This is a genomic window from Pseudofrankia coriaricola (genome assembly GCF_001854805.1).
Taxonomy (GTDB): domain Bacteria; phylum Actinomycetota; class Actinomycetes; order Frankiales; family Frankiaceae; genus Pseudofrankia.
Window position 1 is genome coordinate 1 of the sequence record NZ_MBLO01000274.1, and the last position, 57,671, is coordinate 57,671.

The 57,671-nt window shown below is 72.6% G+C and carries 45 protein-coding genes (1 of these 45 running past the window's edge); 27 read left to right on the forward strand and 18 right to left on the reverse strand.

The features are described 5' to 3' along the window. Positions 1 to 101: 101 nt before the first annotated feature. Both BCD48_RS43315 and BCD48_RS43320 read right to left on the reverse strand, forming a co-directional pair. Positions 102 to 746, reverse strand: a complete 645-nt coding sequence (locus BCD48_RS43315; RefSeq protein ID WP_071054428.1) for a response regulator — start codon at positions 744 to 746, stop codon at positions 102 to 104. Next, entirely contained in the window at positions 743 to 2,047 is a 1,305-nt protein-coding gene (locus BCD48_RS43320) for a sensor histidine kinase (RefSeq protein ID WP_241842439.1), read from the reverse strand. Before BCD48_RS43320 ends, BCD48_RS43315 begins: the two co-directional genes overlap by 4 nt. A 360-nt stretch (positions 2,048 to 2,407) precedes the next feature. Here BCD48_RS43320 and BCD48_RS43325 point away from each other — a divergent pair, with 360 nt between their 5' ends. Then, positions 2,408 to 3,094 (forward strand): dTMP kinase, encoded by a 687-nt coding sequence (locus BCD48_RS43325; protein WP_071054432.1) that lies wholly within the window; start codon positions 2,408 to 2,410, stop codon positions 3,092 to 3,094. A 196-nt stretch (positions 3,095 to 3,290) separates the two neighbouring features. After that, on the forward strand, positions 3,291 to 4,751 hold the full coding sequence (locus tag BCD48_RS43330) for a type I glutamate--ammonia ligase (RefSeq protein WP_071054434.1): 1,461 nt from the start codon (positions 3,291 to 3,293) through the stop codon (positions 4,749 to 4,751). A 59-nt stretch (positions 4,752 to 4,810) separates the two neighbouring features. Here the strand turns inward: BCD48_RS43330 and BCD48_RS43335 are convergent, their stop codons facing one another. Then, positions 4,811 to 5,200: a hypothetical protein gene (locus tag BCD48_RS43335; protein WP_071054436.1), complete on the reverse strand. Its 390-nt coding sequence runs from the start codon at positions 5,198 to 5,200 to the stop codon at positions 4,811 to 4,813. Between the two features lie 217 nt (positions 5,201 to 5,417). Continuing rightward, entirely contained in the window at positions 5,418 to 6,350 is a 933-nt protein-coding gene (locus BCD48_RS43340; RefSeq protein WP_071054505.1) for an acyl-ACP desaturase, read from the reverse strand. 700 nt (positions 6,351 to 7,050) lie between these two features. Between BCD48_RS43340 and BCD48_RS43345 the strand changes: the two genes are divergently transcribed. Further along, positions 7,051 to 8,634, forward strand: coding sequence for an amidohydrolase family protein (locus BCD48_RS43345; RefSeq protein ID WP_241842440.1), 1,584 nt, complete (start codon positions 7,051 to 7,053; stop codon positions 8,632 to 8,634). A gap of 21 nt (positions 8,635 to 8,655) precedes the next feature. Here BCD48_RS43345 and BCD48_RS43350 read toward each other — a convergent pair whose 3' ends face one another. The 4 genes from BCD48_RS43350 to BCD48_RS51820 all read right to left on the reverse strand — a co-directional run bounded on the left by BCD48_RS43350 (position 8,656) and on the right by BCD48_RS51820 (position 12,054). Further along, positions 8,656 to 9,798, reverse strand: a complete 1,143-nt coding sequence (locus BCD48_RS43350) for an acyl-CoA dehydrogenase family protein (RefSeq protein ID WP_071054438.1) — start codon at positions 9,796 to 9,798, stop codon at positions 8,656 to 8,658. 154 nt (positions 9,799 to 9,952) lie between these two features. Continuing rightward, on the reverse strand, positions 9,953 to 10,591 hold the full coding sequence (locus BCD48_RS43355) for a TetR family transcriptional regulator (protein WP_071054440.1): 639 nt from the start codon (positions 10,589 to 10,591) through the stop codon (positions 9,953 to 9,955). A gap of 209 nt (positions 10,592 to 10,800) precedes the next feature. Continuing rightward, positions 10,801 to 11,502: a hypothetical protein gene (locus BCD48_RS43360; RefSeq protein WP_071054442.1), complete on the reverse strand. Its 702-nt coding sequence runs from the start codon at positions 11,500 to 11,502 to the stop codon at positions 10,801 to 10,803. A gap of 384 nt (positions 11,503 to 11,886) precedes the next feature. Further along, on the reverse strand, positions 11,887 to 12,054 hold the full coding sequence (locus BCD48_RS51820; RefSeq protein WP_157910636.1) for a hypothetical protein: 168 nt from the start codon (positions 12,052 to 12,054) through the stop codon (positions 11,887 to 11,889). 299 nt (positions 12,055 to 12,353) lie between these two features. On the opposite strand from BCD48_RS51820, the gene BCD48_RS43365 reads away from it, so the two are divergent. The 3 genes from BCD48_RS43365 (at position 12,354) to BCD48_RS43375 (ending at position 17,793) form a co-directional block, all read left to right on the forward strand. Next, positions 12,354 to 13,232 (forward strand): ABC transporter ATP-binding protein, encoded by an 879-nt coding sequence (locus BCD48_RS43365; RefSeq protein WP_083420104.1) that lies wholly within the window; start codon positions 12,354 to 12,356, stop codon positions 13,230 to 13,232. A gap of 85 nt (positions 13,233 to 13,317) precedes the next feature. Then, positions 13,318 to 15,321: a sensor histidine kinase gene (locus BCD48_RS43370; protein ID WP_083420105.1), complete on the forward strand. Its 2,004-nt coding sequence runs from the start codon at positions 13,318 to 13,320 to the stop codon at positions 15,319 to 15,321. A 3-nt stretch (positions 15,322 to 15,324) separates the two neighbouring features. Further along, positions 15,325 to 17,793 (forward strand): FtsX-like permease family protein, encoded by a 2,469-nt coding sequence (locus BCD48_RS43375; protein WP_157910637.1) that lies wholly within the window; start codon positions 15,325 to 15,327, stop codon positions 17,791 to 17,793. Positions 17,794 to 17,902: 109 nt separating this feature from the next. Here the strand turns inward: BCD48_RS43375 and BCD48_RS43380 are convergent, their stop codons facing one another. Next, positions 17,903 to 18,289 (reverse strand): response regulator transcription factor, encoded by a 387-nt coding sequence (locus BCD48_RS43380; RefSeq protein WP_071054444.1) that lies wholly within the window; start codon positions 18,287 to 18,289, stop codon positions 17,903 to 17,905. Positions 18,290 to 18,965: 676 nt separating this feature from the next. Next, positions 18,966 to 19,712: a response regulator transcription factor gene (locus tag BCD48_RS43385; RefSeq protein WP_071054446.1), complete on the reverse strand. Its 747-nt coding sequence runs from the start codon at positions 19,710 to 19,712 to the stop codon at positions 18,966 to 18,968. 297 nt (positions 19,713 to 20,009) lie between these two features. Between BCD48_RS43385 and BCD48_RS43390 the strand changes: the two genes are divergently transcribed. After that, entirely contained in the window at positions 20,010 to 20,627 is a 618-nt protein-coding gene (locus tag BCD48_RS43390; protein ID WP_083420106.1) for a DinB family protein, read from the forward strand. Positions 20,628 to 21,016: 389 nt separating this feature from the next. Further along, entirely contained in the window at positions 21,017 to 23,647 is a 2,631-nt protein-coding gene (locus BCD48_RS48245; protein WP_241842441.1) for an ArnT family glycosyltransferase, read from the forward strand. A 146-nt stretch (positions 23,648 to 23,793) separates the two neighbouring features. Here BCD48_RS48245 and BCD48_RS43405 read toward each other — a convergent pair whose 3' ends face one another. Further along, positions 23,794 to 27,201 carry a pyruvate carboxylase gene (locus BCD48_RS43405; RefSeq protein ID WP_071054448.1) on the reverse strand — a complete coding sequence of 1,136 codons (3,408 nt, stop codon included), beginning with the start codon at positions 27,199 to 27,201 and terminating at the stop codon, positions 23,794 to 23,796. A gap of 389 nt (positions 27,202 to 27,590) precedes the next feature. Continuing rightward, positions 27,591 to 29,951 carry an Hsp70 family protein gene (locus tag BCD48_RS43410; protein ID WP_071054450.1) on the reverse strand — a complete coding sequence of 787 codons (2,361 nt, stop codon included), beginning with the start codon at positions 29,949 to 29,951 and terminating at the stop codon, positions 27,591 to 27,593. 1,081 nt (positions 29,952 to 31,032) lie between these two features. Between BCD48_RS43410 and BCD48_RS43415 the strand changes: the two genes are divergently transcribed. Beyond that, on the forward strand, positions 31,033 to 31,281 hold the full coding sequence (locus BCD48_RS43415; protein WP_071054452.1) for a DUF6158 family protein: 249 nt from the start codon (positions 31,033 to 31,035) through the stop codon (positions 31,279 to 31,281). 127 nt (positions 31,282 to 31,408) lie between these two features. Here the strand turns inward: BCD48_RS43415 and BCD48_RS43420 are convergent, their stop codons facing one another. Next, the gene (locus BCD48_RS43420; protein ID WP_241842442.1) at positions 31,409 to 32,041 is read right to left on the reverse strand and encodes a nucleotidyltransferase family protein; all 633 of its coding nucleotides are present in this window, start codon (positions 32,039 to 32,041) and stop codon (positions 31,409 to 31,411) included. Positions 32,042 to 32,491: 450 nt separating this feature from the next. On the opposite strand from BCD48_RS43420, the gene BCD48_RS43425 reads away from it, so the two are divergent. From BCD48_RS43425 to BCD48_RS43440, 4 genes are all read left to right on the forward strand, one after another. Next, complete coding sequence (locus BCD48_RS43425) at positions 32,492 to 33,736, forward strand: XdhC family protein (protein WP_071054512.1); 1,245 nt, start codon at positions 32,492 to 32,494, stop codon at positions 33,734 to 33,736. Between the two features lie 408 nt (positions 33,737 to 34,144). Continuing rightward, the gene (locus BCD48_RS43430; RefSeq protein WP_071054457.1) at positions 34,145 to 35,407 is read left to right on the forward strand and encodes a DUF3089 domain-containing protein; all 1,263 of its coding nucleotides are present in this window, start codon (positions 34,145 to 34,147) and stop codon (positions 35,405 to 35,407) included. 375 nt (positions 35,408 to 35,782) lie between these two features. Beyond that, positions 35,783 to 36,442 carry a phosphoribosyltransferase gene (locus tag BCD48_RS43435; protein WP_071054459.1) on the forward strand — a complete coding sequence of 220 codons (660 nt, stop codon included), beginning with the start codon at positions 35,783 to 35,785 and terminating at the stop codon, positions 36,440 to 36,442. Between the two features lie 568 nt (positions 36,443 to 37,010). Continuing rightward, positions 37,011 to 37,565 (forward strand): DoxX family protein, encoded by a 555-nt coding sequence (locus BCD48_RS43440; protein ID WP_071054461.1) that lies wholly within the window; start codon positions 37,011 to 37,013, stop codon positions 37,563 to 37,565. A gap of 136 nt (positions 37,566 to 37,701) precedes the next feature. On the opposite strand, the gene BCD48_RS43445 is transcribed toward BCD48_RS43440, so the two are convergent. After that, the gene (locus BCD48_RS43445) at positions 37,702 to 38,199 is read right to left on the reverse strand and encodes a MarR family winged helix-turn-helix transcriptional regulator (protein WP_071054463.1); all 498 of its coding nucleotides are present in this window, start codon (positions 38,197 to 38,199) and stop codon (positions 37,702 to 37,704) included. Positions 38,200 to 38,840: 641 nt separating this feature from the next. On the opposite strand from BCD48_RS43445, the gene BCD48_RS43450 reads away from it, so the two are divergent. Both BCD48_RS43450 and BCD48_RS43460 read left to right on the forward strand, forming a co-directional pair. Continuing rightward, positions 38,841 to 39,257, forward strand: a complete 417-nt coding sequence (locus BCD48_RS43450; protein WP_071054465.1) for a DUF2795 domain-containing protein — start codon at positions 38,841 to 38,843, stop codon at positions 39,255 to 39,257. Positions 39,258 to 40,262: 1,005 nt separating this feature from the next. After that, a complete protein-coding gene (locus BCD48_RS43460; protein WP_071054469.1) occupies positions 40,263 to 40,493 on the forward strand; it encodes a hypothetical protein in 231 nt (76 codons plus the stop codon). A 244-nt stretch (positions 40,494 to 40,737) separates the two neighbouring features. Here the strand turns inward: BCD48_RS43460 and BCD48_RS43465 are convergent, their stop codons facing one another. Beyond that, entirely contained in the window at positions 40,738 to 42,867 is a 2,130-nt protein-coding gene (locus BCD48_RS43465) for a CoA transferase (RefSeq protein ID WP_349308098.1), read from the reverse strand. A 381-nt stretch (positions 42,868 to 43,248) separates the two neighbouring features. Here BCD48_RS43465 and BCD48_RS43470 point away from each other — a divergent pair, with 381 nt between their 5' ends. From BCD48_RS43470 to BCD48_RS43500, 7 genes are all read left to right on the forward strand, one after another. Continuing rightward, on the forward strand, positions 43,249 to 43,881 hold the full coding sequence (locus BCD48_RS43470; protein ID WP_083420108.1) for a J domain-containing protein: 633 nt from the start codon (positions 43,249 to 43,251) through the stop codon (positions 43,879 to 43,881). Between the two features lie 42 nt (positions 43,882 to 43,923). Next, positions 43,924 to 44,154 carry an FmdB family zinc ribbon protein gene (locus tag BCD48_RS48260; protein ID WP_083420109.1) on the forward strand — a complete coding sequence of 77 codons (231 nt, stop codon included), beginning with the start codon at positions 43,924 to 43,926 and terminating at the stop codon, positions 44,152 to 44,154. A gap of 645 nt (positions 44,155 to 44,799) precedes the next feature. Beyond that, positions 44,800 to 45,981 (forward strand): branched-chain amino acid ABC transporter substrate-binding protein, encoded by a 1,182-nt coding sequence (locus BCD48_RS43480; protein ID WP_071054475.1) that lies wholly within the window; start codon positions 44,800 to 44,802, stop codon positions 45,979 to 45,981. A 420-nt stretch (positions 45,982 to 46,401) separates the two neighbouring features. Beyond that, positions 46,402 to 47,334, forward strand: coding sequence for a branched-chain amino acid ABC transporter permease (locus BCD48_RS43485; RefSeq protein ID WP_071054477.1), 933 nt, complete (start codon positions 46,402 to 46,404; stop codon positions 47,332 to 47,334). Then, the gene (locus BCD48_RS43490) at positions 47,331 to 48,734 is read left to right on the forward strand and encodes a branched-chain amino acid ABC transporter permease (protein WP_071054479.1); all 1,404 of its coding nucleotides are present in this window, start codon (positions 47,331 to 47,333) and stop codon (positions 48,732 to 48,734) included. Before BCD48_RS43485 ends, BCD48_RS43490 begins: the two co-directional genes overlap by 4 nt. Beyond that, the gene (locus tag BCD48_RS43495; RefSeq protein ID WP_071054481.1) at positions 48,731 to 49,672 is read left to right on the forward strand and encodes an ABC transporter ATP-binding protein; all 942 of its coding nucleotides are present in this window, start codon (positions 48,731 to 48,733) and stop codon (positions 49,670 to 49,672) included. Before BCD48_RS43490 ends, BCD48_RS43495 begins: the two co-directional genes overlap by 4 nt. Next, the gene (locus tag BCD48_RS43500) at positions 49,672 to 50,418 is read left to right on the forward strand and encodes an ABC transporter ATP-binding protein (RefSeq protein WP_071054483.1); all 747 of its coding nucleotides are present in this window, start codon (positions 49,672 to 49,674) and stop codon (positions 50,416 to 50,418) included. The genes BCD48_RS43495 and BCD48_RS43500 overlap by 1 nt, the downstream gene beginning before the upstream one ends. 258 nt (positions 50,419 to 50,676) lie before the next feature. Here BCD48_RS43500 and BCD48_RS43505 read toward each other — a convergent pair whose 3' ends face one another. Then, the gene (locus tag BCD48_RS43505; protein WP_071054485.1) at positions 50,677 to 50,916 is read right to left on the reverse strand and encodes a hypothetical protein; all 240 of its coding nucleotides are present in this window, start codon (positions 50,914 to 50,916) and stop codon (positions 50,677 to 50,679) included. Between the two features lie 73 nt (positions 50,917 to 50,989). Here BCD48_RS43505 and BCD48_RS43510 point away from each other — a divergent pair, with 73 nt between their 5' ends. From BCD48_RS43510 to BCD48_RS43520, 3 genes are all read left to right on the forward strand, one after another. Continuing rightward, a complete protein-coding gene (locus BCD48_RS43510; RefSeq protein WP_071054515.1) occupies positions 50,990 to 51,958 on the forward strand; it encodes a LysR family transcriptional regulator in 969 nt (322 codons plus the stop codon). Positions 51,959 to 52,263: 305 nt separating this feature from the next. Beyond that, positions 52,264 to 52,734 carry a YbaK/EbsC family protein gene (locus BCD48_RS43515; RefSeq protein WP_071054487.1) on the forward strand — a complete coding sequence of 157 codons (471 nt, stop codon included), beginning with the start codon at positions 52,264 to 52,266 and terminating at the stop codon, positions 52,732 to 52,734. Between the two features lie 566 nt (positions 52,735 to 53,300). Next, positions 53,301 to 53,480, forward strand: a complete 180-nt coding sequence (locus BCD48_RS43520) for a hypothetical protein (RefSeq protein WP_131804239.1) — start codon at positions 53,301 to 53,303, stop codon at positions 53,478 to 53,480. 118 nt (positions 53,481 to 53,598) lie between these two features. On the opposite strand, the gene BCD48_RS43525 is transcribed toward BCD48_RS43520, so the two are convergent. Beyond that, positions 53,599 to 54,957: a D-arabinono-1,4-lactone oxidase gene (locus BCD48_RS43525; RefSeq protein ID WP_071054491.1), complete on the reverse strand. Its 1,359-nt coding sequence runs from the start codon at positions 54,955 to 54,957 to the stop codon at positions 53,599 to 53,601. Positions 54,958 to 55,122: 165 nt separating this feature from the next. On the opposite strand from BCD48_RS43525, the gene BCD48_RS43530 reads away from it, so the two are divergent. Both BCD48_RS43530 and BCD48_RS43535 read left to right on the forward strand, forming a co-directional pair. Further along, positions 55,123 to 56,475, forward strand: a complete 1,353-nt coding sequence (locus tag BCD48_RS43530; protein ID WP_071054493.1) for an amino acid deaminase/aldolase — start codon at positions 55,123 to 55,125, stop codon at positions 56,473 to 56,475. A 191-nt stretch (positions 56,476 to 56,666) separates the two neighbouring features. Then, the gene (locus BCD48_RS43535; RefSeq protein ID WP_071054495.1) at positions 56,667 to 57,230 is read left to right on the forward strand and encodes a hypothetical protein; all 564 of its coding nucleotides are present in this window, start codon (positions 56,667 to 56,669) and stop codon (positions 57,228 to 57,230) included. A gap of 280 nt (positions 57,231 to 57,510) precedes the next feature. On the opposite strand, the gene BCD48_RS43540 is transcribed toward BCD48_RS43535, so the two are convergent. Further along, positions 57,511 to 57,671: the 3' end of an AMP-binding protein gene (locus tag BCD48_RS43540; protein ID WP_071054497.1), read on the reverse strand. The gene runs 1,768 nt beyond the window's last position; the window shows 161 of its 1,929 coding nt (coding positions 1,769-1,929); its start codon lies off the right edge, out of view; it ends in the stop codon at positions 57,511 to 57,513.

A 57,671-nucleotide genomic window follows, 5' to 3' on the forward strand; every position in this document is an offset into this window, starting at 1 on the left:
GACGCTCAGCGTCCGACAGGCAGGGCGGCGCGTCCAGCGCCCGCACGCCGCTCAGCGTCCGACAGGCAGGGCGGCGCGTCCAGCGCCCGCACGCCGCACGCCTAAACCAGGCCAGCCTGGTTGGCGAGGACGGCGAGCTGGGCGCGGTCCCGGGCGCCGAGCTTGACCATGACGCGGCTGACGTGGGTGCGGGCGGTGGCGGGGCTGATCACCAGGCGGGCGGCGATCTCGTCGTTGGACAGGCCATGGCCGACGAGCCCCATCACCTCCCTCTCCCGGTCGGTCAGCCCGTCGAGGTCGGGGGCATTGGGCGCGACCGGCCGGCGCGCGAACGCCTCGATCACCCGCCTGGTGACGGCCGGCGAGAGCAGCGACTCGCCGGCGGCGACGACCCGGATCGCCCGCAGCAGGTCCGCCGGCTCGCTGTCCTTCAGCACGAAGCCGGAGGCGCCGCCGCGCAGCGCCTCGAACACGTACTCGTCGAGCTCGAAGGTCGTCACCATGACCACCCGGGTGTGGCTCAGCGCCGGGTCGTCGGTGATCTCCCGCAGCGCCGCCAGCCCGTCGAGCACGGGCATCCGGATGTCGAGAAGCGCGACGTCCGGCCTGGCGCGCCGCACCAGCTCGACGGCGGCCCGGCCGTCCTCCGCCTCGCCGACGAGCTCGAGGTCGTCCTCGGTCTCGACGAGCACCCGCAGCCCCAGCCGGATCAGCGGCTGGTCGTCGGCCACCACGACCCTGATCAACGTTTCCCCCCACCTCCGCCACCACGGCTGGGACCTCCGACCGGTTGCGCCCGGTTGATCGGGAGCTCCGCGTGCACGCGCCAGCCACCGCCCGCGCACGGGCCGGCGGTCAGGCGCCCGCCCAGCTCCTCGGCCCGCTCGCGCAGGCCGGTGAGCCCGTGGCCCGGCGATACCACCGGTTGGGCGGCCGGCGGGTCCGGAGCGTCGGCGACGGCGATGGACACGGCGCTGGCGGAGACTGTCACCTCGATTGTGACCCGCGACGTGGCGGCGTGCCGGAGCACGTTCGTCAGCGACTCCTGCACGATCCGGTAGGCGGCGAGGTCGACGTTGGCGGGCAGCGTGTCGACTGGCCCGCTGGTCACGGCCTCGACCGGGATCCCACACAGCTGGACCTCGGCGAGCAGGCTGGGCAGCCGGCCGAGCCCCGTCAGCGGCGTCCGGTCGACCGTCCGGTCAGCGGTCCAACCGGCGGTCCGCTCGGCCGGCGCAGTAGGTGGAGGTGGAACAGGTGGAGTGGGCGGTGACAGCGGCGCCGCCGGCGCTGGTTCCAGCCGCGCTGGTTCCGGTGGCACCGGTTCCGGTGACACCGAGCGCCTCATGGACTGGCCGGCGCGGGTCAGCGCCAGGGTGGCGCGCAGCTCGTCGAGCGCATCGATCGCCGTCCGGCGGATCGCCTCCAGCGAGATCTGCGCCTGCTCGGGCCGGCGGTCCAGGACGTGCAGCGCGACGCCCGCCTGCAACGAGATGATCGACAGGCTGTGCCCGACGACGTCGTGGACCTCGCGGGCCATGCGCAGCCGTTCGTCGTCCACGCGGCGCCGGGTCGTCTCCTCCTCGGCCTTGGCCCGCCAGGCCCGGTGCTCCCCGATCAGCGCGCCGCCGACGACCGGGACCACGCCGAACAGCAGCGCGGCCCCCAGGCCGACAGAGAGATCCCAGCCGCCGCGCGCGTACCCGCGGAAGAAGCTCGCCAGCTCGCCGGCCGCGATCAGGACGGTGGCGCAGGCCGCGCCGCTGGCGGCCACTCGACGCTGGCTGGTCCGGCCGACGGTCAGCCCGGTGACCGCCACCGCGAGTAAGTAGGGACCGTGCGGGTAGCCCGCTCCGAGGATGGCGCCCACGAGCAGGCTCTGCGCGCCCAGCACATACAGCGGCAGCCAGCGGCGGACCAGCATCCCGGCCGCGATCGCGGCGAGCAGCGCGTACCCCGTCGCGTCGACGGCCCGGTACGACGGGACCTGGGCCTCGCCCCACTTGGGCGCGCTCAGGAAGAACAACGCCGTGAACGCGGCCGTCACCAGGACGTCCTTCACCAGGAACCGAAGGTTCCGCTGAAGCCACGTTCCGTCCATCCCGGCGACGGTAACCCCCCACGTCGCCCCTGACATCCCGTCCGGCGCGTATCCCGCGCTACGCGTCCGGGCGTACCCGTCGGCGCTCCCATCATTGATCATCAGTTGCCGTGGCGAGGACGGTCCGGGCCGGACCGCCTTTCCGAGTTGTTGTCCCGTGCACCGGATGATCGGCTGGCGTCGCGCGAGCCTGCGCCCGGGTGGTGGACGGTCCGGGCGGCGCGCGGATAACGCTGGAGCTCGGCCCCCGTCGGCGCGCGGGTAGCGTGGATCTCCTGCCTGGGCGAAGGACGAGGGGGACGGCGCGTGATCGTCGCGATCGAGGGGATCGACGGGGCGGGGAAGAACACGCTGACCACGGCGTTGGTCGCCGCGCTGGAGGCGGCGGGGCGCCAGGTGGGCACGCTCGCATTCCCGCGCTACTCGGTCGCGCCCCTCGGCCCGGCGGCGCGGGCGATGCTGACCGGCGACCCGGCGCTCGCACCCGTCGCGGCCTCGGCCCGCGCGAGCGCCCTGCTGTTCGCGCTCGACCGGGCGAACGCGCGCCCCGAGCTCGACGCGGCGGCGGCGGGTGACGCGGTGGTGCTGGTGGACCGCTATGTCGCCTCGAACGCGGCCTATGGCGCTGCCCGGCTGCCGGCCGAGGAACGCGCCGGCTTCCGCGCCTGGGTCGCCGCGACCGAGCTCGGCGACCTGGCACTGCCTCGTCCGGACCTGCAGGTACTGCTGCGGGTGCCGGTCCAGGTCGCCCGGGCCCAGGCGCTTTCCCGCGCGGTCGCGGACACCGGGCGTGGCGTCGACAGTTTCGAGGCGGACGAGGCGCTGCAGGCCCGGGTCGCGCACGAGTACGACGAGCTGGCCCGCTCCGGCTGGGCCGCCCCGTGGCTCACCGTCGACCGCGCCGAGACCGCGGGCGCGTCGGCGTCCGGTGCGGACGCCATGGCGGCCACCGTCGACGCCGCCGTCGAGAAGGTGCTGCGCAACCTGCGTTGACGCGCGCGTACCGCTCCACCCATGGGCGGCTGTCCCATGCCCGGGGGTACGGCCGAGGTGGGTCATCCCGCTTGTCGACCCACGTGCTGGTGCGTTTGGTAGCCACGGCGGCACACTGGCGGTCGCTGGCTCGTGCGCGCGGGCCAGTGCGTCACCCATCTTTCTCCCAGGGGTGCCCGTGAGCGATGACGTCGGCATGTCGGCGGACGAGGACAAGGCGGCGCGTATCGCGGAGGATCTGCGCTCGCGTGGCATCGGGGTGGTGGCGCTGACCTGGGTCGACAACAGCGGGATCACCCGGGTCAAGGGCGTGCCGGTCGGCAGGCTGGAGCGAGCCGTCCAGGCGGGTGTCGGGGTCTCGCCGGTGTTCGACGCGTTCGGGCTGACCGACGGGATCGCGTTCGGCCGCTATGCCGGGGGCCCGGTCGGCGACCTGCGGCTGCGCCCGGACCTGGACCGGCTGGTGCCGCTGGCCGCCCAGCCGGGCTGGGCCTGGGCACCGGCGGACCGGTTCGACCAGCTCGGCCGGCCGCATCCGCAGGACGCCAGGGAGGTCCTGCGCCGCCAGGTCGACGCGCTCGCCGGCTTCCACGGCGGCATCGGCTTCCAGGCGCGGGCGGGCATCGAGATCGAATGGAATGTCTACGCCGAGGGCTGGCAGCGCTTCTCGGCGCCAGGCTCGATAGCCATGGGGCCTGCCTACGGCATGGATCGGGTGATCGAGCTTTCCGACTACCTGCGCGATGTCGTCCAGGCGCTGACCGAGCAGGGGCTGGTCGTCGAGCAGATCCACCCGGAATACGCGCCGGGGCAGTTCGAGGTGTCCGTCGAGGCCGAGGACCCGCTCGGGGCGGCTGACAGCAGCGTGCTGGTCCGCCAGACCGTGCGCGCGGTCGGCGCCCGGCACAAGCTGCGCACCTCGTTCTCGCCGGCGGTCGTCCCGAATGGCGTCGGCAATGGCGGGCACGTGCACCTGAGTCTCGGGATGAAGGACAGTCCGCGTTGGAACGCGCTCGTGGACGGGACGGGTCCGGCCGGGCTGAGCCAGCTGGGCGAGCGGTTTGCCGCCGGGATACTCGGCCACCTGCCCGCGCTGCTGGCCGTCGGCGCGCCCAGCGTCGCCTCGTACCTGCGGCTCGCGCCGTCGCGCTGGTCGGGCGCGTTCGCCTGCTGGGGCGTGGAGAACCGAGAGGCCGCGCTGCGGTTGGTGACCGGCCTGGCGGTCGGCGGACGGTCGGTGCACTCACCAGACGTGGAGGCCGAGCTGGGAGTCAAGATCAGCCTCGAGCGGTGGGCTGCCGCGTCCCCGAACCTCGAGATCAAGTGCTTCGATCTGACCGCCAACCCGTACCTGCTGCTGGCGGGCCTGCTGGCCGCCGGGCGGTCAGGTGTCGCGGCCCACGAAGCCCGCCTGCCCGAGCCGGTCGACGTCGACCCGGCCTCGCTGACCGAGGAAGAGCGAGCTCGGCGCGGCATAGCGGCGCTGCCGGCCCGGCTCGCCGATGCCGTGACCGCGTTCGAGGGTGACTCCGTCCTGCTCGACGCGTTCGGCGCCGAGCTGCACGACACGATCCTCGTCGTCCGCCGGGCGGAGATCGACCAGTTCGCGGACGCCACCCCCGACGAGATCGTCGCTCAGACGCTCTGGCGGCACTGACCGCCGGCCAAGGGCGCCGCCGAACCGGTGGGGGCGCGGTGCCGGACCCGGACGCCGGCTCAGTGACAGCGGAGGCCGTGGCCGGTCTGAACGCAGGTGGGCAAGTCGATCGGGGGGAGCTGTATTCCGCCGCCGCCGGCGCCTGGTCCTGCGTCCGGGTCCGGTGACGGGGATGGCGTGGCGGTCCGCCGCGGGGTGGCGCCGCCGGTCGGGCGGGTGGCGGGCGACGCAGCCGGGCTCGCCGTCCCGGTGGGGGTCACGTCGCCGGACACCGTCGGCGTGTCGCGCACCGAGAACGAGGGTTCGGCAGTCGGCGAGGCCGAGAGTCTGGGTGAGGGGCTTGCCAGCAGGTCGGTGTTCTCGCTGTTGCCACCCAGTCCGCCGAACATCAACCCGATGGCGAGGGCGACGACACCGAAAGTCGCGAGGACGACCGGGAATGTGGTCACGTGCCATTTCCGGCGGCGATGGCTGCCCACGAGGACACACTATGGACTACGTCGCGTACCCGGCCGTCGTTGGGGCTGGTACCGCCGTTGGGGCTGGCACCGCGTACCGGTGGGCCGAGCGCCGAGCCTGACCTCCCAGATCGGCTCCGCAGGCTCCGCCGATCCGGCAGGAACCCTGCTCCCCATCGCGGCGGGGAGGGCGCTCGGCCCCGCCGGCTCAGGCCTGGGCGGCGAGCTCGCTGGTGGCCCGTGCGGCGCGGGCGGCGCGCTTCTCCTCCTGGAGGGTGGCGAAGGCGTCGAGTCCCTCGAGGAAGGACGCCACCTCGGCCCTGGCCTGCTCGGCCTCGCCGCCCAGGCCCTCCAGCGCGAAGAACTGCCACTGCCGCAGAACCGGCGTCACCACCTCGTCGTGGTGGACACGCAGGTTGTAGATGCCGGCGTCGGCGATCTGGCGGGCCTTGGACTTGAAGTCGAGGATGCCGGTGCCGGGCATGTCGAAGTTGAGAACCTCGTCACGGATGGCCAGCACGGTCTGGTCCGGGGCGAGTTCCAGCGCGGCGGTGACGAGGTTCCGGTAGAAGATCATGTGGAGGTTCTCGTCGGCGGCGATCCGGGCCAGCAGCTTCTCGGCCACCGGCTCCTGGGTGAACCGGCCGGTGTTGCGGTGGCTGATCCGGGTGGCCAGCTCCTGGATGGTCACGTAGGCCATGACCCGCAGCGGGGACTTGTTGCCGCTGTCGTAGCCGAGCTCCATCTGGTGCATCCGGCCGCGCTCCAGCGCCACCGGGTCGACGCCGCGGGTGACCATCAGGTAGTCCCGCATCGCGATCGCGTGCCGGCCCTCCTCCGCGGTCCACCGGCCGACCCAGGTGCCCCAGGCGCCGTCGCGGCCATACGCCGAGGCGATCTCCCGGTGGTAGCTCGGCAGGTTGTCCTCGGTGAGCAGGTTGACCTCGAAGGCGATCTGGGCGACATCGGACAGCGCCGACTGCTCCGGCTCCCACGGCAGGGTGTCGAAGTCGCGCCCCAGACTCCACGGCACGTACTCGTGCGGCATCCACTCGGCGGCAAGACCGAGGTGCCGGTCGATGTTCGCCGCGGCGACTGGCTCCAGCTCGCGCAGCAGATCCAGGTCCGTGGGTGAGGTCATGGACTGACCATCGCAGCCGAACCCCGGGCTCGCCATGTCCCAGCGGAGTGGACTTGCCGGCCGTGAACTGTTCCGCGGGAACAGTTCAGCCGTCCGCGGCGACCGCCGGGCCCGGCCTACCGCGCGGCCGTCATCCTCGAAGACCGCCGTTGGCCGCGCGGCCAGTCTCAGCGTCCGGACGTTGGTCCAGCTATCGGTTTCACCGATGTCGTTCGGCCCGTGGCTGTCCACAGTCGTCCACAGGCGACGGGTCGCCGGAAACCCCTGCACAGAGGACGGTCAAGGCCCGCGAGTTCCATAGAGGCGGGTCTACCAACCTGGTTATACACAGGCCACCCCCACTTCTCCACAGGTTATCCACAGGCTCTGGGTTGGGCGCCGGGACGCGGGAGCCGCCAGTCTGGACCGCTTTCCCGGCAAGTGATCCTGGGGACAACGGCCGCCGGGCGTGCGAAGGAAGATCATTTTCGCACACCCTTTGGCCCACTAGGCGGCCACGGATGGTGGCGGCGCATCGGCGCGGTACCAACCGGCCATCTCGTCTACCTGGAACCAGCCCAACCACCGCCATACGCCTGGGTCCGGAACCACATGGGAGGGCGCTCAGCGCCCGACACGGGGCGAGCGCGTCCAGCGCCGCGCCCCGGCATCAGCCCGCCCCAGATGCTTGCGGCGCCGGGATACGGGGGAAGTTCTCCGCGTGTCGGTGCCACGGATCGAGACGCTCGAATCGCTCCCGCTGGTCGACCACCACTGCCACGGGCTGGTGCGGCGCGAGCTGAACCGCATGGACTTCGAACGGGCCATGACGGAGGCCGACCATCCGGGGCCGCGGGGGGCCTCGTTCTTCGACAGCCAGCTCGGCTTCGCGCTGCGGCGCTACTGCGCGCCGGTGCTGGACCTGCCCGCGCACGCCCTGCCAGACGACTACCTCGCCCGCCGGGCGGAGCTCGGCGCCGACGAGGTGGCGTCACGGATGCTTCGGTCGGCCGGCATCGCCGACTTCTGCGTCGACACCGGGTTCGCCCCGGAGCGGCTCACCAGCGCCGCGGATCTCGCCACGGCCGCGGGTGGCCGCGGCCATGATGTCGTCCGGCTCGAGCCGCTCGCCGAGCAGGTGGCGCTCGACATCGTGACCGGCCAGATCGGCGTCGCCCACTTCCCCGACCACGTGCGCGCTCGCCTCGCGGCGCGCGCGGCGGCTGACGGCGGCAGCGCGGGCGCTCGCCCCGCTACCGGTGACAGTGCTCCCGTCGTCGGGGTGAAGTCGGTGGCCGCGTACCGAGTGGGCCTGGAGCTGCCCGCCGAGCGGCCCACCGACCGGGTGGTGATCGCGGCTGTACGGTCCTGGATCGGCCGGCTGCGCGCGGGCGCGCCGATTCGGCTCGCGGATCCAGTGCTGCACAGCTTCCTCATCTGGGCGGGCGCCGACCTGGGCCTGCCGGTACAGATCCACACCGGCTATGGGGACACCGACCTGCACCTGAGGCGGGCCAACCCGCTGCTGCTCACCGACATGCTCCGGGCGCTCGCGTCAACCGGCGCACCGGTGCTGCTGCTGCACTGCTACCCGTTCCACCGCGAGGCGGGCTACCTCGCGCAGGTCTTCCCGCACGTCTACCTGGACGTCGGCCTAGCGACCCATAACGTCGGCCGGGCGAGTGCGACCGTTCTCGCTGAGGCGCTGGAGCTCGCACCGTTTGGCAAGCTGCTGTTCTCCACGGACGCGTTCGCCCTCGCCGAGTTGTACCCGCTGGGTGCGCGCCTGTTCCGCCGGGCGCTCACGGCCCTCCTGGCCGCGGGCATCGCGGACGGCGACTGGACGGCCGATGACGCGGACCGCGTCGCGGTCATGGTGGGGGCCGGCAACGCCCGTCGGGTCTATGGCCTGGCGGAGCCGGCCGGCGGTGCCGAGCCCGAGCCCACCGAGGCGCGGGCCGCGAAGCCGCGCGCCCGCGCCACCGGCGCCGGCACGAAGAGGCGTGCCGCCGCGAGGTCGTCCACGGCGAAGCCGTCGGCCGAACGACCGGCCGGGACGAGACGATCCGCCGAGAAGCCGGCCCGGGCGGAGACGCCGGCCGCGAAGGCGCCGGCCGAGGAGCCGGAGGCGGCGGAGCCGGCGAAGGCGAAGCCAGCCGCGACGAAGCGGCCGGCCGGCACGGCGGCCAGGCGGAACACGGCCAAGCGCGCGCCGGCCAAGAAGGCGGGTCCCGCGAAGAAGGAACCCGCCGCGAAACCGGCCGCGGCCAGGCGGCCGCCGAAACCGCCGCCCGACGCGAGCTGAGTCCCGGTCACTCGGCGGGGGTCACACGCCGAGACCGCGGCCGATGATCTCCTTCATGATCTCGGTGGTGCCGGCGTAGATGGTCTGCACCCGGGCGTCGAGGTACGCACGGGCGACCGGGTACTCCGTCATGTAGCCATAGCCGCCGTGCAGCTGCAGGCAGCGGTCGATCAGCTTGACCTGCAGCTCCGTCGACCACCACTTCGCCATCGCCGCGTCCTCGGACGAGAGCCGGCCGGCGACCAGCTCCTCGATGCATCGGTCGATGAACGTGCGCACCACCTGGGTCTCGGTGGCGAGCTCGGCGAGCAGGAACCGGCTGTTCTGGAAACTGCCGATCGACTGGCCGAAAGCCTTGCGGCTCTTGCAGTACTCGACGGTGTACCCGAGCACCGCCTCCATCGACGCGGCGGCGAGCACCGCGACCGAGAGCCTTTCCTGGGGCAGGTTGCCGACCAGGTGCAGGAAGCCGGCCCCCTCCTCGCCGATCAGGTTCGCCGCCGGTACCCGGACGTCGTCGAAGAACAGCTCGGCGGTGTCCTGCGCCTTCATGCCGACCTTGTCGAGGTTGCGGCCGCGGGTGAAGCCGGGCATCCCGCGCTCCACGCCGAACAGCGAGAGCCCGCGGCCGCCGTTGCGCTCGGAGGTGCGGGCGGCGACGACCACCAGGTCAGCGTGAATACCGTTGGTGATGAACGTCTTGGAGCCGGAGAGAAGCCAGTCGCTCCCGTCCCTGCGGGCCGAGGTCCGCATGCCGCGCAGGTCGCTGCCCGCGCCCGGCTCGGTCATCGCGATCGCGGTGACGATCTCCCCCGAGCAGAAGCCGGGCAGCCAGCGCCGCTTCTGCTCGTCGGTGCAGAGCTTGATCAGGTAGGGCGCCACGACGTCGTTGTGCAGCGCATAGCCGAGGCCAGTGGTGCCCGCGCGCCCGCACTCCTCGGTGATGACGGCGTTGTAGCGGAAGTCGTCCTGCCCGCCGCCGCCATACTCCTCGGGAACATCGAATCCAAGGAAGCCCTGCTTGCCGGCCTCCGTCCAGACCGCCCGGTCGACGATCCCGGCCTTCTCCCAGTCGGCGTGATAGGGCGTGACGTGCTCGGCCAGGAAGGCGCGGAACGCGTCCCGCAGGAGCAGGTGTTCCTCGTCGAACAGGGTGCGCCGCATGATTTCCTCCGGGTATCCGCTGGCCGCCAGGGCGCGACGGCCGTCCGGGACCGCGCGCCGCGTCGCGCCCGGCCTCGTTGGACAGTGGCGGACTAAACGATAGCTAACGACTGTTATGTGATCCCGTGATCGCCGGAATCATGCGGGACGGCCTTCAGTACTCGACAGGCGGAGGCGGAGGCGGGGGAGGGATGCGTAGGCCGGTGACGACGGCCTCGAAGACCGCGCGCAGCTCGTCCAGATCGGGCCCGGCCATCCCGGCGGCGCGGCCCGTGAGCAACCCGATCGGGGCCAGGTAGAGGAACCAGGCGATGGCGTCGGGGGACAGGTCGTCGCGTAGCTCGCCGTCGTCGCGCGCCTGCTCGATGGCGCCGCGCACCAGCTCGAACCGCTCGCGCAGCACCTCGCCGAGCGCGTGGCGCAGCGTCGGCTCCCGGCGGGCGGCGACCATCGCCTCGAGCAGCAGCGCCTGCTCGCGTGACAGCCGCCGTCCGGCCGCGGCCGACGTGGCGGCGGTCAGCAGCGCGTCGCCGAGCTCGCCGTGGCCGACGTGCGCGACCGCCTGTACGGCGTGGTCGACGGCGCGCCCGGCGGCGTCGGCGAGAAGTGAGGCCATGTCCGGGTAGTGCGAGTAGATCGCGCCGGTGGTCACCCCCGCCCGGTCGGCGATGTCGCGGACGCGTACGCCGTCATAACCTCGTTCGGCGAACAGGTCGACGGCGGCGGCGAGCAGCCGGTCCCGGGTGACCTCCGGCTGGCGACGGCGCCCGGCCGCGGGACTGCGCAATGCCATCAGCCCAGTCTGCCTGTCAAAACGCGCGTTCGTTCGAACGCACACTGTTAGGCGCGGAAGGGGCGGGCCTGTCAGTCATTGCGCGTGCCGGAAATCGTCGTCATCGTTACGTGAGGTCGTCATTCGATAGCGCTGTGCTATCGGCTGGAGGCCTCGACCGCTGGGCGCTCCGCCTCCTGCCTCCTACCCCGGCCGCCGTCGAGCCCGGCTCAGGTGCTGTACGTCGTGGCGGTGGGCGGCGGGCAGTCGAGAGCCAGGTCGGCACGGGCCTGGGACGGGACGAGCGTGCAGCCGACCTCGTAGCTGCCGAGCTGCACCAGCCGCCAGCCGGACTCGGTCCTGTGCAGCACGCCGCGGGCCCGGTCGACGTCAGCGGTCACCGGCATCAGCTCGGCCCGCGCCCAGCTCGGGTCGCTGCCGGCGATCTCGATGTCGACGACCTGATAGGAGGCCGGGGAGACCAGGCCGGTCAGGTCACTCGACCGGATCGCGGCGGTGATCGCCCCCGCGTCCGCGGGCGACGGTGTGACCGCTCCGGCGACGGCGGACCGGGCCGCGCCCGCGGAGGCGCCCACGGCCGCCGCCTCGCCCTCGGGCGGGGTGGTGCCGGCGAGCGCGCCGTCCGGGCTTGCCGCGCCGGTGGGCGCGGTACCGACTGGCGCGGTCGTGGCCGCGCGGATGACGGGTTCGGCGGCGTCCCGCGGGCTGGTCGCGAAGGCGACCGCGCCGCCGATGGTGATGACGCTCGCGACCGCGACCGTGACCGCGGGCAGGGCGATGCGCCGCGCAACCACGGCCCGGGAGGTCGCCTTGGCCGCGGCGCGAGCCGCGTGCCGGCCGTCGGAACGGCGGTGTGGCGCGGCGGAAGCTACCCGCGGGGCGGTCCGGGAGTCGACTCGGTGTCGGGCCATGGGTTGCACATCCCCAAGTGTGCTCGGCTCATTCAGGTGAATCGTGATGAGATCGCGATGTGAAAGAGTCGGACTGCTGACAGACCACTCTAGTATTTGGCGTACGACTGCGTACGAAGCGTCGCGGACGCCGAATACCCGATCAATACCCTGCTGGTGTCCCGGTGTAGGCGTTCTGACGCCGGAGCGCCTAAAAGTGCTGCCTTCAAGATTCCCGGTGGTAGGAGGACGGCGCCACTGCTCGGCTGGCCTCGGGTGCCGGGCCGACCGGCCGGGCACGCGGTCGGGATGGCCTCTGGCGTACCGAGGGCGGTCCGCTGTTGACGTGGGCCCCGGCCGACGTACGCGTCGGCCGGGCGCCCGACGGCAGGTGCCCGGACGTGCTCAGGCCACGCGGCTGACGGTGCCGGCCGCGGCCCGGTCCTCGGCGTCGCCGTCGGTTTCCGTGCCCGCGGCCGAGGTGTCCTGGCTGGCCGAGGCCGCTTTGCCCGCGGCGGGAACCGCGGTGACGTCGCCGTAGGGGAAGGTCGCCGGGCTGGTGCTGGTCATCATGGTCTCCTCGTTGAGACGCCGACGTGGGACGCGCCACGGTGGTCGGTTCGCTGCCCGGAGAGGCAGCGGCACGACTGTGCGTCATCGCGGCACTGCCCAGCGACGGTGCCAGCCGGCGAGCGGCCGGGGAGGCCAGCACCACCCCCGTGGGGCGGTTATCCCGCTTCCCCGCGTCGCGAGAACCCGCTGGAATCCAGTCATCCCCGCGCAGCGGGGTGATCCGCGCCCGTCCGGGCCGAGCTCAGCCGGTCATGGGTGCGATCATGCGGTTCGAAACACGCCCCCGGAGGCGGACGTCCTTGGGAACATGGGAACGCGACGTCGGCCGTCGTGACGTGACGGAGTCGGACCGGGGGGACGGGGTGCGGATGCGGAGCGCCGTCAGCGCGATCGCGACGGGCCGGGGCTCGGGTGACGGGGGCGCGCGCGCCGCGGGCGCCACTGACCGCCCGGCGGGCGATCCGGAGCGGTGGGAGACCTCGCCGGAGACGGTCGTGACAGTGGTCGGCGTGCACCGGACCTTCGACGCGGAGGTGGCCCCGGTCCGGGCGCTGCGGGGGGCGTCGCTCACGGTCTGGCCCGGCGAGTTCGTCGCCGTCACGGGCCCGTCCGGCAGCGGCAAGTCCACGCTGCTCAACATCATCGCCGGGCTGGAGCGCGCGGACGACGGATCCGTGGCGGTCGCCGGTCAGGCACTCGGCGAGCTGTCCGAGACCCAGCTCGCCCGGCTGCGCCGCCGGCACGTGGGCATGGTGTTCCAGTTCTTCCACCTGCTGGAGAGCATGACGGCGGCCGACAACGTGGTGCTGGCCGCGCGGCTTGCCGGGCTCGGCCGGCGTGCCGCGGTGCGCCGCGCGCAGGACCTCCTCGACGTGCTCGGCCTGTTGGAGCGGGCCGAGGCGCTGCCCGCGACGCTGTCCGGTGGCCAGCGTCAGCGGCTCGCGATCGCCAGGGCGCTCGCCGGGAGCCCCACGCTGCTGCTCGCCGACGAGCCGACGGGCGCGCTGGACTCCGCTGGCGCGGCCGAGGTGCTCGACCTGTTCACCAGGCTGCACGCGCGTGGTCAGACCATCGTGATGGTCACCCACGACGCCGCGGTCGCCGCCGGCGCGCAGCGGATCGTGGCCATGCGCGACGGCCAGATCGAGAGCCCGTCCGGCCTCGAGGACCTGCCATGACCCGAGGACCTGGCCTAGGCATACACCGCCGCCGCCACTGCGACGGCGACAGCGCCGGCGGCCCCGGACGCGGCGAGGTGCGCCGGTGAGCCTGCCGCCGCTCGCCGCGCCGCCGCGTGCGCGTGAGACGACCTCGCGGCCGCGACGGCTGTTGCTGATCGCCGCCGTGCTCGCCGCCGCCGGCATCGCCGCGCTGTGCGCCGTGCCGCGGCTGCTGGGCGCCGGGTATCCCCCCTGGTGGGTGCCGATCGTGTCGGCGGCGGTGCTACTCGTCGCGGGCGTGCTCGCCGGCCAGTTCGGCACGCCGCGGCGGCACGCGGAGCAGGTGCTGATCCTCGGCGCGGATGTCGCCTCGTTCGCGCTGGTCGGGGCCGGGGCACTCGCGGCGTCGGTGGTCGCGCTCGGCCGGATCCCCGACGACAACGGCGCCGGGTTCCTCATGCCTGTGCTGGTGAGCGCGGCGACCGCGGCCACGCTCAGCGTGGCGCTGCGGATACCGGCTAGGCGCGCAGCCCGCCGGGCCGCGCGCGGCGGGCGCTTCCGGCCGGACGACGTGCTGGCGACGTTCGGCGAACAGACGAGCCGGGATGGGCCGCTGGAGCAGGCGCTCGTGCAGCTCGCCGACGCGCTGCGCCGCACCCTGGCGCTGCGCCGCGTCGAGATCTGGACGGGGGCCGGCGGGCGGCTCACGGCCGCCGTCGTGCTGCCGGAGCCCCCACCGCGCCGATCCTCTGTCCCGTCGCCGGCCGGCCAGGGCGGTAGGTCCGAGCTCGCGGACGCGGGCCTGGGGCAGGCCCGGCCGGGCGAGACGCTCTCCTTGTCCGCCGGTGACCTGGTCGCCCTGTCCCGGGCCAGGGTCGCGGGTCCCGGCTGGCTGTCGTTGTGGGTGCCGCGGCTGGTCTGGGCGCGGCCGGGCATCCAGCTGCGGGTCGTCCCGGCGCGGGCCAGCGGCGCGCTGCTCGGCCTGCTCGTCGTCGAACGGTGGGTGGACGACCCGCGGTTCAGCGAGGCGGAAGACCGGCTGCTCGCCGAGCTCGGCACCCGGCTTGGCGCCGTGCTGCACAACCGGCAGCTCGACGCGAACCTGCGCGAGGCGCTCGTGGACCTGCGCCGGGCGAACGACGAGCTGCGGGTCTCCCGGGCCCGGCTGGTCGCCGCCGCCGACGCCGAGCGGCGCAGGATCGAGCGGGACCTGCACGACGGCGCCCAACAGCAGCTGGTCTCGCTCGCGATCGGTCTGCGGCTGGTGCGTGACCTGGTCACCGAGGACACCGAGGCGGCCGAGGAGCTGATCGGCGAGATGGCCGAGCAGGTGACCGCCGCGATCTCCGAGGTGCGCAACCTCGCGCAGGGCATCTACCCGCCGCTGCTGCGCTCCTCCGGCCTGACCGAGGCCCTGCGCGCCGCCGCTTCTCGCTCCCCGCTGGGCGTACGGCTCGTCACGGACGGCGTCGGCCGGCACGGCCCGGACGTCGAGGCAGCCGTCTACTTCTGCTGCCTGGAGGCTCTGCAGAATGCCGCCAAGCACGCGCCCGGCAGCCAGGTGGAGATCGCCCTGACCGAGCGCGAGGACGCGCTGGCGTTCAGCGTCGCCGACGACGGCCCTGGCTTCGACCCGCGGCGGCGGCCCGCCGGCCAGGGACTCACGAACATGCGCGACCGGATCGGCGCGATCGGTGGCTCGCTCGTGATCGGGTCGGCACCGGGCGAGGGGGTGCGGCTGGGCGCCGTCGTCCCGCTGGCTGACAACACGGGCAGCGTCGCCAGCGGCCTCGCCGCCCCTTCCGCCGGCGGCTCGACGCTGCCCCCCGGCTCCAGCTCCGGCACTGGTGCCAGCTCCACGTCCAGCTCCACGTCTGGCTCTGGCGCCGGCCCCGGTGGTGCCGCCGCCGTGGGTGGCTCGGTGGCCGTCGGCCCATCGGCGGGCGACGTGGCGGCGGGCGAGGACGCGACGGGAGCCCCGGGAGGCGCCGAGGCGCTGGTGGGTGGCGCCCGCGCGGGCGCGGCCACGGCGGACGGCCGCGTGCCGGCCGCGTCGGATGGGCGCGTGGCGCCCGTGCCGGGCGAGCCCGGCGGGAACGGCGGCTGAGACATGGCAGCCCCGGTGTTCGGCGCCGTCCGCATGATCGCCCTCGGGCAGCTGCGGCGTCGCTGGCTCAGCCTGGTCGCGCTCGGACTGCTCGTAGGACTGGTCGGCGCGGTCGTCGGCGGCGCGGCCGCGCTGACCCGGCGCACCGGGACCGCCCCCGCCCGGCTCGAACGCGCGACGGCGGTGCCGGACCTGCAGATCACAGTGCCCGGCGGACCGGGGCTCGCGGCCAGGGCCGCGTCGGTGGTTCCCGGCCTGCGGTCCGTCTGGATCACCGCGGGGTCCGCGGCCCGGGTGGAGAACCGGCCGGGAGTCGTGTACCTCGGAATGCTCGCCGGCCACCCGGTCGGCTCGGAGGTAGGCGTCTACACCCCGGTCGTCGTGAAGGGCCGGGACTACGACCCGACCGCGGCGGAGGCGGTTCTCGACGAGCGAACGGCCAGGTCGCTCGGGGTCGGGGTCGACGATGTCCTGACCTTGCGGACGCTGACCAGGGAGGACTTCTTCAGCTTCGACACCGGCTTCGGGATGCCGCACGGGCCACGGATAACGGTGCGGGTGACCGGCCTCGTCCGGATGGCTGGCGCGACGGCCCAGCAGACACCGCTGCTGGTCTCGCCCGCCGTCGCCCAGGACCTCGCCGCCGTCGGCATCACCGTCATGATCAAGCTGGTGCCGGCTCCGGACGCGGTGGCGCGTGCCGACGCGGCGCTCGCCCGCGCCGCCGCGGCGGCCGGTGACGAGCAGGACCCCCAGGCGGCCGAGTTCCCGATTCTCGAGGTGAACCATCCGGCGACCGACTCGGACGCCCGCGTCGGGGCCACGACCCGGGTGCTGCTGACCGGCCTGGTGGCGTTCGCCGTCGTCGTCGGGGTGACCGGGCTCGCCACCGCGGCGGTGGCGTTCGCGCGACACCACTACGCGCGCGTGACGGAGCAGCGGATCGAGGCCGTGCTCGGCGTGACACCGGCCGGAAGGGCGGCGGCGCGGGTACTCGCGGCCGTCCCGGCGGCGGCGCTCGCCGGGCTGGTCGCCGCGATGGGGCCGCTGCTCGCCGGGCGGCTGGAGCCGATCGGCCCGGTGGCCGACCTTGAGCCCCATCCTGGCTACGCGCCCAACCTCGCGATCGCGGGGATCACCGCGGTGGCCGCCGTCGGTCTCGTCCTGGCGTTCGCGGGCTGGTCGGCCGCGCGTGCGGGCCGCGGCCGGGCCGCCGCCGGGGCCGCGCGCGCCGCCGGCCCGGTGCGCGCCGGCTGGCCGCGTCCCGGGCCGGCCTGGGTGGGCCCGGCCTGGCTGTGGGTGGGCGCGCGGTTCGCGCTCACCGGGCACCGGCCGTCGTCGGGCCGCCGTCCCTCCGTCATCACCGCCATGATCTCGGTCGCGGCGCTGGTGGCCGCGGCGACGGTCGCGCACGGCGTCGATCGGCTGATGAGAGATCCCAACCGCTACGGCTGGACGGCCGACCTCGACCTCCTCGACGCCCGGCCGGACATCGTCGCGCGGCTGAAGGTGGACCCCTGGATAGCCGCCGTCAGCCTGGTCGCCCGCTCGACGGTGCTCGCGGGCGACAACTGCGGCGCGACGGGTACCGCCGATGACAGCCCCAGCCGGCGGATCCAGGCGGCGCCCGCGGCGAGGCCGGGTCCCGGCTGCGTCGAGGTCACCGCGTACGCCGTCCATTCGTCTACCGGTGAGCAGCGTTGGACGATTCTCTCCGGGCGGCTCGGCCGCGGCCCGGGTGAGGTGGTGGTCGGGACGCATGCCGCCCGGGACCTGGGCGTCGAGGTCGGTGACGTCCTCGACCTGGCGCCCAGGCCGGGTGGCGACCACGGGGCGCGGGTCACCGTGGTGGGCGTCGGGCTCGGGCCGCCGGTCGGCGGGGAACGACTCGGCGACAACTTGCTGCTCGAACCAGGCGTGCTCGAGCAGACCCAGCGGACGGCTCCCTGGTGGGACGGCCTGGTCACCGCCGCCGACGGCGTGCCGGTGTCGTCGCTCGTCGGGGACCTCGGCGACGAGTACGAGGTGGCGCCCCGGCAGCCGCCGACGGAGGTCGCGAACCTCGGCGGCATCGGCAGGCTGCCCGAGGTGCTCGAGATCGTGCTCGGCGGCCTCGCGGCCATCGCGCTGGTCCACTCGGTGACGACGAGCTGGCGCCGGCGCGCCGGCGAGGCCGGCGTACTGCGCACGCTCGGGAGCACCCCGGCGCAGACGGCCGCGGCCTCGGTGACGGCGGCCTGCGTGACGGCGCTCGGCGCGGTCGGCGTCGGGATTCCCCTCGGCCTCGGTGTCGGGCGCCTGGTGTGGTGGGAGATCGCGAGCGCCACCGGCGTCGGGGGCGACGTCGCGGTCCCGGGCCTGCTGCTGCTGGCGCTGCCGCCGGTGGCCCTGGTCATCGGAGCTCTCGCGGCGCTCATCCCGGCCCCGCGCAACGCCTGGCTGCGGCCCTCGGTCCACTCGCGATCCGGTTAGGCCGCGGTCGCCCAGCGCCGCGCGATGCCGCCACCCCGTCGGCCGGTACCGGAACCTCCGCGACCTTCCTGAGGCGGCTGGGCGCGTGCCGCCGACCGGCGGTGGGTGGCTAGTCGTCGTCGGAGGTGCGGCGTTCCCAGAGAGCGCGCAGGACGGCGGGCGCGAGGTCCGCCTTGTGGAGGTAGTCCATGCCGCTGGTGGCGACGGTCGCCGGAAGATCGGTCTTGCCGTAGGTGGAACAGAGAACCACGACGGTGTGCGGGTCGGCGTCGCGGATCCGGCTGCCGGCGGCGACACCGTCGATGCCGGGCAGGTTCACATCCATCAGGACGAGGTCTGGGCGCAGCGACTCGGCGGCGGCGACGCCAGCCTCGCCCGTGTCCGCCTCGCCGGCCAGGACGAATCCCGGCGCGCGCCGGACAACGGCGCGTACCGCCATGCGAAAGGGTCGCTGGTCGTCCACGACAAGGACCGAGACGGCGGAGGGGGAGGTCATGAATCCAGTGTGTCCGCCTGTCCCGTTCTAACCCAGGATGCGACCACCCACGTCGCAGGGTGTGGCTAACCCCCCTGCCGGGGCGAGACGCTGGACGCGCTCGCCCCGTGTCGGGCGCTGGGCGCCCTCCCCGCGTGGTACCGGGCCCTGGCATATGGCGGTGGTAGAGCTGGGACCGGGCTGACGAGGTGGCTGGGTAGGTACTGCGCCAATGCGCGGTCACCAGCTGTGGCTGGACATCCGAGCCCATGGGATGTCTGTCGGGCGCTGAGCCTGACCTCCCAGATCGCTTACCTCCCAGATCGCTTCGCGAGCCGGCAGGAACCCTGTCGCCGATCCGGCAGGGACCCTGCTCCCAACGTGGTTCCGGGCCGAGGCAGATGAGGGTGGTCCGACCAGTCGGGACCGACGAGATGGTTGCGTTGACGTAGCGCTGATGCGCCGTCACTACTTGTGGTCGAGTTGCGTTTGCTGGTACCGGTACGACATGACATTCCTGTCTGTCGCTGGACGTCCAGGGTCGTGATGGCTGAGTCGCGCTTGCCGGTTATCAGGAGGACGTCACATCCCGGCTGCCTCTGGACGACCAAGACCTTGAGGTGACTGAGACGGCGGGCGTCGATAGCGGTGGGTGTCAGAGGTGGCTGGCGTTGGCCTTGGGAGTCGTGGTTGTTTCTCAGCCGCCGCGGGGTGCGCGGCCGGCGCCTGGGCGGGCCTGGCGGGTGGTCGGCGAGCCGTCGGGCGTGCCCGCGGCGTTCTGCTGGCCCGAGTGGAGGTAAAGCAGGACCGCCTTGACGCGGCGGTTCAGGTCCGGTTCGTCGGTCAGGCCCAGCTTGGCGAAGATCGAGTTACTGTGCTTCTCGACCGCGCGCTCCGAGAGCACCAGGCTCGCGGCGATCGCCGCGTTGCTCCAGCCCTGGGCCATGTGGCTGAGCACCTCACGCTCCCGCGGGGTCAGCCGGTCGAGCTCGGAATGGGTGCGCCTGGTGTTGGCGGCGACGAGGCCCTCGACGACAGCCGGGTCGATCACCGACTCGCCGGCCGCCACCGCGCGGATCGCCCGCAGCAGCTCGTCCAGCCCGGCGACGCGTTCCTTGAGCAGGTAGGCACGCCCGGCCGAGCCGCCTTCCAACAGCGCGAGCGCGTAGGTGGCCTCGGCGAACTGGCTGAGCACGACGACGCCGACACCCGGGTGCTCCCGGCGTAGCCAGGCGGCGACCTGGATGCCCTCGTCGGTCCGCGTCGGCGGCATCCGGATATCCGTGACGACGACGTCCGGGGACAGCTCGCGGACGGCCTGCTCCACCGACGGCCGGTCCGTGACGGCGCCGACCAGCTCCACTCCGTCGGTCCGCTCGATCAGCGTCGCGAGGCCATGCCGTAGCAGCGCATCGTCCTCGGCGAGCAGTACGCGGATGGCCACCGTCTAACCCTAAGCGCACGATCGCGCCGACGTGGCGGCCGCCCTTGCGCGGATATATGTCTCGTCGGCGACGGAGCGCGGAAACCGGCCCAGGGGTACCGACACGCGGAAGAGCGCGCCGGCCCGACGCCCGGGTCCGGGAAATCCGCGGCCATTGCGGACGAGATCTGGCCGCTATCGCTTCTAGCGTCGAATCCGACGGACGACGGCGGCGGATCCACCGCCAGGCCCCGGAAGGCGGGACCCCGCGGCATCGAACGTCATCCCCTGACAGGCGCGCAGGAAGGACCATCGACGATGACGGCGATCATCACCACCACGAGCTCGGCCACCGGCACCGCAACCCTCGAGCCTGGCGCGGAGGCCCCGGCCAACGCCGGCGAGGCCGCGGCGGCGGCCAGCGAGGCCGGCGCCGGCGCTCCCGCGCTCACCGGCGAGCACACCGACCTGCTGGAGACACTGGCGCGCCACCGGTTCTTCCTGCGCTTCACCACCAAGGACCTGACCGACGAGCAGGCCGCCGCCCGCACCACGGTGAGTGAGCTGACCCTCGGCGGGCTGGTCAAGCACGTCGCCCTCACCGAGCGGCGGTGGATGGACTTCGTGGTGCGCGGCGGGGACGCGTTCGCGAACGGCTTCAGTGAGCGTGAGGCGGAGTTCCGCCTGGTGGAGGGTGAGACGCTCGCCGGCGTCCTGGCGCGCTACGAGGAGGTCGCCCGGCGTACGGAGGAGATCGTCGCCGGCATCCCGGACCTCGGGGCCGGCCATCCGCTGCCGGAGGCGCCCTGGTTCGAGCCGGGCGCGAGCTGGTCGGCCCGCCGCGTGCTCCTGCACCTCATCGCGGAGACCTCCCAGCACGCCGGCCACGCCGACATCATCCGCGAGTCCCTGGACGGCGCCCGCACCATGGGCTGATCCCATCCCGGGCTGATTCGCGAACGCGGCCCAGCCCCCTCGGCCCGGCGGCCACGCCCGGCGGCGCGCGGCGCATGCCAGGCGGCGCATGCCAGGCGGCGCACGCCCGGCGGCGGGCGGCGCGCGAATCAGTGGACTCCGCGTCTCGGCTTACGCGGATCTCGGGAGGCGCTGAGCCTCCGCGCCCGGCGGACCCGATCCGATGATCTGGTGGAGTATTCGACCTATAGCTCGGAAAAATTCCACCAGATCATGGAGCAGCGTCGCGCGCGGGACCGGCAAGGGCGACGCCCTGGGGCCGATTGCCAGCACGCCGCGGCCCGCTGGCTGCTGGCAGCGTTTAGGAACCCGTTCAGGAAAACCACAGACGCCCCGGCGACCCTGAACACATGACAACGCACGAGCCGGTGTCGCGCGCCACCGCGGCGGACCTGCCGGGGCAGCGAGCCGTCCCTGACGACGCCGAGGCCGTCGGCGCCGCGACCGGCCCGACTGCCGCGGCCGGCACGTTTGGCACGTCCAAGAGCGTCCCTGCCGCGGTGGGCGCGGCAGGGACCATCGCCGTGGCCGCTCCGCCCGCGCCGGCTGGTCCGCGCGAGCCGGTCGGCCAGCCGGGAGCCGCGGACCTGGCCGGTCTGGCAGGGCCGTACGGCGGCCCGGCGGACGGCGGCCCGGGAGACGGCGGCCCGGGAGACGGCGGCCCGGGAGACGGCGGCCCGGGATGGCGCGGGCGGCTCGCGCGGGTGGCCAGGGGACCGGCGGACGACCCGCGGTGGGCCCGACCGGCGTTGCTCGTGCTGCTGGCGGCGACGGCGGTGCTCTACCTGTGGGGGCTGGGCCGGTCCGGGTGGGCGAACGCCTTCTACTCGGCGGCGGCCCAGGCCGGCGGGCAGAGCTGGAAGGCGCTCTTCTACGGGTCCTCGGACGCCGGTAACTCGATCACCGTCGACAAGCCGCCGGTCGCGATGTGGCTGATGAGCCTGTCGGTGCGGATCTTCGGCCTGAGCTCGTGGAGCATTCTGGTGCCGGAGGCGCTGTGCGGCGTCGCCTCCGTCGGGCTGCTGTACGCGACCGTCCGGCGGGCCTTCAGCCCGGCCGCCGGCCTGATCGCCGGGCTCGTCCTCGCGACGACGCCGGTGGCCGTGCTGATGTTCCGGTTCAACAACCCGGACGCACTGCTGGTGCTGCTGCTCATCGGCGCGGCGTACGCGACGCTGCGGGCCGTCGAACGGGCGAGCGCGCGCTGGCTCGCGCTCGCCGGCGTGCTGGTCGGGTTCGGCTTCCTGACCAAGATGCTGCAGGCATTCCTGATCGTGCCGGTGCTCGCGGTGGTGTACCTGGTCGCGGCGCCGACGGGGATCGGCCGGCGGGTGCGTGACGTACTGCTCTCCGGCCTCGCGCTGGTCGCGTCGGCCGGCTGGTACATCGCCGTCGTGGAGCTCGTCCCAGCCTCCGCCCGCCCGTACATCGGCGGCTCCCAGCACAACAGCATCCTGGAGCTCACCCTCGGCTACAACGGCTTCGGCCGGCTGACCGGCGACGAGACAGGCAGCGTGGGCGGTGGCCCCGGCGGCGGGGGTGGCGGCGCCGGGGCCGCGGCCGGACGGGTGTTCGGGCCGCCGACGGCCGGCGGCGGCTGGGGCCAGACCGGCTGGGGCCGGATGTTCAACACCGAGATCGGCGGCCAGGTCGCCTGGCTGCTGCCGGCCGCGCTCGCGCTGCTCGTCGCCGGTCTGTGGGTGACGTCGCGGGTCATGCCGTTCTGGTCGGGCGGCGCGGAGCCCGCCCGCCGGCAGCTCTGGGCAACTCCGTCGCCGATGCCGTCCGCGGCCGACCATGAGCCGCCGGGCCAGCCGTCCTGGGCGCCTTCCGCGACGCACTCAGCAACCGGCCAGGAGCCGGTCCGCCAGCCGCGATGGACTCCGCGCACCGACCGGGCGCGCGCGGCGTTCCTGGTGTGGGGCGGCTGGCTGCTGGTGACGGGCATCGTGTTCAGCGAGATGCAGGGGATCTTCCATCCTTACTACACGGTCGCGCTGGCCCCGGCGATCGGCGCGCTGGTCGGCATGGGGTCGGTCGCGCTCTGGGAGCGTCGCGAGCACCCGGCGGCCGCCGTCACGCTCGCCGCTGTCACGGCCCTCACGGCGTGGTGGTGCGCCCATCTGCTCGACCGTACCGCCGGCTGGCACGAGTGGCTGCGCCCCGCCGTGCTCGTGGTGGGGCTCGCGGGCGCGGTACTGCTCCTGGGCGTGTCCCGGCTGCCGGCCCGCGCGGGCCTCGCCGTCGCGGGCCTGGCTCTGGCCGGCTGCCTGCTCGGCCCGACCAGCTATGCCCTGGCGACCGCGGACTCGCCGCATACGGGAGCGCTCCCGAGCGCGGGCCCGTCGGCCGGTGGGGGCAACGCCCGTCCCGCCGCCGGCGGCTTCCCCGGTGGCCAGGGCCGACTAGGCCAGGGCCAGGGACAGGGGCAGCAGGGCCAGGGCGGCTTCCCGTGGCAGGGCGGAACGATGCCCGGTGGCGGACTCGGCCGTGGTTTCGGCGGTGGGACGCCCAGCCTCCCCGGCGGCCAGGGCGGTACTGGTGGTCAGGGTGGCGGCATGGGCGGCCTGCTCGGCGCGACGGACCCGGGCGCGGACCTGGTGGCGTTGCTGAGGCAGAACAGCTCCGCGTACACCTGGGCCGCGGCCGCCGTCGGCTCGAACAATGCCGCCGGGTACCAGCTGGCGGCCGACGAGCCGGTCATGGCGATCGGCGGCTTCAACGGCACCGACCCGTCGCCCACACTCGCGCAGTTCCAGAAGTACGTCGCCGAAGGAAAGATTCACTACTTCATCGGTGGCGGGCTTTCCGGCCGCGGAAACGGCGGTAGTCAGCAGGCTTCCGCGATCACCGCCTGGGTCCAGGAGAATTTCACGCCCACCACGGTCGGCGGCGTCAGCATCTACGACCTGACCGCCGTCGCCGGTGAGGCAACGGACAACGGTGATGGTGCGGTCAACGGTGGAACGACAGTGACCTGAGGAAAGCTCAATTCCGCTTCGGAGTTGGCCGCCGAAAGAATTTCCGGTTCCACCAGATCGTGTGGGTGGCGGCGGCTCGGGCCGCCGGGCCCACGGGCCGCGACCCGTGGGCCGCGACCCGCGGGCTGTGGGCCGCGGCCCGTGGGTCAGGGTTGGATGGTGGCGAGGAGGTCGCCGACTTCGACGGAGTCGCCGGTCGTGTGGGTGAGTTCGGTGATGGTGCCGGCCACCGGGCTGGTGACGGCGGCTTCCATTTTCATGGCCTCGATGACGGCGAGGCGGTCGCCCTTTTCGATGGTGTCGCCGGCCTTGACGGTGTAGGTGACGATGCCGGGCAGGCCGGCGCCGATGTGGCCGGGGTTGTTCGGGTCGGCGCGGCGGGCGGCGGCGGAGACCGAGGTGATCGACTCGTCGCGGACTCGGACCGGTCGGGGCTGGCCGTTGACGCGCAGGTACAGGGTGCGGATCCCGGCGCGGTCCGGTTCGCCGATCGTCTCCAGCTCGACGATGATCTCGACACCCGGTTCCAGGAAGACGCTGGCGGGCTCGCCGGGTAGCAGGCCGTAGAGGAAGGCCTCGGTTGGGATGACGGAGCTGTCGCCGTAGAGTTCGACGGCTTTGGTGTAGTCGCGCCACGGGCCGGGGAACAGCAGCCGCGACAGCGCGGCCCGGCGGTCCTGGCCGGCAAGCGCGGCTTGGTCATCGGGGGCGAGGTCGACCGCGGGCGGGGCGGGGCGACGGCCGGCGAGGGCGCGCTCGCGGAAGGGCTCGGCGAAGCCGGCGGGTGGGGTGCCGAGCTCACCGGCCAGGTAGCCCAGCACGCTCGCGGGCAGGTCGAACTTCTCCGGTTCGGTGCGCAGGGTCTTCGGGTCGATGTTGCCGCCGGCGATGAACAGGGCGAGGTCGCCGACGACCTTGCTCGTCGGGGTGACCTTGATGGGTTTGCCGAGGAGCTCGTTCGCGATCGCGTAGCACTCGGTCACCTCCGACCAGCGGTCACCGAGGCCGAGGGAGATGGCCTGTTGGCGCAGGTTCGTCAGCTGGCCGCCGGGGATCTCATGGCGATACACAGCCCCCGTCGGTGCCCGCAGACCGGCCTCGAACGGCGCGTACAGGTCGCGGACCGCCTCCCAGTAGGCCTCCAGCGCCGAGAGCGCCGCGAGCGGGATGCCAGTGGCCCGCGGGGTGTGGTCGGTCGCGGCGACCAGCGCGGACATGTTCGGTTGGCTGGTGCCGCCCGACATCGGCGCCGCCGCCGCATCCACCGCGTCGACGCCGGCGTTCGCCGCGGCGAGCAGGGTCGCGAGCTGGCCGCCGGCGGTGTCGTGGGTGTGCAGGTGGACCGGCACGTCGAAGCGTTCCCGCAGCGCCGTGACCAGCCGGGTCGCGGCCGGGGGGCGCAGCAGACCGGCCATATCCTTGATCGCGAGCACGTGCACGCCAGCACCGACGAGCTGCTCGGCGAGGCGCAGGTAGTAGTCGAGGGTGTAGATCCGCTCGCCCGGGTCGGTGAGGTCGCCGGTGTAGCACAGGGTGCCCTCGGCGATCGCCGCCGTGTCCTGGACGACGGCGTCGATGGCGGGGCGCATCTGCTCGATGTCGTTGAGCGCGTCGAAGATGCGGAACAGGTCGATCCCGGTCGCCGCGGCTTCCTGGACGAACGTCTGGACCATCTCGTCGGGGTAGGGGGTGTAGCCGACGGCATTACGGCCGCGTAGCAGCATCTGCAGGCAGATGTTCGGCGCGGCCTCGCGCAGCGCGGCGAGCCGGTCCCACGGGTCCTCGGACAGGAACCGCAACGCCACGTCGTAGGTCGCCCCGCCCCAGCACTCCAGACTGAGCAGGTTCGGGGTGAGGCGGGCGAACGCCGGGGCGGCGGCCAGGATGTCGAAGCTGCGCAGCCGGGTCGCCAGCAGCGACTGGTGGGCGTCACGCAACGTCGTGTCCGTCACCGCGAGTGTCGTCCGCGCCCGCAGCCGGGACGCCCACCCGGCGGGGCCGACCTCGGCGAGCAGCTGACGCGACCCCGCCACCAGCCCATCCGGCCCGTCGGACTCGCCCGGCCCGTCAGCCGCCTCCAGCGCGGGTAGCAGCCGGCGCGGGTCGGTGAACGCCGCGCCGGCCGGCCGCTTGTGGCCGTTGACCGTCGCGTGCGCGAGACGGGCCAGCATCCGGCTGGTCTTGTCGGTGCCACCGTCACCGGCCAAAAGCCACGGCCGCTCGTCGATGAAGGACGTCGTCACCCCACCGGCCAGGAACGCCTCGTCGGCGAGCAGCCGGGACAGGAACTCGATGTTGGTCCGTACCCCGCGGATCCGGAACTCCCGCAACGCCCGGCGCGCCCGCCGCGACGCCTTCTCCACCGTGCCGCCCCGACACGTCAGTTTCACCAGCAACGAGTCGAAATACGGGCTGACCTCGGCGCCGGAGTAGGTCGCACCATCCAGGCGCACCCCCGGACCGCCCGGCGACTGGTAGTAGGAGATCCGACCGGTGTCCGGACGGAAGTCCTGCGCCGGATCCTCCGTCGTCACCCGGCACTGGATCGCCGCGCCGCGGATCGTGACCGCCTCCTGGGGCAGGTTCAGATCCGCCAACGTGTCTCCCGCGGCGATCCGCAGCTGCGCACCCACCAGATCCACACCGGTGACCTCCTCGGTCACCGTGTGCTCGACCTGGATCCGCGGGTTCATCTCCATGAACGTGTACCGGCCATCCGCCCCGACCAGGAACTCCACCGTCCCCGCGTTCACATAGCCCACATGCCGGGCGAACCGCACCGCCGCGTCGCACAACCCGTCGCGCACCGCCGGATCCAGCCGCGGCGCCGGCGCGATCTCCACGACCTTCTGATGACGGCGCTGCACCGAACAGTCCCGCTCAAACAGATGGATCACCGCCCCGGTCGCATCCCCGAGGACCTGCACCTCGATGTGACGCGGACGGTCCACCGCCTGCTCCAGGAACACCGTCCCGTCACCGAACGCCGCCGCCGCTTCCCGCACCGCCGAGCCCACCGCATCCGCCAGGTCCGCCGCCCGCGCCACCCGCCGCAGACCCCGCCCACCACCACCCGCCGACGCCTTCACGAACAGCGGGAAACCAACCTCCTCCGCCGCCGCCAGCGCACCAGTCCCATCCGGCAGCGGCACCGACGCCCGCAACACCGGCAACCCCGCCGTGATCGCCGCGTTCCGCGCCGCGACCTTGTCCCCCGTCAGCCGCAGCACCGCCGGCGGCGGCCCGACGAACGTGATCCCCGCCGTCGCGCACGCCTCCGCGAGCGCCGCGGATTCCGACAGAAACCCATACCCTGGATGCAGCGCATCCGCCTCCGCGTGCTTCGCGACCCGCAGCAACTCGTCGATGTCCAGGTAGCCCCGCACCGGATGCCCGGGCTCGCCCAGCTCGTACGCCTCGTCGGCCTTCGTCCGATGCAGCGACGAAACATCCTCGGGCGTGTACACCGCGACCGTCCGCAAACCCAGCTCATGGGCCGCACGAGACACCCGTACCGCGATCTCACTGCGATTGGCGACCAGGACCTTGTGCACGCGTGCTCCTCACCGGGCTTAGCGTCTCCGGCGCCGTGTGGGCACCAGCGTCGGACAGACGGACGGGGAACCTGCGGTTAGCGGTCCATTCTGGCGGGCTCTGGGAGGGGGGACCAGGGCAACGTGGGGTGACTCACCACAGCGGAGCGACACACCACGTAGTCATCGGGACACAGAGAGGGTTCGGGCGTCGAGACCTGGCCATCGGAGGGTCAACGATCGGCCATCCGCCCGCAACCGGTCAAGCGCCGCGCGCACGCCCGCGGCACGCGGCTCGCTCAGCCCTGCCACCACTGGCGAGGGCGCTCAGGCGAGGGCGTCTAGAGGGCCAAAGGGCGTGCGAAAATGATCTTCCTTCGCACGCCCGGCGGCCGTTGCCCCCAGGATCACTAACGGGTGTAGATGATCTCCCAGAGGCGGGCCGTGGCGTCTGTGCTCGTCGTCGCGAGCAGCAGGCCGAACGGGGCGAACGCGCAGCTCATGACGGTGCCGCTGTGACCGGACAGCGTCGCGACCTCGACCCCGGTGCTGACGTCCCACAGGCGGGCGACGTCGTCGGTGCTCGCGGTCGCGAGCAGCTGGCCGTCGGGGGAGAACGCGCAGCTCTGCGCCGAACCGCCGAGCGTCATCGTCGTCGTGCCGGTCGGGACGTCGGTCACCCGGGTGCCGTCGTTGCTGGTGGTGGCCAGCAGCAGGCCGTCGGGCGAGAACGCGCACCCGTTCGCGAAGTTCGTGTGCCCGGGCACCTTCATGATGCTCTCGCCGAGCGCGACGTCCCACAGGAAGATTGCCTCGGCGCCGGCCGAGACCAGCAGCCGCCCGTCGGGCGAGAACGCGCAGCCGTAGATCGAGCCGCGGTGGTCGCCGGTGAGGGAGGCGATCTGCTTGCCGGTCGAGACACCCCACAGCTTGACGGTCCGGTCGGTGCTGGTGGTGGCCAGCAGGGTGCCGTCGGGGGAGAACGCGACGCCGTAGACGGGGCCCTTGTGGCCGGAGAACGCCGCCGTCTCGGCCCTGGTCGCGACGTCGAAGATCCGGATCGTCTTGTCGCTGCCGGTGATGGCGATCAGCTTGCCGTCCGGGGAGAACGCGCAGCTGTTCGGGATCGAGCTCTTGCGGCCGGGAACGGCCAGCTCGTCCACCGACCGTCCGGTGTTCACGTCCCAGAGCTGGATGCCGTCCTTGCTGGTGGTGGCCAGCAGCCGGCCGTCGGGAGAGAACCCGCAGCTTGTCACGTCGCGCTCGTGGCCGGTCAGGGTTGCCCGCAAGCTGACCTCGACGAGGTGCGCCGGCCGGTGCGAGCGCTCGATCGTCGCGCCGCCGCGCAGGTCGGCGCCACCGCCACCGTTGCCGCGCGACTGGCCGAGCGGTATGGGCGAGGTCGGCAGGGTGGTGGCGATCCAGTCATGCTCGGTGATGGACGTGCCCGGCCTGGCGTGCGTGTGCAGCAGGCTGCCGGAGGCCTCCGCGGCCAGGTCGAACAGCGAGCCGTCGGTCAGGCGCACCCGGGCGAGCACGGTGCCCGCCTCGAACCGTGCGCCGGGCTCGGCGAGCCAGCGGACCATCGTCGCGGTGCCGCCGGGGATCTCCCAGCGGGCCGGCTGGACGACCGGGCTGGGCCTGGCCGCGACCGTGCGCCGGGTGGAGACCGAGGCGGCCCAGGCCGCCGCGCCGCGCACGACCGCGAGTTCCGGCTCCAACGGGACGAACAGCTCCTGGGGCGGCCAGTCGGTGGCGACGCCCAGCTTCCCGGACAGGATGTCCGCGACCACCGGCATCCGCGAGCCGCCGCCGACGAGCAGCACCCCGCCCAACTTCTCCGCCGGGACGTCGGCGGCGTCGAGCAGGTGCTGGCAGCAGGCCATCGTGCGGGCCAGCGTCGGCGAGGCGAGCTGGACGAAGCGCTCACGGTCGATGCCGACGAGCAGCCCGGCGGGGCCGAACACGTCCTCGACCATCGGCACGTCGGTGAGCTGGTGCTTGAGCTGGCGGGCAAAATCGATCAGCTCGTGGCGGGTGCGCCGCGCGGCGGTCTGGAACACCTCGCCCGGGCCCGTCGGGTTGAGCAGCGGCTCGAGGCTCGGGCCGTGGATGCCGAGGATCTCGTCGAAGAGCAGCTGGTCGAGGTCGCGTCCGCCGCAGTCGTAGAGCGAGGAGTGGCCGATCACCTCGTGCCGGCCGGACGAGCCGACCGCGATCAGCGCCGCGTCGAATGTGCCGCCGCCGAGGTCGTAGACGAGCATCAGGTCGCCGGGGTGCGGGCGGCCCGCGCCGAGCGGCGCCCATGCGGCCGCGACCGGCTCGGCGAGCAGGTCGACGTCGACGAAACCGGCGGCCTCGGCCGCGCCGATCATGAGTCGGCGCAGCGGGCCGGCGGGGTCGTACACCGCGGGGATGGTGACGACGGCGCGCGGCAGCGCCCCGCCGAGCTGGGCCTCCGCCTCGGACTTCAGCGCGGCCATCGTCGCGGTGACCAGCCTGGCCGGCGGGTAGGTCCGCCCGTCGAGCACCACCGGGGCCTCACGGCGCAGGTCCCGTTTGACCTCGCCGCGGTATGCCGCGGGCCAGATCCGCTTGCGACGCTCGGCGAGCGTGCCGACGATCAGGTTCTCGCCGTCCGCGAACACCGACGAGGGCCAGGACACCGCTCCGCTGGCGGACTCCCTGACCAGCTCGACCTGACCGTCGACCACGTATGCCGCGGACGCTCGGAAGGTGCCGTAGTCGATCGCGAGGATCGGCTCACCCACCGCGCCCTCCGTCTGTCTTGCCGGGCCTCGCGAGCGAGCCGCCGGTGATCGAACAAATACCGGTGACCCGTCGCGTCTGCCGCCTGGTATCAGCGCGCCATCCGCTCCGGGCCGCTGTGTGCCCTCCAACCCGTCGCGGTTCGGGCTCCTCCCGGATCGGCTTCGCCGGTCCGACCTTCACCCATCGCCGGCACAAGGCCGGCCCACCATCCGCTACGGGTGGCCCCGTGGTCGCCGGCCGGCATCATCGCCAAGCGGTCGACTTGTCCGATCGATCCTAGCCGAGTGCCTCGTGGGCCCCTTCGCGCGGGTAGCCGCCCCTCTCCCGTGTTGATCATCTCGCTCAACGTGGCCGATTTGTGCCAGCGTTTACCGAACGCGCCTTCCCCGTCGATCCGCCTGGCCGGTTTCCGTTGGAGCTCCGCCGGCGGCGGGGTCGGGGTGGTCGTCGACCCGCCGGCTGGATCCCCGTGTCTCGCCGATCCGGCGGAACCCGAGCCCGGGCCGTCGCCGCCGCCGACTACCGGCCCCGAGCCTGCCGAGCCTGCCGAGGAAGGGGGCGCGACCGACCGAGGCGTCATATCTCACTCCGTTCGGTGGCATGTGTGAGACAGCGCGGTGGTGGTACGGGCACGCTGAGTAGGTGCCGTGAAGGAGGCCGAGATGAGCCCCACAACGCTCCCAAGCCGCACGACGTTCGCGACCCGGGCTGTGCGAGTGGTCTGGGCGGTGCGGGCGGGATCACCGCGTTCGCACCGCTCGGTGATGCCGCCGCCGTCGCCCGGTCCGACGCCGGGCCCCGGCGAACCGATTCCTCCGGCGCCGATCCCGGACCCCCAGCCGCCGGCCCCCGATCCCGACCCGGTCCCGCCGTCCCCGATGCCGGATCCGTACCCGCCGCCAGTACCGGGCCCCGACATTCCCGTCCCGCCCATCCCCACGCCGGAACCGCTCTGACACCAGGACACCCAGACCCCCAGACCCCAGAGTGCCAGTGCCGAACGGTTGATCGGCTCAGACGCCGGTGGGTGAAGGCGCTGGCGGGAAGGTTGGTGGATGGGCGAGCGGGTACGTCCGCGGTATGAGCCACCGCCCAGACGGCATCCCTGGCCGCGAGCTGTCCGACGCGGCTCTGGTTCGCGAAGTGCGTCAACTGCACCGAACCCGACATGCGACGTTCCTCGAAGGTAGTGAGGACGCATTCGAGACGCACACCCGGCGGATGATGGAGCTGGAGCGCGAGTACCTGCGCCGCTTCCCGGACGCCGTCAGCCCTGACCCGCGCCGCACCCGTGCGGGCCGCCGCCGCGCGGCGGGCCTTCCCGCGTAGCGGGCCAAAGGAGGTGCGAAAATGCTCCTCCTTCGCACCTCCGGAGGCCCACGTCCCAGAAGCACTGCCGAAGGAGGTGCGAAAATGCTCCTCCTTCGCACCTCCGGAGGTCCCCGCCTCAGAAGCACTAGACCTGGCGCCCGGCGTCTTTCAGGCGGATCAGGTCGGCGGGGGTGTCGATGTCGTCCGGGCTCCCGACGTCCTCGCAAGGCACCTGGAGTACGCGGTCCGGGTTGGCGCGTAGCCAGGCGCGGGCGCCGACGTCACCGCGGGCCAGCCGGGCGACGTCCGGCCAGATCTCGCGACGAAGCAGCACCGGGGTCCGTGGCTGGCCCGCATAGCTGGCGACGACCGCCGCCAGCTGTGGCTGTCTGTCCGGACCATCCAGATCTGTGTGTGCCGCGTCGATGAGGCGGCGGATGAGCGCGGGGCTGACGAGTGGCTGGTCGACGAGCGCGACGACCACCCCGGCCAGGTCGTCCGCCGTGAGCGCGGCGAGGCCCGCGCGCAGCGATGCACCCATGCCCTCGGGCCAGTCGGCCACCCGGACGACCCGCGTCGGCACCGCCTCCTCCGGGGACGAGGCGGCCGGCGGGCCGCCGTCGGTGGCGCCCGCGCCGTCCAGGGCGGCGGCGACCTCCTCGGCCGCCGCCCCGACCGTCACCGTCAGCGGCGAGCAGCCGCCGGCGGCGAGCAGGCGGACGCCTCGCGCCACCAGCGGCTCGCCGTCCACCGTCAGCAACCCCTTGGGCGTCCCCATGCGTCGGCCGGCTCCCGCCGCCAACAAAAGCCCCGCTACCCGCACACGTGGTTCTTACCTCGGCACCATCCTCGCGGCCCCGGTTGGCGCACGTTCCGGCCAGGTGATCGTCGTCCTCCCCCGCCCCGGCTCGAGTGCCTCTGATCGCGGGCTGGGCAGAGGAACGCCTGGCCCTGCGTCCGGGCGCCGATCGGCGTGCCAGGCCGGCCGTCGAGGGAGTGGGATCCTGGCCGCCGCTAGCGTGGCCTTTGTCCGGACGCGCGGCAGGCGTTCCATGCCGACGGCCGCCCCGAAACGCGGATATCTCCGCTCATGCCGGGATGCCTCGCTACTGTTGGGCGATAGCCCAAATTTGGCGGCTTCGGTGTGGAGACGGATGCGCGCACCGGGTGGGCGCGCAACCCTTGAGACACCCAGGCTGACGATGCGATGGCGGAGGGTGACGCCAGGATGCGGGAGTTGACGGAGCACCTGCGCGGGTGGCGTGACGCCGGGACGCCGTTCGCGGTCGCGACGGTGGTCGGGGTACGCGGCAGCGCGCCACGCCAGCCGGGCGCGGTGATGGCCGTCGACGCCGTCGGCGAGGCGCTCGGCAGCGTGTCCGGCGGGTGCGTCGAAGGCGCCGTCTATGAGGTGGCGACCGAGGTGCTCGCCACCGGCACGGCCGTGCTCGAGACCTATGGCATCTCCGACGACGATGCGTTCTCCGTCGGCCTGACCTGCGGCGGTGTCATCGACGTGCTGGTCTCACCGGCCAGCGAGCCGCTCTTCGAGGTATTGGACGCGATCGCGGCGGACCTCCCGGTCGCCCTTGTCACCGTCCTCGCGGGCTCGGCCGCCCCATCGGCCGGCTGGCCGGCCGGCCCAGTGCCGGTCGGCCGGCAGATAGCCGTGTGGGCGGACCGGGTGGCGGGCAGCCTCGGTGCGCCCGGGCTCGACCACGCCGTCATCGACGACGCCCGCGGCATGCTCGCCGCCGGCCGCACCGGCCTGCGCCACTACGGTCCCTCGGGTCAGCGCTCCCCGGTGGACGCCGCCGCCACCACTCCCTCCGGCCTTGGCCCGACCGGCGAGAAGCGGGAGCCGCGGACCGCCGCCGTCGGCATCGCGGCGGAGGCTGCGGGCCTTCCGGCGGACGCGGTCACGGTGTTCGTGCAGTCGTTCGCGCCGCCGCCGCGGATGCTCGTGTTCGGCGCGATCGACTACGCCGCCGCGGTGGTCTCGATGGGCCGTTTCCTCGGGTACCGGGTGACGGTCTGCGACGCGCGCCCGGTTTTCGCGACCCCCCGGCGCTTCCCCGACGCGCACGAGGTGGTGTGCGAATGGCCCGCGCGGTATTTCGCCCGGGTCTGTGTGGATGAGCGGACGGTGGTCTGCGTGCTGACGCACGACTCGAAGTTCGACGTTCCGCTGCTGCGCGCGGCGCTGCGTTCCCCGGCGGGCTACGTCGGCGCGATGGGCTCCCGCAGAACGCACGAGGACCGGCTGGACCGCCTGCGCACGGACGGGCTCACCGACGAAGAGCTCGCCCGCCTGCGCTCCCCGATCGGCCTGGACATCGGCGGGCGAACCCCAGAGGAGACCGCGGTCTCGATCGCCGCCGAGATCATCCAGACGATGTGGGGTGGCACCGGTACGCCGCTGCGCCGCACGGACGGCCGCATTCACGGCGTCTCCGCCGACGTGGCGGGATGACAGGCCCGTTCACCTGGGCGGGCAGGGGAGAGCCCTCAGCTGGTGGGTCGGCCCGGTCGCCGCGGTGACGCCCCAGGCGCGCGTGTAGTCGAGGCCCCACTCCCGCGATCGTCCATTCCTGGGATCGCCGATGCCGTTTTTCCGTGGACTACCGGCGGCGCCGCGCGGGGATGCCCGCGCCCGGCGCAACGCCCGCCGCGTCGTGTTACGGGAAGCCCGCCGGCTCTCGCGAGGGCATCCGCGGGCATCCGGTCGAAAGCGATGGAACAACCGGTGCATACTGTCCCGCAACGCGGTGATCTGTCCGGTAACGCGGTGGCCGACGGACGGCCAAGGGCCGCCAATTTCCTTTGTCGCCCGCCGCGGGGACCGGCACGATCGACCTTCGTCGACGATTCAGAGGTCTCGATGCGCCGATGCCCGGCCCGTCCGCCCACCGTCCTGACCACGCTGCTGCTCGCTCTGCTGCTAGGTTCCGCGTGCGGTCAGACCCCGGCATCGGATCCGGCCACCGCGCCAGGCTCGCCGACGAACCCCGCGGTCGACACCAGCGCCCTCGCCGTCAACCATCCGACCGTCTGGGTGTGCCGGCCGGGGACGGTCGACGACGACTGTGCCGGCGGCCTGGACGTCACCATCGTCGGCCCGTCCGGACCGACGTTCGCGTTGCCGTTCCAGCCGGCAGCGAATCCGCCCGCCGACTGCTTCTACGTCTACCCGACCGTCTCAGGGGTGGGGCTCGGCAATGCGCCGCTGAAGGCGACCGATGCCGAGATCGCGATGGTCCGGGCTCAGGCGGCCCGGTTCGCGTCGGTCTGCCGCGTGTTCGCGCCGGCCTACCAGCAGTACACGGTGGTGTCCCGGCTGCAGCCGGACGGGCCGGACGACCTCTCCCGCGCCGTCGCCTTCGCCGACGTCCAGTCGGCCTGGAACGACTACCTGCTCAACGACAACCAGGGCCGGCCGGTCGTGCTCGTCGGCGATGACCAGGGCGCCGAGATGCTGCTGCGCCTCCTGCGCGAGGAGATCGAGCCCGACGCCGGCCAGCGGGCGTTGCTCGTGTCGGCGCTGCTGGTCGGCGCGGACGTGCGGGTTCGCGCCGGCGCGCTCACCGGCGGCGATCTGACGAAGATCCCCGCCTGCCAGCGGCACGACGAGTTCGGCTGCGTCGTCGCGTACTCCGCCTACCAGGGCGACGCACCGGCCGACGCCCAGTTCGGCCTGCCGTCCGCGCCGTCGCGCGGCGTCGCGGCCACGGCCGACCTCACGGACGACCCCTCCGACCTGCGGACGCTGTGCACCAACCCGGCCGCGCTCGGGGGCGGGGAGGCGGAGCTCGAGCCCTACCTGCCCACCGCCCGGCTCGTCGGCGCCCTCCTGCCCGGGCTGTCGCCCGAGAACCTGCCGGCCGCCGACACCGGCTTCGTCACCTATCCGGAGTTCCTCACCGCCGAGTGCCGGCAGGCGGGCGGCCGGGCCTGGCTCGCGGTGACGCCCAGGCCGGTGCCGGGCGGTGACCTCCGGTCGCTGCCGGTCATCGAATCACCACCGTCCTGGGGGCTGCACTTCGCCGAGTTCTCCCTGACGCTCGGAGATCTGGTCGAGCTCGCCGGCCGTCAGACCACCGCCTACCTGGGCGCGCACCAGGCGCTGGCCGGCGGCCACGGATAGGGGTGCGAACGCCCGACCCGCGCCCGGTGCCCGCGCCGGGCGCGGGTGCTGCCGCCGCCGATCCTCCGGATGGAGACCGGAGCCCCGCAGGTGGATCGGCGGGGAGGGGGTAAGAGCCTGGAGGGGGATAAGAGCCTTCAGTGGCGGGTAGCGGGATGTCAGCGTCGTCCCGCGCTCACACCGAGTCGGGGCTGTGCGGTCACCAGGTGCGCGTGCCCGGTCCGCCGCCTCGCCGCCTCGCCGGATCGGAGAGGCCCGGGGTCCTCCGGCCGGCAGGTCCGCCGGCGTCCGCGATCTGCCATCCCCGGCTCCCCACCGGCGTCAATCTCCGGAACAAGAACAGATCGGGCAGATCGATCGGGCAGGGAGTGGGGCATGACCGGCTATGCGGATCGTCGGGCGGCGGGACGTGCCCTGGCGGGCCGGGTGGTTCCCGCGGTGCCCGAGGGAGAGCCCGTGATCGTGCTCGGCCTGCCGCGCGGCGGTGTTCCGGTGGCCGCGGAGGTCGCGCGTCGACTGTCCGCGCCGCTGGAAGCGTTCGGGGTGCGCAAGCTGGGTGCGCCGGGGCAGCCAGAGTTCGCCCTCGGCGCGATCGCGACCGGCGGGATCAGGGTGGTCAACGAGGCGGTCGTAGGCCGGCTGGGCCTGACCGACGCCGAGCTTGAGACGCTCGTCGCCCGGGAGATGGCGGAGCTCGCGCGCCGCGAGCACACCTACCGGGACGGCCGCCCGGCGCCGGCGCTCGCCGGCCGGACGGTGGTGCTGGTCGACGACGGCCTGGCCACGGGCGCGACGATGGTCGCCGCGGCGCGCGCCGCGCGGGCGGCTGGGGCGGCCCGGCTCGTGGCGGCCGTTCCCGTCGCGTCGCCCGAGGGCGCCGACGCGGTGCTCGCCGAGGTGGACGAGCTCGTCTGCCCGTTGTACCCGCCCGATTTCATGGCCGTCGGCCAGTTCTACGACGACTTCGCGGCCACGTCCGACGAGGAGGTCCGCGACCTGCTCGGAGTCCTCCTTCCGCACCGATCGGCTAGATAACGGCCTGGCGCCTGCCGCCACGTGCGTCCCTGTCCACCAGGCAGCCGATCCCGACTTCCCAGATCGCAGACTTCCCAGATCGCAGACCTCCCAGCAGACCTCCCAGGCGGGGACCCCGGGCTCCCAGACCTCCCCGATCGCTGACCTCCCAGATCGGCTCCGCCGATCCGGCAGGGACCCTGTCGCCAATCGGGCAGGGACCCCGGGTCCGGCAGGGACCCCGGGAGACCCCGCGGACGGGTCGGGCGAAAGGGATATCTGGCATACCTGCCTGGTCGGTGGATCGGTTCTGAGGCCGGTGATGACTGCCGGTTGGTAGGCGCGCCGACCGCGCGACGTGCCAAGCTCCCGACTAGCCAATCGGCGGGAAGGGGTGAAGCGGGCATGTCGCGCCCAGATGAACCCAGCTCCAACCGCGAGCGAGTGAGCGCCCACAAACTATAGATTCCCGGCAGATGGGCTCGTGTTGTCGTGTTCGCTCCTCCCAGCGATGGCTCGCTCGTCGGCGAACGGCTGGCAGCGGCGGACCTGGCGAGGCAGCTGACCACATAGGGAAGGAGAGATCCCCGTGACCGCAGCGGACACCGCGGACCTCGTGCTACGGGTCGTCGTCGGGCTGACGATCGTGGCACACGGCTACAACCACATTTTCGGGCCGGGAGGCATCCAGGGCACCGCGGGCTGGTTCGCGAGCATGGGGCTCAAGCCGGGCATCATGCACGCCTGGGCGAGCGGCCTGATCGAGCTGGCCGCCGGCGTGGGCCTGGCCGTCGGTTTCCTCACGCCGTTCAGCGCCGGTGCGATCATCGGCATCATGGTCGTTGCCGGGATGACGGCGCACCGCAAGAACGGTTTCTTCATCTTCAAGCCGGGCCAGGGCTACGAGTACGTCCTGATGATCGCGGTCGTCTGCCTGGCCATCGCCACCTTCGGGCCCGGGTACGCCTCGCTCGACCACGCGATCACGATCGACGACAACCTCGACGGCTGGCTCGGCGGCCTGATCGCCCTGGTGTTGGGTGTGGTCGGCTCGGCCGGCCTGCTGGTCACCTTCTGGCGCCCGGACCCGCCGAAGCCGGCCACCACGCCCACCCAGGATGCACAGGCCAAGCAGGACGCGTAGCGCGTGCGCGGGGGTACCGCGCACGCGCGGGTACACGCGCGGCACGGCCCACGGCGGCCAGGGAGCGCGCGACGGGCCTAGTCGGGGAGAGCGTGAAGGGAGCCATGCCCACCGGTCCGGTGGGCGTGGCTCCCTTCTACGTCTCGTCGGCGGGCTCCGCCTGCTGGGAGCCGGTTCGGCTCATCGGGAACGCCTCGACGACGCGGCCCAGCAGGGATACGAGGGCAATGCGCTCCTCGCTGGCCAGTGGCGCCAGCAACTGCTCGTTCATCGCCTCGGCGCGCTCGGCCACCTCGGAGTGGGTGTTCTCTCCTCGTACCGTCAGCCGAAGCACGTTGCGCCGGCCGTCGTGCGGGTCGCGCACCCGGCGGATCAGTCCGCGCTGGACGAGCCTGGCCACCACGTCGGCGACCGTGGAGCGGTCCAGGCAGGCGCGCTCGCCGAGGGTGCGCTGGTCGATGTCGGGCGACGCCCGCAGGCTGTTGAGCACGACGAACTGCGGTGGGGTGATCTCGGTGGAGACCGAGGCCGTCCACAGCTGGTGGATCACCTGCTGAAGGCGGCGGGCGAGGTGCCCTGGGTTGGCCGACAGGTCCGCCGCGCCGTCGTCGGCGGTTCCGGACGGTACCGACACGGTGGTCCGTCCACCATTCCCTGCCGAATGGTCGGGAAGCATCTGCGTGTTCAGGGTCTGCGTCCGTTCACTTCGGGCACCTGGGACGGGACGCGGGGAGCGGCCCGTCGTCGGGCGCTTCGCGCCCGACAGCGCGGTCTTGGGTCGATGCATATGACGGGTGGTTGGTACCGGTTCGGGGTCCGTGAGGTGGCTGGACAGGTGCGCTTACGGGAAGCGGGTCGGAGCCGGAGGCGGCGGTCGGCGGCGTGCGGTCATGATGGGTTGAGATCATAATCGTCCGCATCAGGTCGTGCTGTGGGGGAATCGCCGGAGAAGGGGGCCTCGACCCTGGAGAAGGTGGCATGTCGGCCGAAAATGTACGAACATTCCACTTTCAGGGCCCCAGGCGGACTGGATGCTCTCAATTTGACACCGAGTGCCGCCCTTGCGGCGTGCGGACAAGGCCGGCGATGCCTGACCGTCCTGACCACGTGAACGTCGGTGGGAACTTCGGTGAGCGCGTCGGATCGACCGCCCGGTAGCGTCCTCGGTGACTCTTCCATGCTTTGCCGATACCCGTCCGGGTAGGTCCGATCCGTAGCCTGGCCGCCGGCCGGGCCCAGGCAGTCGGCACCAGCCGCAGGTGACGGGAGCAGCCGATGGACCGAGGCAGCGCCAAGCACGGCCCGCAACTCGACGAGGCGATGGCCGGAGAGGTGCGCGGATATGTCCGGGCACGCCGGGATCCTTACGCGGTCGAGTGGAAGTCACCCGAGCCGCCCACGGACGACGTGTCGGAGGCCTTTGATCGCCAGGACGGGATCGGCCGGGGGAGCGCACCGCCCGGCATGTCCCTGACCGACGTGGAGGAGCGCTCGGAGCTGGCCCGCCTGCTCGGCCGGGCGGTCTTCCCCGCACGCCGCGACGAGGTGCTGGACCACCTGCGCGGCCAGAACGCCCCAGACCACATCGTCGAGGAGACTCGAGCCGCACCAGCGGATGCGCTGTTCGGGTCGCTTGGCGAACTCTGGCGGGCGCTGCACGGCGGAGCACACGTCGAGGCCAGGCGTTACTGAACCCGCCCCCTCAGACGGTCGTCGACCACCGATCCCGTCTTCGCCCAGCGCATCCGATCCCTCCGCACCGACCTGTCCGCGGTTCCTGGGGTCCCGGGGGCTTCCGGCGGCCCCGCGGGCAGCCGCGCGGTCGGCCGCCTTGTTGCCGGAGCATCTGTTGCCGGAGCATCGGACGGAGGCGCCGGAGGGCGTGTCGAACCGTTCCCTGGCCCATGAGCCGCTCTTGGCCAATCGGTGGGAACGAGGTCTGGTCCAGCCCTGGCGAGTGGCAACAAGGGCCGAAGGTCCCGGTGTCGACATAGCGGGCGCGCCGCTGGGCATGAGCGGTGCCATGAAGCGACACGCGGGTGTGCGGGGCCGCGCCAAGGCCAGACGCAGAGACGTCGGCGGACTGGTGGTCATGTGCCTGGCGCTCGGAACGGTCATCCTGGTGCTGTCCGGGCTGGTCGGGGCGTTGGACATGCTCGCGGTGGGCGCGATCCTCGGCGCTTGGGCGCTGTGCGTGGCGGCCAGGATGGTCCTCGGACGGTACGGCGAGGACTGGGCCTTCCCCGCCGGCTGGGACGTCGCCGACCTGTGGCCCCGGGTTCGAGCCGGCATGCGGCGCCGGGGGCCCACGTCATCGGCCAGGTCCGGTGCCGGCGGCCGCCGGCCCTGGGACGGTGCTCGCCGATACCTCGAAGCCCGACGTGGCCGGGGCGCGGCGGCGCGCCGACGGCTGCCCTCGCCGACATCTCCGCCGGCGGCCATGGGCCCAGGAGCGGTCCGAGCGGACGCCTCCCGACCTGGCGCCTCGCGGTCCGGCGCCTCGCGGTCCGGGGCCGCAGGGTCCGAAGCCACCAGGTCCGAAGCCACCAGGTCCGAAGCCACCAGGTCCGAAGCCACCGTGGGCGCCGCGTCGGGGTGGCCACCCGGGCCGGGTCCGACCAAAGCACGCGGCCACGGCCATGAAACCGGCCGTGGTTCGGGGGAATAGCCGTCGAATGACCGGGTAGGCCACTGGGTATGGGTGCGACGAGTGAATACGGCCGACGACCGGGTTCTGGTGGTTTGTTTCAGACTCTCGCGGCGGGGCTGGATCAGGCGGAGCGGGAGCAGACCCTCAAGCTGATCAGGCAGCGTCTTTATGCCGACAGGGCCGCCGCCGCGGCCGGGCAGCGCGAGCGCCAGGTCGATGTCGGCACACGCACACGTGCGCGCCGCCGCCGGGACAACCCCGACGAACCCAAGCGTTGAACCCGCGTCGGTCAGCCGCCGGGCGCAAGGGGAGGAGGCGCCGGGGCGCCGTATCACAGCCCAAATACGGCGCTTACCGTGATGTCGGTTTGCCGATAGGCCCGTCGGTCGTGTGACGTCGTCCGAGCACGGTTGCCGACCCGCATCGAGCAAAGTAAATCGGTCGGCCGATACGGCCTCGTGCGCGCGGATTTGCCGATACGCCGTTTGGCGGCTCAGCGCATCGGGCCACGCGTATCGGCATTCAGCGGATGGGTGCCCAGCCAGCCTGATGAGCGCCGAGTGAGCTCGGCGGGCGGTCGTAGCCATGAGTAGCGCCGCCGACGGAGCCGGCGGGCGCGATGTAGGAGAGTTCGCCGAACTCACTGCGCATCGTGCGCCGGTACGGGTCGATCTCGCCGTCCTTGGGTTCGGCCAGGTCGAACGTGTCGCGTTCGCCCAAGGACACGAGCCAGCGGCCGGTCTGCGCGAGCGAGATCCGCACGTGCCAGCTGCCGCCCTCGCCCTCGCGGCGCGCGAGCGCGGCCAGCACGCCGTGGGCGGCCAGATAGCCCGTGGCGTGGTCCAACGCCTGCGCGGGCAGTGGCACCGGCCGGTCTGACTCGCTCGCGCGGGCCCCGGCCAGCGCGATTCCCGACGCGGTCTGCACCAGGCTGTCGAAGCCACGCAGCCCGCTCCACGGGCCGACCCGGCCATAGGCGCTGATCGTCGCGACGACTATGCCCGGCCGGATCCTGGCCAGCGCCTCCGGCCCGAACCCGAGGCGGTCGAGTGCCTTGGGCCGGTAGGCCTGCACCACGACGTCCGCCTGCGCGACCAGCTCCCGTAGCCGGCGCGCGTCCGAGGCGACGCGCAGGTTCAGGAACGTGCTCCGCTTGCCGAAGCCGGTGTCGATCACCAGGGCGCGCGCATCCCCCAGGTGGGCGGCACCGACCCGCAGCACGTCTGCCCCGAACGAGGCCAACACCCGCCCGCATACCGGCCCGGCGATCACCCTTGTCATGTCCAGGACGCGCAGGCCGGCTGCCGGGCGGGATGGCGACGGACGGGCCTGCGCCTGCGCGGACAGCGCCTGCGCGGGCATCGCCGGCGCCCGTGTCCCCCGAGTCCGGCCCACGGCGGACGGCCCGCCGCGCACGTCCCCGGCGTCGCCGATCCGCGAGGTCTCCGCCAGCGGCAACCCGGCCACGGCCTGCCCGGCGGGGTGTGCCCACCACTCCCGCTCCTCGCGGGCCATCGAGGCGCACATGCCCATCGCCTGAAGCTCGGCCTCCAGGTCGGCCGCGTTGTACTGGGCCACCGCCCGGGCGACCGCGACCGGGTCCGCGTGCGTGCGGAGCAGGTCCAGCACCCCGGCCCGGTGGTGCGGCAGGTTGCAGTGCAACTGAACCCAGCGGCCGTCGCCGGCGCGGTAGTAGCCGGAGAGCGCGTCCCATGGGCTTGGCGCCGGCCGGCCGGCGATCCGCAGCAACCGCTCGCTGCGGAACGCGGCCGCGGCGTGCCGCGTGTCGACGCTGACCGGCGGGACGTCCTCGCCCGACCTGGCGGCCCACAGCTCGGCGGCGCCGTGCGCGGCCGCGGCGACGGAGATCGTGGCCGCGGCGGTCACCCGGTAGAGGCTCGGCAGGACGTCGACCGGCCCGGTGACCGTGAGGCGCGCGGCCGCGCGTGGGTCGCCGACGACGTGGGCGAACTCGGTGAGGATCCCGGCGGTCTCCCTGACCGTCTCGTGATCTTCCTCCGTGTCGTGATCCTCCGCCGTGGCCGCCGTGGCCGCCGTGGCCGCCGTGGCCACTGCGGCCGGAGCAATCGGAGCAGCCGGGGGCAGCGTCTGGGCGTCGGCGTCCTCGTCCGGTTCGCCGGACTCGTCCGCGCCGGCCGTCGCGAGTGCCTGATCCGCGGTGTCCGCCTCGGCCGCCGCCTGGCCGGTGTCTACGGGCTCGTCCTCGTCCTCAGCTTCAGCCTCGGTCTGGCCAGCGCCGGCCTCGACTGGCTGGTCGGCCTGGTTTGTCTCGGGCTCGGTGGCCGTCGCCTGGCCGATGCCGTCGGCCTGGCCGTTGTCCGCGCCTTCGGCCGGGTCGATGGCTTCGGTGGGGTCCGTGGCTTCGGTGGGGTCGGTGGGGTCCGTGGCGGCGCCGTCCATCGCGTCGGCCTCGCCCACGCCGGTGACGCCGTCCTCGGCCGGGGTGCCGTCGTCGGCATCGAGGGTGCGGTCGGCCGTGATGGCGCTGTCCGAGACGTTGTTGTCCGCCGTGGTGGCGCCGCCCGCAACGGTCTCGTCGGTCGCGGTCTCGTCGGTCGCGGTCGCGACGGCCGCTGAGTCCGGGCGAGCCTCGTCGCGCGGCCGCGGTAGCTCATCCAGCTGGTCCGCCATCTCCCCACCCACCTCAGCGCCCGTCCGGATCACCGCTGTCTACCCCGCACCTGATGTCCGACAGTGGGCGGTTCGCCACGCACAGCATCGCATCAGTTGCGACAGTATCCGGCACAACGGCCCAACCAGGACCATCATGACGAGGGGAAGCGCTTTCGTGGTGCTCGGGGAGACCGCGGGGACCCAATTCGGCGAAAAGCCGGCCCGAGCGTTGGGCCTGGAGGAACTTAGTGCTTCTGGGGACGGGGGCCTCCGGAGGTGCGAAGGAGGAGCATTTTCGCACCTCCTTTGGCCCTCTAGGAGGGCGGCACCAAGGAGGCCGGTCGAAGAGGCTCGGCCGCCCGGCGGGCGGCGACGCGATGCGCGCGGGAGGGAGAGCGCATGGCCAGGCGGACCTCGTTGTACGACCTGCTCGGTGTGTCCCCATCCGCGACTTCCGACGAGATCAGAGCGGCCTACCGCCGAGCCGCCCGAGTACTGCACCCGGACGCCGGCGGTTCGGCGGCGGCCTTCGAGCGGCTCACCATCGCCTACCACATCCTCGCCGACCCGGCGTACCGCTCCGACTACGACAGCTACCTCGCCGGCGGTGGCGGCACCGCCTCCGGCGGGAGCGCCAGGGGACCGCGGCGGGGCGCCCCACCGGGCACGGGTGCCGCGCCAGGCGGGCCCGCCGACACGGCGGCCAGGAGAGACGCCGCCGGCCGGCACCGTCCACCGGGCGATCGTCCTGGCTCAGATCGTCCTGGCTCGACGGAGAGCTTCCCCGGAGTGAGCCGCGCCGCGCGGCGCGGCTACCTGGCGATGATGAGCGTCGCCCTCACCCTGTTCATCCTGGCCGGCACCGTCGTGCGCCCCGCCTCGGTGCCGGCGGCGATCGCCATGGCCCTGGTCGCGATGGTGATCCCCCCGGTCGCCGCCATCGTTGTGAACCGCCTCCGCGCCCACCCGGTGGACCGTCCCGGGGCGCGCGCGACCGACCACGACGCCACCGAGGACCAGAGCGGGCGCTGAGTTTCGGCGCGTGGCGGGGCGCGGTCTTCCTATCCTCTGGTTATGCCGAGATACGACTACCGCTGCCGGGTCTGCGACGCCTCCTTTGAGGTGCGTCGCGGCATCCAAGAGGACGCGCCGGCCTCATCCGTGTCCTGCCCTGCCGGCCACTCGGAGACCTCCAGGGTCTTCTCCGCCGTGGCGGTCTCCCGCGGAGCCGCCGCGCCGATCGGGGCGCCCGCTCCCACCGGCGGCGGTGGGGGCTGCTGCGGCGGCGGCTGCGGCTGCCACTGACGGAGGCACGAGTACGCCGTCACGGACGGAGGCGCGGCATACCGTCGCCCCGTTCCTCGCGGCTGACTGTCCGCACTGCCGACGAGGCTGTGGGTGACCTCGTCTGGAGGGCCGAACGAGGGTCTGACCAGGGCCGGCCGCGCCGGGCGGCTTGCTGTTCTGGGCGGTAGTTGAGGTCCAGGGCGATGGCCGGGCCCCGGCCGGGCCCCGGCCGCGCGTGAGCGGGCGGCCCGCGGGGCGGGCCGTGGGTGGGGCTGGGATGGCTCAAGTGGGTGAGAAGGGTTGGTGTGGTGCGTGTTGCGGGGTGCGGTTGCCGGGCGTGCTTGATGAACGGACGCGTTGCCAAAGTGCCTGGTTTGTGTCCTGCATGTAACAACACCTCAACGGACCTACCCGTTCGGTCGCGGGAGGGCTAGGTTTCCGCCAACTCGGCGGGGTCATGCCAGGGGGCGCCGGAAGTCACCTTCGGCGCGCTGGTGGCGCACGTCGAGGCAATGAGACCGAAGCGGTTCCGATCACCATGACCGGTGCCCGCATCCTCCGCGGCCGTTGACAGCCCGCCGGAATCGTCTGGCGGATCGTCGTGGCTCGCGGTTCGGGGGCGTCACGCCGGCGGGGTCGTCCGGCACACGTAGGAGGAAGTTGATGGCAAGACGCAGGCTCCTGGGCGCGCTGGCGCTCGCGACGGCGGTATCGCTCACCGCCGCCGCCTGTGGCAGCGATGACGGAGACTCGAACGGTGGCTCAGGCAGCGGCAAGCCGAGCTACACCATCGGCTTCCAGGGCCCGCTGTCCGGCGACAACCAGCAGCTGGGCATCAACGGCGAGGACGGCTTCAAGCTCGCCATCGACGAGGCGAACAAGAAGGGCGACCTTCCGTTCGAGCTGAAGACCGTCAGCTCCGACGACGTCGGCAGCCCCGACCAGGCTCCGGCCGCGGCGCAGAAGCTCGTCGACAACAAGGACGTCATCGCGCTCGTCGGCCCGATGTTCTCCGGCGCCACGAAGGCCAGCGAGCAGTTCTTCACCGAGGCGAACCTGCTGTCGGTGAGCCCGTCGGCGACCAACCCGACGCTGACCTCGCTCGGCTTCAAGACGTTCTTCCGGGTCATCCCGTCCGACGACGTCCAGGGCCAGGCCGTCGCCAACTACATCTCCAAGGCGCTCAAGCCGACCAAGGTGTACTCGGTGGATGACGCCAGCGAGTACGGCACCGGCCTGTCCAAGGTCATCGAGGGGCAGCTGAAGGCGAACGGCACCACGTACGTTCACGACAGCGTGAACCCGACCAAGGACTACACGTCCGAGGCCACCAAGCTCGTCGCCGAGAAGCCGGAAGTGATCTACTACTCCGGCTACTACGCGGAGTTCGCGCTGTTCACCAAGGCGCTGAAGGACAAGGGCTACACCGGCAAGATCCTCTCCGGTGACGGCTCGCTCGACCCGCAGTTCGTCGCGCAGGCCGGTGCGGCCGCCGCCGAGGGCGCCCTGATCAGCTGCCCGTGCCTCTGGGCCCAGGCGGACCCGAACGCCGCTGGCTTCGTCAGCGCCTACAAGGCGCTCAACGGCCAGGACCCGGGCACCTACTCGGCCGAGGCGTACGACGCGGCCAACGCGATCATCGAGGTCCTCAAGAAGCTCGGCCCCGGCGCTGACCGTGCCGCCGTGTCCGAGGCCTTCAAGACCACCGACTACAAGGGCCTGACCAAGCAGATCAAGTTCACCGACAAGGGCGAGGTCAACGACCAGGCCGTCTTCATCTACACCGTGAAGAGCGGCGAGATCAGCCTGGTCGGCCCGGTGTCGAAGCTGGTCCCGACCAGCTGACCAATCGGTCGACCGGTGAGGACCCCCGCCGCGCGCCTCGCGCCCGCGGCGGGGGTCCTCACTCGGCAGGTTCGCGGCGGTCGGGCGGCGGGCGCATGCGTCCGCCGCCCGCTCCGATGTTCGCGGCAGGCCGGTGAGCAGCGCGGCCCTCCTGGTCTGGTGGGCCCGCCGCTGACCGGGCCCGTCGCGGCGGTCGGGCACCGTGACCGGCCATGGTGGCCCGCTGGTCCATCGAGGAGCGAGTGACCGCGTGGCGGCGGCCGGCTCCGGCCGCGAGCCCCGGATCCTGAGTAATGATGTTGCCTGCCTGGTGCGCGGCCATGTCCTGGTCAGGTACGCAGGTTGGAACGACCTTGCCTCGGGCTGTGCGGCCCTGGTCCGCCGCGCCGTGGCGGCAGATGATATTGACAAGGCGGATGCATGGGCTTCGTCCACCAGTTCTGGCAGCTGACCATCGACGGGCTGATGTCCGGCTCGCTGTACGCTGTGATCGCGCTTGGCTACACGCTGGTGTACGGCGTTCTGCAGCTGATCAACTTCGCGCACAGTGAAGTGTTCATGCTGGGCGCGTTCGGCGGCCTGTTCGCGGCCAGGGAGCTGGTCAACAACTTCAGCGATACCCCGTCCGGCATGGCGTCCGTGGGGATTGTCCTGGTGGGCCTCGCTGTCGGCGCGCTGTGCGGCGCCGCCGCCGCGTTCACCCTCGAGCGAGTCGCCTACCGGCCGCTGCGCAAGCGGAACGCGCCCCGGCTGGCCTACCTGATCAGCGCCATCGGCGCCTCGCTGTTCGCCGTGAACATGGCCGGCAAGCTGTGGGAGCGCCAGAACGTGACCATGGAGCTTCCGTTCACCAACGGCACCGTCTTCCACGTCTTCAGCGCTGAGGTCAACACCAAGACGCTGGTGATCATCCTGGTGGCGGCGGTGATGCTGGTCCTGCTCGACACGCTCGTCGCCCGTACCCGGCTCGGCCAGAGCATCCGCGCCGTCGCGCAGGACGCCGACACCGCGACCCTCATGGGCGTCAACGTCGAGCGGGTGATCCTGCTGACGTTCATCATCGGCGGGCTGCTCGCCGGCGCCGGCGGATTCCTGTATGCGATGACCTTCAGCGCCTCGAACAACATGGGCTTCATCCCCGGCGTCAAGGCGTTCACCGCCGCCGTGCTCGGCGGCATCGGCAACGTGCGCGGGGCCATGCTCGGCGGCATCGTGCTCGGCCTGGTCGAAAGCTACGGCGGCTACGTCTTCCAGGCCTCCTACAAGGACGTCATCGCCTTCCTGGTGCTGGTACTGATCCTTATGGTCAGGCCGACCGGCCTGTTGGGCGAGCGGCTGGGGAGGGCGGCATGAGCACGACCTCGGCGACTCCCGCCACCCCGTCGGTGGCGCCAACCCCGCCACCGTCACAACCGGGCGGCGCGGCGGCGCTCGGCCGCGCGGCCGCCGCGGCGCTGTTCAGCCTGGCGGGGCTGCGTCAGCTGGGCGTCTGCGTTCTGATCGGGCTCACCCTCGCCCTCATGACCGGCCCCAACGGCAAGGCGGCGGAACCACTGGGCGCCGTCCGGCACGCCATCCTCGCGCCGCGGATCGTCACCTACCTGATCATCGCCGCCGTGCTGTGGCTGCTCATCGCGCTCTGGCCGCTCGCTCGCCCTCTGTGGTCGATGGGCCAGGCGGCGGCCCGCGGGCCGGTGACGGCCGTGGCCCAGCAGCGCTTCGCCCCGCTCGGCCTGAACCTCGCGCTGCTGATCGTGGCGATCATCATGCCGATGTTCTTCTCGAACGCGGCGGTCACGTGGATGGTCGACGGCGTCGGGATCTACGCGCTGCTCGCGCTCGGCCTCAACGTCGTCATCGGCTACGCCGGCATGCTCGACCTGGGCTACATCGCCTTCTTCGCGATCGGCGCCTACACGACGGCGTACTTCACCTCCAAGACCGCGATCTCGGCTCACTTCCCGGTCTCGCTCAACCCGTTCTTCGTCTTCCCGATCGCGTTCGTCCTCGCGGCGGTCGCCGGCGTCCTCCTCGGCGCCCCGACGCTGCGGCTGCGCGGTGACTACCTGGCGATCGTCACGCTGGGCTTCGGCGAGATCATCCAGCTGATCGCGAACAACTCGCACTGGACCAACGGGCCGCGCGGCGCGTTCGGCGTCCCGCACCTGTCGATCCACCTCCTCGGGATCAACTACTCCTGGAAGCTCGATCCGAAGCCGTACTACTACCTGCTGCTGGCGATCATCGTGTTGGTGATGATCGCCTTTGGCCGGCTGGAACGGTCGCGGATCGGCCGGGCCTGGGCGGCCATCCGGGAGGACGAGATCGCGGCCGAGGCGACGGGTGTGCCGACGCTGCGGCTGAAACTGCTGGCGTTCGCGATCGGCGCGTCGGTGTCCGGCTTCGCCGGTGTGCTGTTCGCGAGCAAGCAGTTCTTCAACCCGCAGATCTTCAGCCTGCAGGCGTCGTTCCTCGTGGTCACGATCGTGATCTTCGGCGGGATGGGCAACCGGCTGGGCGTCGTCGTCGGTTCGGTCGTCCTGCAGGGGCTCGCCTTCTACCTGCGTGACAAGGTGCCGGCGACGGACCGGTTCATCTACTTCGGCGCGGTGGTGATCGTCATGATGATCTTCCGTCCGCAGGGCATCGTCCCCTCGCGGCGCCGCAAGCGTGAGATCAGCCTCGCCGAGCACGGGGTCGGTCATGCCGACTCGCTGGGCAGCGCGCCGACCTCGGAGAGCGGGGCCCGATGAGCAAGCACCGCGCGGCGGGCCCCGGGCGTGCCGTTCTTGTTCCCGGTGGCCCCGGCGGCGAGAGCCCGGCCGGGGATCCCGGCGCCGACCTGGTGGTCGACGCGCGCGACCTGACGCTGCGCTTCGGTGGCGTGACCAGCCTCGACGGGGTGACGCTGCGGCATCATCGCGGCGAGATCCTCGCCGTCATCGGCCCGAACGGCGCCGGTAAGACGTCGCTGTTCAACTGCCTGACCGGTGCCTACAAGCCGCAGCAGGGCTCGGTGGCGTTCTCGCCGGAACCGGGCAGGTCGCACTCCATCGTCGGGAAGACGCCGCACTCGATCACCAAGCTCGGCGTCGCGCGGACGTTCCAGAACATCCGCCTGTTCCCCGCGCTGTCCGCGCTGGAGAACGTCCAGATCGGCGTCGAGATGCGCCAGCGCTACGGCTCGATCGGCGCGATCCTCGGAACGCCCCGGATGCGGCGCGAGGAGCGTTCCGGGGTCGAGAAGTCGATCGAGCTGCTCGAGCTGGTCGGGCTGCGCCACCGGGTTCACGAGCTTTCCGCGTCGTTGCCGTACGGTGAGCAGCGCCGGCTGGAGATCGCCCGCGCGCTCGGCACCGGCCCGAAGCTGCTGCTGCTCGACGAGCCCGCGGCCGGCACCAACCCGTCGGAGAAGCTGGAGCTCGCGGAACTGATCCGCACGATCGCCGGTACGGGTGTCTCGGTGCTGCTGATCGAGCACGACATGCGCCTGGTCATGTCGGTCGCGGCGAACGTCACTGTGCTGAACTTCGGGCGGGTCATCGCGCACGGCACGCCGGCGGAGGTCCAGCGTGACCCGGCCGTGGTGGAGGCGTACCTCGGCACCCAGGACGACGACTCCGTCGGCGAGAGTGACGCGCCCGCGGGAGATCTCGTTGGCAATGGCGGTACCGGAAGGGACCAGCACTGATGCTGTTGGAGCTCGCCGACGTCGAGGTCGCGTACGGCGCCGTCACGGCGCTGCGCGGAATCCGGCTGACGGTCGACGCCGGGGAGATCGTCACTCTGCTCGGGGCGAACGGCGCCGGCAAGACGACGACGCTGCGCACGATCTCCGGCCTGCTGCGGCCGCGGGCCGGGCAGGTGCTGCTCGACGGGGAGCCGCTCTCGAAGATCCCCGCCCACCAGCTGGTCCGGCGCGGGGTCGCGCACTCGCCGGAGGGCCGTCGGATCTTCCCGGCGATGTCCGTGCGCGAGAACCTGCTCATGGGCGCGTTCCACGACCGCAAGCACGTCGCGCGGGACCTTGAGCATGTCTTCGGGCTGTTCCCCCGGCTCCAGGAGCGGGTCTCCCAGGCCGGCGGCACGCTGTCGGGCGGTGAACAGCAGATGCTCGCGATCGGCCGGGCGTTGATGAGCCGGCCACGGCTGTTGCTGCTCGACGAGCCGTCGATGGGTCTCGCTCCGCTGGTGGTGCGGACCATCTTCGACGTGATCGCGCAGATCAACGCCGAGGGTGTCGCGGTGCTGCTGGTCGAGCAGAACGCGGCCCAGGCGTTGAAGATCGCCAACCGTGGCTACGTGCTGGAAACCGGTCAGGTCGTGCTCGACGGCCCGTCGGGCGACCTGCTCGCCGACGACCGGGTCCGCCAGGCGTACCTGGGCGAGGATGTGGCCGTGCCCGAACATGACCTTCCCCACCAGTTGGCTAAGTAGCGGCGTAGCGTCCATCGGCACGTCCGGCACCTCCGTGGCTGGCAGCCAATGGGCGGGGACCCCGCGGCCGGGCTGGCGCAGAAAGAAAATGTCGGCGCTGTCGGGAACTCGACGGCCGGGCGGGCCGCCAGGACCGGCGGCGGGGTTCCTCCCAGATGGGCGACGAGGTCGGCGATCTGGGAGGTCGGCGGTCCTGGTGGTGCCCGGAGAAGGCCGCGGCGAGGGTGACGCCTGGGAGGGCCGGAGCCCTTTCCCGCGTCAGGACCGTGACCAGGGGTGTTCCATGGGACGGCAGCCACCCAGCTCGGCGGGCAGCTTGAGGGTGGCGAGGTCGGGGGCTCGGTGGTCGCGGGAGTGGAATCCGGCGACCCAGGGATGACTTTGGTCGATGTCGTCGGTGGGCGTCCAGTCTCTGCCGTCGCGGGAGTCGGCGCCGAAGCGCCAGACCCCGGCCACGAGCAGCAGGACCGCCAGGGCGGTGAGGGTTGCGATGACCATGTGAAGAGAGTGCGTCCACTCGGTTATCGCGGTCCATCTAATTTTTGTGGCCGAGACCGTTAAGCTGCTCTACATGATCGATGTTCGACGGCTCCGGCTGCTCCGCGAGCTCGACAACCGGGGGACGGTGGCGGCGACCGCCGCGGCGCTGCACCTGACCCCGTCCGCCATCAGCCAGCAGCTCGCGGCGCTCTCGCGCGAGGCCGGTGTCCCGCTGCTGGATCCCGTCGGCCGGCGGGTACGGCTCACCCCGGCCGCCAAGGTGCTCCTGCGGCACGCCGACGAGATCTTCGCCCAGCTGGAGCGGGCCGAGGCGGACCTCGCCGCGTTCGACGAGGGCCGGCTCGGCGAGGTGACCATCGCCGCGTTCGCGACGGCGATCACCGGGATCGTCGCGCCCGCGCTCCAGGAGCTGCGGATAACCCATCCCGGCCTGCAGATCACCATCGTCGACGTCGGACCGCCGGACTGCTACGACATGCTGATCAGCGGCGAGCTGGACATGGCGTTCGACTTCGTGTCGACCAGGCCGGACGACGGCCGCTTCGAGATGGTCAAGATGGTCGATGACCTGTTCGACGTCGCGCTGCCCTGGGATCATCCGCTCGCCGGGCTCGACCAGGTGCGCCTGGCCCAGCTCGCCGACGACGACTTCATCGCGAGCCGGCCCGGGACGGCCTGCCTGGAGATCATGCAGGCCGCGTGCGCGGCGGCCGGGTTCGCGCCGCGGCTCCGGCATCGTACGGACGAGTTCATCGCGGTCCTCGGCCTGATCGGGGCAGGCTGCGGGATCGGGCTGATCCCGCGGCTCGCCGGCCTCGCCTCGACGGACCAGGTCGTGCTGCGGCCGCTGGTCGACGCGCCGGCGCGCCGGCTTTCGGTGTCGCTGCGGCGCGGCTCCGCGAGCGCGCCCCATCTCGCGGCCGTGCTGTGCGCGCTGACGACCGCCGCGAATTCCGCCCTGACCGTGCCGCCGGTAGTGCCCGTGCGTGGCGTCCAGCCGGCGCCCGTCCTGGCGGCGGTGGCGGCCAAGGCTGGTTGATCAGCGGCCTACGGCGACTCGCCGACTACAAGACGTAGTCGATCGCCTGGCCGTCATCATTCGGGTACCTGGCGTGCGCACGCGTGTGACCAGGTCAGCCGGGCCGCCGTGGGCCGCCGCCAAACGTCTTCCCGCGGCCCACTGGCGGGCGCCGTCACCCCGCGCGACCATCGCCGGCCAACGGAAGGCTGACGGATGGTCAGCGCACGCGGTGTTCGCGTCGATGCTGGCCCGCGCGGGCCCAAGTCCTGGTACACCAGCGCTGTAGCACAGACGAATATTCGGATCAAGAAGCAGGGACAGTAATGCATCCGACAGTGGAGCGTTTTCAGGGGCGCCTGCGGGAGCTGGGCGCCACCGGTGAGGCCAAGGAGCTGCCGAACAGTTCACACACCGCCGCCGAGGCCGCGGAGGCGCTCGACGTGTCCGTCGCCCAGATCGTGAAGAGCCTGGTCTTCCTGGCCGACAAAAAGCCGATCATGGTGCTGGCGTCGGGTGACAACCAGGTCGACACGGAGAAGATCGCCCAGCTGCTCGGCGAGCCGGTGGGGCGCGCCGGCGCGAAGACCGTCCGCGAGGCCACCGGCTACGCGATCGGTGGGGTGCCGCCGGTCGCTCACGCCACCGAGATGCGCATTCTCGTCGACCGTGACCTGCTCGCCCACGCCGAACTGTGGGCCGCCGCCGGAACCCCCAACGCCGTCTTCCCGACCAATCCGGACGAGCTCATCGCCATCACCCGCGGCGAATGGGCCGACATCCGCCACGAGTTCTGACGCCGGCGGCTTGGTCGAGGGCTATCCGACGCGACCGTCCTGGCGGCGCCTTGGCCGCGCGGCGGGTTTCGCCTGCCGCGCGGAGGACCATTCTTCATTATATCTTCGTCGTATCCGTCGGGCGGCGTTACACCGACATGCCGCTGTCGGGGAACATCTGAGAACGGCGAGCGTGTCATGTGGCTGTACCGAGCGTCGAAAGCATGGCGCACGCTCGAGATCTGCTCGGCGCCGCTTCTGATCGGCGTACTGGTGACGCTCGTGGTCGTGGCGCTGACCACCGGTCTGCCCGGTCACTCGGGGCGTCCCGGGGGGCCTCAGGGCTGACAGGCCCGCCTGGATTGCCGTCGCTGAGAGGGACCCAGACAGGCAGGTAGGCAGGTGCGGCGAGGGCGGCGTCGAGCCCCGGTAGTCGGTGCCGCGGCCCGCCGGGTGGGCGGTGTCCGTCGCCGGACAATGCGGGATCGCATTCGTTTGATCACGATAGGCTGCCGAGGGCCGTTGATCTCCCACCCTTTCTCAAGGTCGGTGAGTGGGCAATGCGAGTAAGCCGGGAAAAGCGCTCGATGACCGGAAGGGCCGGCGACCGGTCGGCGCGTGCCTCGGCGTCGGCCCATGGCGAGGGCTGGTCCCCGTCCGGCTGGACACGCGGGCCGAGCTACACACTCCGGCTGGAACTCGAGCTCGCCGATGCCATCGCCCCCTGGCAGGCTGACGACTGGGCCACCGACGACTGGTCCGGGTGACAGTGGTCCGGGTGACAGCGCGCCTGGCGACACGGCGCACACTGACCCGGCGACCCGGCCCGGCTACAGGGCGCGCGGCTCGGTCCTGGCCTACGGCTGGACCGGGCCGGGTCCTGGCCTACGGCTGGACCGGGCCGAGGACCCGGTCCAGGTAGTCGTTGGTCAGAACGCCCCTGGGGTCCGCGGCGGCCCGGACGGCGAGGAACTCGTCGAACTTCGGATAGCGGGGACGTAGCGTCTCGGCATCCTGGGTGTGCAGCTTCCCCCAGTGCGGCCGGCCACCCACACTCATCATGATCTTTTCGACGAGCGCGAAGTACTCCTCGTGCGGCGTACGGTGGTCGACATGGACCGCGACATATCCGGTCTCGCGCCCCTGCGCCGTCGACAGCCAGATCTCGTCGGCCGCCGCGACTCTGACCTCCATCGGGAATGAAATGTTCAGGCCAGATGTCTCCAACGCGCTCGTCAGCTCACGGACGACACCGACCAGCTCCGCTCTCGGAACGGCGTACTCCATCTCCTTGAACCGCACTCGCCGCTCCGAGGTGAACACCTTGTATGACACGTCCGTAAAGGTGCGGGAGCCGAGCGCGCGGGAGCTGACCTTCGCCGCGGGCTGAATCGTGCGCGGCAGGCGGCGGCCGGTGGCGACGACCATGCCGAACACCCGGTTGGACAGGAACTCGTCGTCGAACCAGCCACGCAGCCGGGGCAGCGGATCGAGCCCGTCGGACAGCGGCGCGCGGGTGTTGCGTTTGGTCAGTGTCCGGTCGGTGTGCGGGAACCAGTAGAACTCGGCGTGGTCGGCGCCGCCGAGGAACTCGTCGAAGCCGTCGAGCAGGTCGTCCAGGCGTGCCGAGCCCTCCTCGGCGCGCAGCGCGAACAGCGGCACCGCCTGCAGCGTCACCGACGTCACCACGCCGACCGCACCCAGGCCCACACGCGCGGCGGTGAACAGGTCGGCGTGTTCGTGCGCCGAGCAGAGCACGATCGTGCCGTCGCCGCGCACCAGCTCGAACGCGCGCACCTGGGTGGCCAGGCCTCCGAACCTGGCGCCCGTGCCGTGCGTGCCGGTCGCGAGCGCACCGGAGATCGTCTGCTGATCGATGTCGCCCAGGTTGGTCAACGCCAGCCCCGCCTCGGCGAGCAGCCGATTGAGACGGCGCAACGTCATCCCGGCGCCGACCGTCACCAGCCCGCTGCCCGCGTCCAGCGCGAGCAGGTCGGCGCAGCGGTCCATGACCAGCTGGATGGTCCGCTCGTCCGGCCGCCCGACCGGCGTGAACGAATGCCCGCTGCCGATCGGGCGCACCCTGGTGCCGTCGTCGAGCGCCTTGCGCACCAGCGCGGCGACCTCGTCGGCATCCGTCGGGTGCGCCACCGCGATCGGTGTCGCCACCTGGTTACCCGCCCAGTTCGACCACGACGCCGACGCGTCGGACCGCGTATGCCGCCAGCCGGCGGAAGAGCCCACGGACCACCTCCGAATGTCCGCCCCCAGCTTCCCCGTACCCCGCGCGCGGCGCGACGCGGGGGTGGGTGCGCGCGATCAGTTGCCCGCCCTTGGGCGGATGTGGGGTGATCCGGCTCCCGTCGGGCGGGTATGGCGAACGTGCCCGACAGCGGACACGATAGGGATGTGGTAGCGCTGGAGAACCTGGTGGGGATCTTTACGCGGCCGGCCGTCCCGGCGCGAGCCGGCCAGGCGGAGCCGCCGCCACAGCCGCCACAGCCCGACTGGGACCGGCTCGCGGCGGCGACCGCCGCGCTCGACCCGCCGTTCGCCGTCGTCGACCTACCGGCGCTGCGGGCGAACGCGGCCGACCTGGTCCGGCGGGCGGCCGGCAAGCCGATCCGGGTGGCCAGCAAGTCGGTACGGTCGCGGGCGGTGCTGCGCGCTGTGCTGGCGACCGACGGATTCGCCGGCATCCTCGCGTACACCCTCCCCGAGGCGATCTGGCTCGCCGAGGAGTTCCACGACGTCGTCGTCGGCTACCCGACGGCCGACCGGGCCGCGCTGCGCACGCTCGCCGATCACCCACTCGCGGCGAGCCGGGTGACGCTGATGATCGACTCCGTGGAACAGCTCGACCTGATCGACGCGGTCCTCGGCGCGGCCCGTCCGCCGCTGCGGGTCTGCATAGACCTGGACGCCTCGCTACGGCTGGCGGCCGGCCGGGTGCACCTCGGTGTGCGCCGCTCGCCGGTGCACACCGCTGAGCAGGCGGGCGAGCTCGCCAAGGCCATCGCCACCCGGCCGGGTTTCGCGCTCGTCGGCCTGATGGGGTACGAGGCGCAGATCGCCGGCATGGGCGACGCACCGCCCCCGCCCCTGCCGCCGGCCGAGCCCGCCGACGGCTCCGGCTCCGGCTCGGCGCCCCGCCTCGAGCCCGCGCGGCGGGCGGCGGCGTCGGCGCGGGCCGAGGTGGTCCGGCGGATGCAGGCACGTTCGATGGCCGAGCTCGCCGCGCGGCGGGCGGCGGCCGTGGCGGCCGTGCGGGAAGTCGCGCCCGGGTTGGAGTTCGTCAACGGCGGCGGCACCGGAAGCGTGCACCTGACGACTGCCGAGGCGGCCGTCACCGAGATCGCCGCCGGCTCCGGCCTGTACGGGCCGACGCTGTTCGACATCTACCAGGCGTTCACGCCCGCCCCGGCGGCGTTTTTCGCGCTGCCGGTGGTGCGCCGCCCGGCGCCCGGCATCGTCACCGTCGCCGGCGGTGGCTGGATCGCCTCCGGCCCGGCCGGTCCGGACCGCGTGCCCCGCCCGGTCCACCCGGCCGGCCTGCGGATGATCGGGACGGAGGGGGCGGGCGAGGTGCAGACCCCGCTGCGCGGCCCGGCCGCCGACACCCTGCGGATCGGCGACCGGGTCTGGTTCCGCCACGCCAAGGCGGGCGAGCTGTGCGAGCACGTCAACGCGCTGCATCTCGTCGACGCCGACGGCTCCATCCAGGCCGTTCCGACCTACCGCGGCGAAGGCCGCGCCTTCTGAGCCGCGCCTTCTGACTCGTGCGCTCTGACCGCCGCGTGCGCTCTGACCGCGCGTTCTGAGATGCGCGTACGGCGGCCCGGGCGCACGCTCGCGTCCTCATGGATGAGGGACGAGGCCGGATCGGACAGTGCTCCCGTGCGGGCTCGTGGGGTTGCGGTGCGGTGGTGGCGGGGCGGTCGCGAGAATGGGGCATGCTCAGTCACGACGATGTTGACGAGATCATGACCAGGGCGGCGCGGGACGGGCGGCATGGGGCCGCGGCGGCGCGGTTCGAGGAACTGGCCGGCCAGCCGGAGCGCCACGGCGAGGAGGTCAACCGTGCGGCGCTGCTCGTCGAGGCAGGCAGCCAGCACGGGCTCGCCGGCGAGTGGGACGCGGCGATCCGGTGCTACCAGGAAGCCATCGCCGACGGCGGCTGCCAGGGGATCGATCCCCGGGTCTGGCTGCACGACGCGTTTCTGCGCGCCGGCCGGCAGGATGACGCCGCGGCTCTGCTGCGCGAGCTGAAGGCCAGCCGCAGTAAGGACCCGGATCTCTACTCCGCGGTCGCCGAGTCGCTGGAGGCGGGCGGGATGCTCGCCGACGCGCACACCTGGTTCACCATGGGCTACCACCGCTGCGAGAACGCCGACGTCCCCGAGTTCATGATCGATCTTCTGCTCGTCGGCCGCCGCCGCGTCCGCGTCGAGCTCGGCCACCCGATGGACGACCTCGACGAGCTGGCCGACGACTACCTCGCCGCCGTCGGCGAGTAGCCCGGGCAGACCGCTTCGTCGAGGTCACAGCTGGTAGCCATGCCCACACGGCTGAGTCGGACGCTGGCCGGCGAACGTGAGCGGCCGGGGTAATGCCCTGGCCCGTCCTGGAGCCCGTCCTGGAGCCCGTCACAGGCCCGGCGCCCTCCACGCGCGAAGTGCGTCAGATGACCATGCCTATAGGCTTGCTCATCCAACACACACAGACAGCGGTGCCCCGAAGTGTGTCAGCTCAGCCTGCCTATAGGCAGGCTGAGCTGACACAGAACCGTGGTCGGGGTCAGGTGGCCGGGTCGGGGGCCAAGACGGGACGCAGGGCGTCGAGGACCGCCGGGTCTTCGATGGTCGACGGGATGGCCGGTGAGCGGCCGTCGGCGATCTCGCGCATGGTGCGGCGCAGGATCTTGCCCGAGCGGGTCTTCGGCAGCGCGGCGACGACGT

What these genes read in the sequence shown, in the direction of transcription:
- BCD48_RS43330 (WP_071054434.1), top strand. Translation starts at nt 3,291, where the DNA reads ATGTCGGCGGACGAGGACAAGGCGGCGCGTATCGCGGAGGATCTGCGC.
- BCD48_RS43340 (WP_071054505.1), bottom strand. Translation starts at nt 6,350, where the DNA reads ATGACCTCACCCACGGACCTGGATCTGCTGCGCGAGCTGGAGCCAGTC.
- BCD48_RS43350 (WP_071054438.1), bottom strand. Translation starts at nt 9,798, where the DNA reads ATGCGGCGCACCCTGTTCGACGAGGAACACCTGCTCCTGCGGGACGCG.
- BCD48_RS43355 (WP_071054440.1), bottom strand. Translation starts at nt 10,591, where the DNA reads ATGGCATTGCGCAGTCCCGCGGCCGGGCGCCGTCGCCAGCCGGAGGTC.
- BCD48_RS43360 (WP_071054442.1), bottom strand. Translation starts at nt 11,502, where the DNA reads ATGGCCCGACACCGAGTCGACTCCCGGACCGCCCCGCGGGTAGCTTCC.
- BCD48_RS51820 (WP_157910636.1), bottom strand. Translation starts at nt 12,054, where the DNA reads ATGATGACCAGCACCAGCCCGGCGACCTTCCCCTACGGCGACGTCACC.
- BCD48_RS43375 (WP_157910637.1), top strand. Translation starts at nt 15,325, where the DNA reads ATGGCAGCCCCGGTGTTCGGCGCCGTCCGCATGATCGCCCTCGGGCAG.
- BCD48_RS43380 (WP_071054444.1), bottom strand. Translation starts at nt 18,289, where the DNA reads ATGACCTCCCCCTCCGCCGTCTCGGTCCTTGTCGTGGACGACCAGCGA.
- BCD48_RS43390 (WP_083420106.1), top strand. Translation starts at nt 20,010, where the DNA reads ATGACGGCGATCATCACCACCACGAGCTCGGCCACCGGCACCGCAACC.
- BCD48_RS48245 (WP_241842441.1), top strand. Translation starts at nt 21,017, where the DNA reads ATGACAACGCACGAGCCGGTGTCGCGCGCCACCGCGGCGGACCTGCCG.
- BCD48_RS43415 (WP_071054452.1), top strand. Translation starts at nt 31,033, where the DNA reads ATGAGCCACCGCCCAGACGGCATCCCTGGCCGCGAGCTGTCCGACGCG.
- BCD48_RS43420 (WP_241842442.1), bottom strand. Translation starts at nt 32,041, where the DNA reads ATGGGGACGCCCAAGGGGTTGCTGACGGTGGACGGCGAGCCGCTGGTG.
- BCD48_RS43425 (WP_071054512.1), top strand. Translation starts at nt 32,492, where the DNA reads ATGCGGGAGTTGACGGAGCACCTGCGCGGGTGGCGTGACGCCGGGACG.
- BCD48_RS43430 (WP_071054457.1), top strand. Translation starts at nt 34,145, where the DNA reads ATGCGCCGATGCCCGGCCCGTCCGCCCACCGTCCTGACCACGCTGCTG.
- BCD48_RS43435 (WP_071054459.1), top strand. Translation starts at nt 35,783, where the DNA reads ATGACCGGCTATGCGGATCGTCGGGCGGCGGGACGTGCCCTGGCGGGC.
- BCD48_RS43450 (WP_071054465.1), top strand. Translation starts at nt 38,841, where the DNA reads ATGGACCGAGGCAGCGCCAAGCACGGCCCGCAACTCGACGAGGCGATG.
- BCD48_RS43460 (WP_071054469.1), top strand. Translation starts at nt 40,263, where the DNA reads ATGGGTGCGACGAGTGAATACGGCCGACGACCGGGTTCTGGTGGTTTG.
- BCD48_RS43465 (WP_349308098.1), bottom strand. Translation starts at nt 42,867, where the DNA reads ATGGCGGACCAGCTGGATGAGCTACCGCGGCCGCGCGACGAGGCTCGC.
- BCD48_RS43470 (WP_083420108.1), top strand. Translation starts at nt 43,249, where the DNA reads ATGGCCAGGCGGACCTCGTTGTACGACCTGCTCGGTGTGTCCCCATCC.
- BCD48_RS48260 (WP_083420109.1), top strand. Translation starts at nt 43,924, where the DNA reads ATGCCGAGATACGACTACCGCTGCCGGGTCTGCGACGCCTCCTTTGAG.
- BCD48_RS43480 (WP_071054475.1), top strand. Translation starts at nt 44,800, where the DNA reads ATGGCAAGACGCAGGCTCCTGGGCGCGCTGGCGCTCGCGACGGCGGTA.
- BCD48_RS43485 (WP_071054477.1), top strand. Translation starts at nt 46,402, where the DNA reads ATGGGCTTCGTCCACCAGTTCTGGCAGCTGACCATCGACGGGCTGATG.
- BCD48_RS43490 (WP_071054479.1), top strand. Translation starts at nt 47,331, where the DNA reads ATGAGCACGACCTCGGCGACTCCCGCCACCCCGTCGGTGGCGCCAACC.
- BCD48_RS43495 (WP_071054481.1), top strand. Translation starts at nt 48,731, where the DNA reads ATGAGCAAGCACCGCGCGGCGGGCCCCGGGCGTGCCGTTCTTGTTCCC.
- BCD48_RS43500 (WP_071054483.1), top strand. Translation starts at nt 49,672, where the DNA reads ATGCTGTTGGAGCTCGCCGACGTCGAGGTCGCGTACGGCGCCGTCACG.
- BCD48_RS43505 (WP_071054485.1), bottom strand. Translation starts at nt 50,916, where the DNA reads ATGGTCATCGCAACCCTCACCGCCCTGGCGGTCCTGCTGCTCGTGGCC.
- BCD48_RS43510 (WP_071054515.1), top strand. Translation starts at nt 50,990, where the DNA reads ATGATCGATGTTCGACGGCTCCGGCTGCTCCGCGAGCTCGACAACCGG.
- BCD48_RS43515 (WP_071054487.1), top strand. Translation starts at nt 52,264, where the DNA reads ATGCATCCGACAGTGGAGCGTTTTCAGGGGCGCCTGCGGGAGCTGGGC.
- BCD48_RS43520 (WP_131804239.1), top strand. Translation starts at nt 53,301, where the DNA reads ATGACCGGAAGGGCCGGCGACCGGTCGGCGCGTGCCTCGGCGTCGGCC.
- BCD48_RS43535 (WP_071054495.1), top strand. Translation starts at nt 56,667, where the DNA reads ATGCTCAGTCACGACGATGTTGACGAGATCATGACCAGGGCGGCGCGG.